Here is a 56,774-nt window from a genome sequence, read left to right as displayed (position 1 = left end):
CGCTTCGAACACGCCGACGCCGCCGGGCACATGGCTGATCACGCCAAGCGCCATCGCTATCGCATAAAACGCGACGAAGGTCGGCAAATCGATCACGCCGCTCGGCAGCAGGAACCACAAGGTAGCTGCCGCCGCGCTCAGATCGACGGCAGAGATCAGCAGCTGGCGCAACGCCAGGCCGGATTCCGGCAAGCGCAGGTTCCAGCGCCCGAACAGCAGCACGTCGCGGCGCATGCGGCACAGCAGGATAAAAGCGGCGACGCCAAGCAGCACCAGGCAGGCCACCGCGCGCAGCAGCGAGCTCGGGATATGCGCCAGCTCCTGCACCTGCGTCGCTCCCCACAGCAAGCCGATAGCGCCGAAAGTGGTCATGCCAAGGCCGAATGCGCCGGCATTGAAGGCAATGGCTTGCGCCACCTGGGATGCCTCGACGCCGCTGGCCGTGTACAAGCGCATGCGCACCGTGCCGCCGGTCAGCACGCCGAGTCCGACGGTGTTGCCGAGTGCGTAGGCGATAAACGAGGTCAGGCCGATGGTGGTCCCTTTGACCTTGGCGCCGACGTAACGCAAGCTCGACACATCGTAGCCGGCCAGCGACAGGTAACTGACGGCGGTGGCCAGCACTGCCAATAAAAGATTGTTGAGCGGCGTATGCTTGACCGCATGCACGATGCTGCGGTAGTGCACGTCGGCAAGCAGCGCGTGCAAGGATTTGAAGACCAGCGCGCCCAGGACCAGCACCACCAGCATGGTCAGCCAGGGACGCCAGCTTACGCCCCCCGCCTGGACGGCTGGAATGCCGCCAGGCGCCGGAATATCTGTTTGTGACGAAGATGGATGACGTGCCATGGAACCTTTATTATGCGGCCGTTCCCTCAAGGCCGGCCGCCGACTACATTAACAGTTGTTAAGAGCCAGTTTACAAAGCAAGGTTCGCTCCAGCAAGCAATAACCGGTAAAGAACCGGCCGCAAAAACAAAAAAACCGCATCAGCACAAGGCTAGAAGCGGTTTCTTGTACGTTCCGAGCGAATCGGAACATGTTCTTGGAGGAGGCGGTGGGAGTCGAACCCACGATACAGGTTTAAGCCCATATGCTTCCTTAGCAGGGAAGTGCCTTCGACCACTCGGCCACGCCTCCAAACTCAAAACGGCTTTTAACAACGCCGCGTTAAGGACACGAATAATAACTTTTCATGGGGCATTGGTCAATAACGCCACACCAAATTAACCGCTTTTTTCGTGATTTTTTTCGCGATCCAGTGCGATTAAGCGCTTTCCAGCCCAAAAGCCTTGTGCAGGGCGCGCACCGCCAGTTCCATGTATTTTTCGTCGATCAGCACCGAAATCTTGATCTCAGAGGTTGAAATCATCTGGATATTGATGCCCTCTTCCGACAAGGTGCGGAACATTTGCGAAGCGATGCCGACATGGCTGCGCATGCCGACGCCAACCACCGACACCTTGGACACCTTGGCGTCGCCAGTGATGCTGGCGGCGCCGACGTGCGCCTTGACCTTCTCGTTCAAGACATCCATCGCCTTGTTGTATTCGCCGCGCGGGACGGTGAAGGTGAAGTCGGTTTTGCCGTCGACCGACTGATTCTGGATGATCATGTCGACTTCGATATTGGCATCGGCGACCGCGCCGAGGATCTGGTAAGCGATGCCTGGGCGGTCAGGCACGCCGAGCACGGTAATCTTGGTCTCGTCGCGGTTGAACGCGATGCCGGTAATGGTGGCTTGTTCCATCTTGGTGTCTTCCTCAAACGAAATCAGGGTGCCGGAAATTGCTTCTTCTTCCAATGGCATTAAGGGGTCGGTCAGCGACGACAGCACGCGCGTCGGCATCTTGTAGTTGCCGGCAAATTCGACTGAGCGAATCTGCAGCACTTTCGAGCCCAGCGATGCCATCTCCAGCATTTCTTCAAAGGTCACGGTCTTCAGGCGGCGGGCATCCGACACCACGCGCGGGTCGGTGGTGTAGACGCCGTCGACGTCGGTATAGATCAGGCATTCCGCGGCTTGCAGCGCAGCTGCCACGGCCACCGCCGACGTATCGGAACCGCCGCGGCCCAGGGTCGTGATGTTGCCGAGTTCGTCGATGCCCTGGAAACCGGTGATGATCACTACCTTGCCGGCATCCAGGTCTTGCCGCACCTTGGTGTCGTCGATCGAACGGATACGCGCCTTGGTATGGGCGGAATCGGTTTTAATGGCAACTTGCCAGCCGGCGTAGGACACCGCCTGCTTGCCTATCGCTTGCAAGGCCATGGCCAGCAAGGCCACCGAAGCCTGCTCGCCGGTGGAGGCCAGCATGTCGAGTTCGCGCGGGTCCGGCTGGGCGGTAATTTCTTTTGCCAGGCCCAGCAGGCGGTTGGTTTCACCGGACATCGCGGAAGGCACCACGACGATTTGGTGGCCGGCGTCATGCCATTTGGCGACGCGCTTGGCGACATTCTTGATGCGCTCGGGCGAGCCCATCGAAGTGCCGCCGTATTTGTGGACGATTAAAGCCATAGGGAGTGTAGGTGGGTGCTAGAAGCAGGCAGTGCAATAAAAGAAAAATCAACCCTTTACTCTACCTGCAACGCCCCATTATGACAAGTGGATTACCGGCCGGAAAGCGCGATAACGCCTATGCCTCAAATCAGATATCTTGCCTGAACAACAACTCATCAGCCTGCCAGCGCAGGCAAACGTGCGGACCGGGCCCGGCCGCCAGCTGCAGGCAATCCATGCCGATGCCGGCGGCAAACAGGATTTGCTTGCCGCTGCTCACCAGAGGCAGCCGCTCGCGCTCCCAGGGCGGCACATCGAAGGCCTGGTAGTGATATTTCACGCTCTTGGTGGGACGGTTCAGCGCCAGCTTGAGGCGTTCGCCGCCAGAACGATATTGAATCTGCAACGGTTGGGCGCGCAGCCAGTCGGCGGCGATGCCCTGCTCTGCCTGGTCGAAATGCAATACGCCGCCGAATTGCGGGAAGCGCATCTCGGCCTCGCCGTTCCAGCGAAACGCTTGCGGCTCGATCTCGGAACGGTCGGTATCGTCGCGCGGCGTCAGGAACACCCGGTTGCGGTGACGGCGGATATGGCAATCGGGATGCGTTACGCATAACTGCGCGTCGGCTTTTGCTTCCAGCAGCTGCTGGCGCATTTCGCTCAGCCAGGCGCTGGAAGGCATGCGCAGGCGATGCAGGCCGAACCAGTAGCGCAGCAGGTTGTCGATGCGCTCGCCGCTCAGCTGGCGCACCTGCTGCAGATCGAGGCAGGCGCCGTCGGCGCAGAGCGCCATGTCTTGCGCCGCCAGGTCGATCAGCAGGCGTTGCGTAGTCTGCATGTGCCCCGCGCTGCGCGAGAAACGTTCCTGGAATCCAGGGAAATATTGCGCCAGCACCGGCATCACCTGCTGGCGCAAGGCGTTGCGCGCATAACGCGGATCATGGTTGGATTCGTCTTCGATATACCTCAGCTGCTGCGCCGTTGCGTATTGCTCCAGCGCCGCACGCGATACTTTGAGCAGCGGCCGCGCCATCAGCAATTCATCATCGCCAAGCAAGGTCGGCGCCGTGTTCCAGCGATCCATGCCGGACAGGCCTGCGGCACCGGAGCCGCGCAACAGCTGCAGCAGCACGGTTTCGGCCTGGTCGTCCAGGTGATGCCCGGTCAACAGCAAAGGAACCTGGCGCTGGCGGCACAAATCGCCCAGCGCCGCATAACGGCTGATGCGCGCCGCCTCTTCCACGCCGCTCTTGCCGCTATGGCGCAATTCGATGCGGCGCGTATCGAACGCCACATCGAGCGCAGCGCAAGCCGCGGCACAATGGGCTTGCCACTGGTCTGCGTTGGGACTGATGCCGTGATGGATATGGAAAGCGAACAGCTTGACGCCTTGCGCGGCGGCGTACTGTGCCGCCGCATGCAGCAGGACGCTGGAATCCAGTCCGCCGCTATAGGCCACAGCCAGCCGTGCCGGCTGTTGCGAGACAGTTGCGGGGAACGCCTGTGCGATTCCCGCCAAAGTGTTTTCTAAGTACGCACTGATACTTGTAGTAGATGAATTCGACACGCCTATTCTGCAGCCAGCACTTCCTTGAATTTACCGTAGCTCATCAGTTTTTCATGGCGTGCATTCAGCAGGTCCTTGGTCTTGACTCCCTGGAACTGGCGCAGCGTATCGGCCAGCGCGCGCTTGAGCAAGGAAGCCATCTGTTTCGGATCGCGATGGGCGCCGCCCAGCGGTTCGCTGACGATCTTGTCGATCAGGCCGACGGCTTTCAGGCGATGGGCGGTCAGGCCGAGGGCATCGGCGGCATCGGCGGCGCGCTCGGCGGTTTTCCACAGGATGGAAGCGCAGCCTTCAGGCGAAATCACCGAATATGTCGCGTATTGCAGCATCAGGACTGCATCGCCGACCGCAATCGCCAAAGCGCCGCCAGAGCCGCCTTCGCCGATGATGGTAGCGATCAGCGGCACTTTCAGTTCAGCCATCGCGTACAAATTGTGGCCGATGGCTTCCGATTGCCCGCGCTCTTCGGCATCAATGCCGGGAAAGGCGCCAGGCGTATCGACAAAGGTAAAAATCGGCAAGCCGAACTTTTCCGCGACTTTCATCAGGCGCAAGGCTTTGCGATAACCTTCCGGCTTGGGCATGCCGAAATTGCGCAAGGCGCGCTCCTTGGTGTCGCGCCCTTTCTGATGGCCGATCACCATGCAAGCCTGGCCGTTGAAGCGCGCCAGGCCGCCGACTATCGACTGGTCGTCGGCATAAGTGCGGTCGCCATGCAGCTCGTGGAAATCGGTGAATATTTCATTCACATAGTCCATAGTGTAAGGACGCTGCGGATGCCGTGAAATCTGCGAAACCTGCCAAGGCGTCAACTTTGCGTAGATGTCCTTGGTCAATTGCTGGCTTTTTTTCGACAAGCGGTCGATTTCTTCCGAAATGTCCACCGCCGAATCGTCCTGGACGAAACGCAGCTCTTCGATCTTGGCATCTAACTCGGCGATCGGTTGTTCGAAGCCGAGGAATGTTGTTTTACTCATATTATTCCCTTGATTAAACCATCATTACCGAACAAGTTATTGATAAATCATTACTCGGTAACGACTTGATATTCTGCAGACATCGCATCCAGGCTACGCCATAGATACCAGGTCGCCACGGTGCGCCATGGCTCCCAATTGGCCGACACTTCGCGCGCATCGCTGCGCGAAACCGGCTCCCCTGAAAAATAATTGACACTAATGCCCTTAAGCAATCCTAAATCATCCAAAGGCAAAATATTAGGCCGGAGCAAATTAAATATCAAAAACATCTCCGCTGTCCAGCGTCCGATGCCGCGGATCTGCGTCAGGTCGGCGATGACATCCTCGTCTTCCATCTCCATCCACTGCTCGGCATTGACCCGTTTTGCCTTGAAATGGTCGGCCAGGTCAAGGATATAGTCGGCTTTGCGCTTGGACAGGCCGCAAGCGGCAAGTTGCTCGGGACCGGCTTTCAACACCTGGGCCGGGGTCGTCTTCGGACAGACTAACAGAAATTTCTGCCATACAGATTCCGCCGCCTTGACCGATATCTGCTGCCCAACCACCGAACGCGCCAGCGTGGTGAACGCCTCGCCGCGGCCAACCAGGTGCAGGTCGCCGAACTGCGGAATCAGCTTACGCATGATACGGTCACGCTTCATCAGCTCGGCCTTGGCGTCTTCCCAATAGGAAGGCACAAAAAGCCCGGAGTCGACCGCTGTCGCTTTTTCCATACGCATATGTTTACGTTACGCCCTTCGCCATTCGGTTTGACCGCCGGGCTTATCTTCCAGCAAGATGCCTTCGGCCAGCAGTTCCTTGCGAATCAGGTCTGCGGTCGAAAAATCCTTGGCCATTTTTGCCGCTTGACGAGCTTGAATTTTGAGTAGGATATCTTGCTCTGACAAAGCGGCCAGCGCAATGCCATTTCCGACAACTTCATTGCCGGCGAGTGCGCGGCCTTTCAAAAAATCTTCAGGAGCACGCTGCAAAAAACCCAGTACGCCGGCCAGGCCTTTCAGCTGGCGGGCCGCTGCTTGCGAGCGGTTCTTGTTGACCTCGTTGGCCAGGTCGAACAACGCGGAGATCGCCATGGGCGTATTAAAATCGTCGTCCATGGCTTGCGCCACGCGCACCGCATGGGCCTCGCTCCAGTCCAGCGGCAAGGCGTCGCCCGCTACCTCTTTCAGCGCGGTGTACAGGCGAGTCAGTGCTTGCTTGGCATCGTCCAGGTTGCTGTCGGCGTAATTCAGCGGGCTGCGGTAGTGCGCGCGCAGGATGAAGAAACGCACCACTTCCGCATCGTATTTTTTCAGGACGTCGCGGATCGTGAAAAAATTTCCCAAAGACTTGGACATTTTTTCGTCATCGATACGCACAAAGCCGTTGTGCATCCAGTAGTTGACGAACTGGTGGCCGTGCGCGCCCTCCGATTGGGCGATTTCATTTTCGTGGTGCGGGAACTGCAAATCCTGGCCGCCGCCGTGGATGTCGAACTGCTGGCCCAGCAATTGCTCGGCCATCGCCGAGCACTCGATATGCCAGCCCGGCCGGCCCTGGCCCCAGCGCGAGCGCCATTTGACCTCTTCCGGCTCGTTTTCCTTCGACGCTTTCCACAATACGAAGTCGAGCGGATCGCGCTTGCCCAGGTTGACGTCGACGCGCTCGCCGGCGCGCAGGTCGTCGAGCGACTTGCCCGACAGCTTGCCATAGCCGGCAAAATCACGCACCGAATAATTGACGTCGCCGTCGCTGCCCTGGTAAGCCAGGCCTTTATGTTCAAGTTTTTCGATCAAGGCCAGCATCTGCGGCACGAACGCGGTGGCGCGCGGCTCGTGGTCCGGCTTTTGCACGCCAAGCGCAGCCGCGTCCTCGTCCATGGCCTGGATGAAACGGCCGGTCAGCTGCGAGATGGTCTCGCCGTTTTCCACGGCGCGCTTGATGATCTTGTCGTCGATGTCGGTGATGTTGCGCACGTAGGTAACGTCCAGGCCCGACTGGCGCAGCCAGCGCTGCACCATGTCGAACACCACCATCACCCGTCCGTGACCAAGATGGCAATAGTCGTAAACCGTCATGCCGCAGACATACATGCGGACCTTGCCCGGTTCGATTGGAGAAAACGGCTGCTTCTCACGCGCCAGCGTGTTATATATTTTCAGGTCGCTCATGGGAAGTTACTGCCTACCGACAGAAATAAGGCACAGAATTAAAGCACAGAAATATTGCACGCCGTTTTACCCATTCGCGCACTTGCGGTGCGGACATCAGTACAACTGAATCGCCAAAACTCTTTTGCAGTGTTTAGTTTGATAAAATGTTGCTTTTCGCCGCAGTATATCATTACTGAAAAGCGAAATTACACCACATGAGACATGAAAGCGGTACCACTTACATGAAGGATTTTTTTATGCCAGCATCTCTTAGACTGTCCCGCCGCACGTTCACCCTGGCGTTGACTTCGGCATTGACGGCTGCCTGTTTCCTGGGCAACCCGTCGTTAGCCAGCGCTGCAGACAAGCCCCATGTCTTGTTGAAGACCAATATGGGCGACATCGTCATCGAACTCAATCCGGAAAAGGCGCCGAAGACAGTCAAGAATTTCCTGGGCTATGTAAACAGCGGCCACTATAACGGCACGGTGTTCCACCGCGTCATCGAGAATTTCATGATCCAGGGCGGCGGCATGACCAAGGACATGGTGGAGAAACCGGCGCCGAACAAGGTAGAAAACGAAGCCAAGAACGGCCTCAAGAACGTACCTTACAGCATCGCCATGGCGCGCACCGCGGATCCGCAATCGGCTGGCGCGCAATTCTTCATCAATACCAACAACAATGAATTCCTCAACTACCCGGGCCGCGACGGCTGGGGTTACGCGGTATTCGGCCAGGTCATCAAGGGCGCCGACGTAGTCGACAAGATCAAGAAGGTCAAGACCGCCTACCAGGACGTGCCGACCACGCCGGTTATCATCGAATCGGCTACAGTAACCAAATAATTCCCGTTTTTGCCCTTCCCATTTTCAACCATCTGATAGGAAACACCATGGCAGTCCTCCTCACTACCAACCACGGCAAGATCAAGATCGAACTCGACGCGGAAAAAGCGCCGAAGAGCGTCGAAAACTTCCTGGCCTACGTTAATGCCGGCCACTACAACGGCACGATTTTCCACCGCGTGATCCCTGGCTTCATGGTGCAGGGCGGCGGTTTCGAGCCAGGCATGAAACAGAAGCCAACCAACGATCCAGTCGAAAACGAAGCCAAGAACGGCCTCAAGAACGAGCCGTACACGCTGGCGATGGCCCGTACTTCGGCGCCGCACTCGGCCTCCGCGCAGTTTTTCATCAACGTCAAGAACAACAGCTTCCTTGACTATCCAGGCCAGGACGGCTGGGGTTATTGCGTATTCGGCAAAGTAGTCGAAGGCACCGAGATCGTCGACGCCATCGAAAAAGTCAAGACCGGCCGCTCCGGCATGTTTGCCGACGTGCCGACAGATGACGTCGTCATCGAAAAAGCCGAAGTCGTCGCTTGATAGCCCAGGCTTAGCTCTTGCTCATGACAGCCTCAGTCTCGAACCAGCCCGGCGCCGTCCAGGCGCTGTTCATCTCCGACCTGCACCTGCAGGCAGCGCACCCGCGCACCACCCAAGCTTTCCTGGATTTCCTGCAGGAACAGGCAAAGCGGGCGCCGCAACTGTATCTGCTGGGAGACTTGTTCGAGTACTGGGCTGGCGACGACGACCTGGAAACGCCGTACAACCGTGAAATTGCCGCAGCGATCCGGCAGGTCAGCGATAGCGGCGTCCAGGTTTTCTGGATTGCAGGCAATCGCGATTTTCTGGTGGGCGACAGCTTCGCGCAAGCGGCCGGCATGACCATGCTGCCGGACCCGTCAGTCATCACCGTGGGCGGCCGGCGCCTGGCAATCGCCCATGGCGATGCCCAGTGCACCGACGACCTGGCTTACATGGAATTTCGCGCACAGGTGCGGCAACCGCAATGGCAGGCGCAATTCCTCGCGCTGCCGCTGGCGCAGCGCAAGGCGATCATCGCCGGCGTACGCAAGGAAAGCCAGGAAGAACAGCGCCACAAAACGATGGAAATCATGGACGTCAACCAGGCAGCGATCGATGCCCTGTTTGACAGCACCGCCACCGACACCCTGATCCATGGCCATACCCACAGGCCCGCGCATCACCTCTCGGGCGAAGGCAAGACCGCCCGCAGCCGTTACGTATTGCCGGATTGGGAATACGACGTCAAGGCGCAGCGAGGCGGCTGGATTGCAATCGATGCCGACGGTGCGATCCGGCGCTTTGGCCATGACGGCCAGGAACTCGCCTAACGAACCGCTTAATCAAACTGCCGCTTGAATTCGGCAAACTGCGCCGATAAATCATCCATTTGCCGCCGCAAGCCGGCAACCTCGTCTTCCAGCTGGGCGATCCTGTCCTGGCTGGCGCTTTTCACCACCGAGGCGCTGCCTGACATCGCATCCGCAATCGCCTGCTGCTCCAGCAGCTCTTCGCCCGCCAGCAGGTGCGCGTAGCGCGATTCCTTGGTGCCGGGCGCTTTCGCCAGGCGCGCCACCAGCGGCGGATATTTGTCGACCAGGAACTGCAAAGCCGTTTCTACCTCTGCCACCGAACCGAATTCATGCAGCCTGCCGCTACGGCTGCGCAACTCGCCCGCGGTCTGGATCCCGCGCAGCATCAAGATCGTCAACACCGCCAGCTTGTCCTGCTCCAACAGCCACTTGACGCGCATCCGGTGTTCATACTTGGCAACCCGGGCGCCGGCCTGGTTTACTTCAACCACCAGCTTGCGCTGCATCAGGCGCTGCAGGACATCCAGCACAGTCGATTCGGCGATAGCCATGACCGGATCCCGGCTCGACAGCTGGTTGCAGCCATTGGTCAAGGTATTCAGGGACAAGGGATAGTTGTCCGGCGTCAGCGCCTCTTTCTCGGCCAGGACCGCCAGTACGCGAACTTCAAACTGGTCGAGGAATTCATCGGCTGCGCCCTCAACGATCGGTACGTCGCCAGCCGGGATACCGCTCACTTCCTGATTCATTACTCTGCCTCCTGGCACGCCGCCTTATTCGACCAGCTTGTTGAGCTGGTCCGGATCAAATTTCTCTAGTTCAGGCAAGCCTTCGCAGGCAATGCCCGACTTCTTCAGCAAGGCGATGATGCGTTCTATCTGATGCTCCTGCGCGGCGGCGTTGTCGATCAAGCCGTGCAACGCCTTGGACAAGGGATCGTCGCCGTTGGGGGTAACGCCGTAGGCGGCAAACATGCGCGCCGCGGCCTCATCCTTGCCGCCGCTGCTTTCTTTCTGGACGATGCGCGCGGGATTGCCGACCGCGGTCGCTCCCGGCGGCACTTCCTTGACCACCACCGCGTTGGAACCGACCTTGGCGCCCTCGCCCACCGTAAAGCCGCCCAGCACCTTGGCGCCGGCGCCGATGATGGCGCCGCGCGCCAGGGTCGGGTGGCGCTTGGCGCCCTTGTTCAGCGAGGTGCCGCCGAGGGTGACGCCCTGGTATATCGTGCAATCGTCGCCGACTTCAGCAGTTTCGCCGATCACCACGCCGAAGCCGTGGTCGATGAATACGCGCCGGCCTATGGTTGCGCCGGGATGGATTTCAATCCCGGTAAAAGTGCGCGCCACCTGCGAAATGAAACGGCCCGGCCATTTGAAGCCGTTGTGCCAGCAATGATGCGCCCAGCGGTGCAGGATGATGGCATGCAGGCCGGGATAGCAAGTCAGCACTTCCCACTGGGTGCGTGCGGCGGGATCACGCGCCATGATGTTGGCAATGTCTTCACGAATGCGGCTGAACATAAGGGTGTCGGATGTATGCGGAGGCGTAATGTTATTCCAAATTGCGCCTGCCGTCTTTTGCTGCGAAAGTCGGGGAAACCGATGAACCGGTTTCAGGCCGGACTGGAAACATCCGAATCGCCGCCACGCAGGACAGACCGGCGGCGTGATTCAGAATGGATAAGGCAGATCGGGATCAACAACCCTTGGCCATGCGCTGGCGGCGGGCTTCGTACAGGCAGACGCCGGACGCTACCGAGACGTTCAGGCTTTCAACCGAGCCGAACATCGGCACGTTGACCAGCACGTCGCAGGTTTCGCGCGTCAGGCGGCGCATGCCCTCGCCTTCGGACCCCATGACCAGCGCTGCCGGCCCGGAAAAATCGGCTTCGTACAAACCCTTTTCGCCATCCTCGCTGGTGCCGATCAGCCAGATTTCACGTTCTTTCAGCTCGCGCAAGGTGCGCGCCAGGTTGGTCACGGTAATGTAAGGCACGGTTTCAGCGGCGCCGCTGGCAACCTTGGCGGCGGTCGCATTCAAGCCTACCGCGCGGTCCTTCGGTGCGATCACGGCATGGGCGCCGGCGCCATCGGCTACCCGCAGGCAAGCACCCAGGTTGTGCGGGTCAGTGATGCCGTCCAGCACCAGCAGCAGCGGCGGACCGACGATCGCATCCAGCAGCTCATCCAGGTTACGCGCCAGCGACAGCTCGCCGGCTTTTGCCACCACGCCTTGATGGCGGCGGGTGCCGACAATATTCGACAAGCGTGCGTCATCCACCGGGATCACACGCACGCCGGCCGCCTTGGCGGCATTCAGCAGGTCTTGCATGCGGCGGTCGACGCGGCCGGCATCCACATAAATCTCTTCCACCGACGATGCTTCATGACGCAGACGCGCGGTGACGGCGTGAAAGCCGAAAATCATTTTACTTTTCATATTCTCAGAATCTATCTATCAATCGATCTATCTTTTACGCTTGCTCGATTTTGTGAAGGCTTTTGGCGCGCGCGTTTTTTCTGCGACGCTGGCGGTCTTGGCCTTCTTGGCCTTGCCAGGGGCGGTGGTCTTGGCCGCGGTCGTGACGCGGCTGCCGGTCTTTTTCGGCGGCGCAGCCTTGCCGCCGGCCTTGGGTTTGGCGCCCCGGCCCTGCTCGCTGTCGGCACGCCGGGCTTCATTCTTGAGCACGGTCTTGATGCCTGGCTCGTTGACCAGGCGCAGGTCGATCTTGCGTGCATCCAGGTCGACCCGGCTCACCTGCACCGTGACCCGGTCGGTCAACTGGTAGCGGATGCCGGTGCGTTCGCCGCGCAATTCGTGGCGCGCTTCGTCGTACTGGAAATAATCCGCACCCAGTTCGGTGACATGCACCAGGCCCTCGATGTACAAAGCGTCGAGCTGGACAAAAATGCCGAAAGTGGCGACGCCGGAAATCACGCCGGTGAATTCTTCGCCCAGCTTGTCGCGGATGAAATAGCACTTGAGCCACGCCTCGACATCGCGCGACGCTTCGTCGGCGCGCCGTTCGTTGGCGGAACAATGGACCCCGAGCGCTTCCCATACCGCCAGGCTGCCTTCGTTTCTTTTCTTGCCCGCGGCCTTGTCTTCCGCCTGTTTCTTGCGGCCGGCCGGCGACAGCATGGTGTTCAGCGAGCTGGTGTCGAAACCCTTGGGTTCGTAACGCTTGCCTTGCAGGATCGCCTTGATGGTGCGGTGGGTCAGCAAATCGGGATAGCGCCGGATCGGGCTGGTGAAATGCGCATACGATTCATACGACAAACCGAAGTGGCCGATGTTTTCCGGGCTGTAGACCGCCTGCTGCATGGAACGCAGCAGCATGGTCTGCAACAGCAAGGCATCCGGCCGCGCCTTGATCTTCGGCATCAGGGCGGCATAGTCGGAAGCGGACGGCGTGTCGCCGCCGGCCAGCGTCAGGCCGACCTGCTTGAGGAAGGTGCGCAGTATGGTCAGCTTTTCCTTGGTCGGATGGGCATGGATGCGGAACAGTCCCGGATGCTTGTGGCGTTCCATCAGGTCGGCCGCGCAGACGTTGGCCGCCAGCATGCACTCTTCAATCACCTTGTGGGCATCGTTGCGGGTGCGCGGCAGGATTTTTTCAATCTTGCCGGCGGCGTTGCAGACGATGTAAGTCTCGGTGGTCTCGAAATCGATGGCACCGCGCGCCTGGCGAGCCTGCAGCAAGGCGTGGAACACTTCGTACAGGTGCAGCAGGTGCGGCACCAGGCCGGGCCGCTTGGCGGCTTCCGGGCCCTTGGTGTTGCCCAGGATTGCCGCCACTTCGGTGTAGGTCAGGCGTGCCGCCGAATGGATGACAGCAGGATAGAACTGGTAAGCCTTGATCTCGCCCTTGGCGCTGATCACCGCATCGCATACCAGGGTCAGGCGGTCGACGTCCGGGTTGAGCGAGCACAGGCCGTTGGAGAGTTTCTCCGGCAGCATCGGGATCACGCGGCGCGGGAAATATACCGAGGTGCTGCGCTCCAGCGCATCGACATCCAGGGCATCGTTAGGCTTGACATAATGGCTGACGTCGGCGATCGCCACGATCAGGCGGTAGCCGTTGGCGCGGCCGATCTTGATCGGTTCGCAATACACGGCATCATCGAAGTCGCGCGCGTCTTCGCCGTCAATCGTCACCAGCGGCACGTCGCGCAGGTCGACGCGGTCGCCCAGGTCGGTGGCGCGCACTTCGCCTGGCAGCTTGGCGGCCAGTTTCTTGGCGGCTTCGGAAAATTCGTGCGGCACGCCGTATTTGCGCACCGCAATTTCGATCTCCATGCCCGGATCGTCGATATCGCCCAGGATTTCGACGATCTTGCCCACCGGCTGGGTATAACGCGAAGGCTGTTCGGTGAGCTGGACGCTCACCACCTGCCCGGCCTTGGCCTTGCCCGGCGAACCCGCCAGGATGATGTCCTGGCCGATGCGCTTGTCTTCGGGAGCGATCACCCAGACCCCGTTTTCATTCAGCAAACGGCCGATCACATGGGTATTCGCCCGCGCCACCACCTCGACGATCGTCCCTTCGGGACGGCCGCGGCGGTCGGTGCCGACGATGCGCGCCTGCACCCGGTCGCCATGCAGCACTTTCTGCATTTCCTTTTCCGGCAGGAAAACGTCGTCGCCGCCCTCGTCCGAAATCAGGAAGCCGTAGCCGTCACGATGGCTGCTGACTCGGCCTTCGATAAAACCGGGAGAATTGGTCAGCTTGTAGACGCCGCTGCGGTCGGGCTTGATCTGGCCGTCGCGCTCCATGGCATTCAGGCGGCGCGTCAAACCGTCCATTTCATCAGGTTTGACGCTAAGCGCGGTAGCCAGGGCGGCGGCGTTTTGCGGCTCGGCGGAGGTGCGCAGAAGGCCGAGAATTTCCTCCCGGCTGGGGATAGTGTAGGAATATTGGCTCAAAAGGCTATTTTCAACAGGTTGTTATTCATCAAGGCTTAGTGTAACGGAGGATTATGACATTCTCCTAACCAAGCAATTTATATCTACATATCGTTATGACTAGGTTGACTTATTCCTGCATTAGCTTATAATCTCGCTCTCTCAAGCCCACGTGGCGGAATTGGTAGACGCGCATGGTTCAGGTCCATGTGCCGCAAGGTGTGGGGGTTCGAGTCCCTCCGTGGGCACCATATACCATAGACTAGGCCTTCGTTAGCAAGCGCGAAGGCCTAGCTCTCCGCAAAATTCCCAGTATTTCACCGAGCTGATCCGGGGTACTTGGCGGATATCAGCATTAGCCGGGCATCGCGGCGCGCCATCAACGCAAACACGATGCATATTATCAGCAAATTGCCTTAGCCTAGGCGCGACGAGTCCCGAGCGGGCATCGGCTCGCCATGGCTGTTCCGGTCCCGGTTTGAAACGGGCGGCGCTGCCGCCCTCTTTGTTTTACTTGAACGGATTGAGCAGCACTTTCTGCGGATTCACCACGGCTGCGGCCGGGATTTCGGCGTCGATCACTTGGTAGAAGGCATTGCCGGTATCGGCGATATTCCAGGTGCTCAAGATCACGTGGTAGCCGCTGCGGCCCGCCGGAATGGTGCAGCTGTGCTTCACGCGGGTATTGCTGGCCGGCGCGAAGCCGCCCTTGATGATGCAGAACGGCTGCAGCTCGAAAGAATCGCGGCTCAGCTTCTGGTTCGGGTTCCAGCCTTGCCTGGTGATGTAGTAGCGCCAGTCCTGCGTCATGTGGCCGGCGCTAAAATACCAGGTGAAGTCATTCTGCCCAGCCTTCAACGCCACCTTTTTCCAGCGCCCCTGGGTTTGCGCGTTCAGCTCCGCAAACTGCGGCAGGCTGGCGGCCGCAATGACGCCGTCAGCCGGCCCCGCGGCGGGGAATCCCTTTGGTCCTTCGACGCTCTGCGGTTCATATTGCACCGCGCCGCAAGCAGCATTCTCTTGCGTCTTGCACATGAACGCGCGCGATTTGGGCGCGTCGATGTAGCCGTGCGCCTGCGCCAGCAGCGGCGTCGTCAGCGCCAGCAATAAAGCGAACCGGGACGAGCAAGGCAATGCTTTTTTCATCGGACCTCCAGAGATGTAAGGATTCAGGTAAAAGAAAAGGCCGCCAGCCGATCGATTCTCGGACCAAGCCCTGCCGCCGCGTAACTGTCAACCTTGACAGCCGCGCTCCGGCTCTTGCCTTCGACCAAATTCTTTCCAGATTCACCATATAATGAGCGACCTCTTGCCCGCCGTCTTTTTCAGATCGCAAGAACGTCAACGCCATAAGGATATCCATCGTGAAACTGACCAACCAGACTGTCATAGCATTGCTGTGGGGCTTGCTCTACCTGGTCACCGGCTATATGTCGCATCAGCTCAACGGCCCGATTGCGACCACCGGCTATATCTGGCTGCCGGCCGGCGTCACCGTCGCCGCGTTCATGCTGACCACGACTTCGCGCTGGCTGCCTTTGTTGATCGGCTTCGTGCTGGCGCAGCTGCTGCTGGGCGTTATCGAAGAACGCAACCTGCTGCGCGTGGCGCTGTTTGCCCTGGATGAAATCGGCATCGCCGCGATCGTGGTGGCGCTGGTGCGCAAGGCGCAGCTGCCGATGGAAGGTTTGTATTTCGTGCGCGGCCTGCTGATCGCCGGCGTTGCCTGCAGCGCGATCAGCGCCGCGATCGGCGCAGCCTGGTTCACGCTGGTGCAGCATGCGCCGTTCTGGCCCACGGCGCGCGTCTGGGCTGCGTCCGACCTGGTCGGCATCCTGATCGTTACGCCGGTGCTGGCCGGCTGGTCGCGTTTCCACGCCATGCGTTCGGGCGGCATGGACCGCAGCGATTTCCTGCTGGGATTGGCGGCGTTCCTGGCCCTGGGGGTAACGGCTTTCGTGATTTTCGATGGCACCGGCATCAGCAGATTTTCGGCCGGCGTCAATTTTGCGCTAACCTACATCCCGCTGTTTTTCGCTGCTGTAGTCACCTTGCTGTGGGGCGGCCGCGGCGGCTCGCTGGCGGTTGCCATGCTGGCTTTCTTTGCCTTGCTCAACACGGTGCAGGGCGAAGGACCGTTCGCAGCATTTGCCGATACCTATTCCAAGCATTCGCTGCTGGAGGCCCAGCTGTACCTTGCCGTCGCCGCCCTGCTCTGCCTGCTGATCAGCGCCCTCAAGACTACCCGCGAACAATTGCACGAAGACGCCGCGCAATGGAAAAGCGACGTCGAACTGGCGCTGACCGTCAGCCGGCAACTGGTCTACAGCATCGATCCGCACAGCAAAAAACTATGCTGGAACGGCGACCTGCAAGGATTGCTGGGCATCGGCAACGCCGCTTTCAGCGACCTCGACCAGGTGCTGGCGCATGTCCATCCCGACGACCGCCAGCAATTGCGCAGCCGCTGGCTGGACGACAGTGACGACGACGCCCGCCCCGACCTTGCTTTCCGCCTGCTGCTGCCGGCGGGAGAAGTCAGCCATGTGAGCGACATGAGCGCAGTGCTGCTGGATGCCGACGAATCGGTCGCGATGGTGGCTGGCGCCTGGCGCCTCCACCTCAAGGAGGACGCGCGGCAACGGGGCCACGGGCCGGTTGTCATATGAGTGTTCGCACCGGCGCCCTGCTGATTCACGGCCTGGGCGGCACCCAATTCGACCTTGGCTCGATGCACAAGGTGCTGCAGCGCGCCGGCGTGGAAACCCACGCCGTCACCCTGCCCGGCCACGGCAGCCAGCCGGAAGACCTGGTGCCGGTCAGCTACGAGGATTGGCTGGATGCGGTCACCGCCAGCTACCGCGAACTGGCGCCGCAATACGATACCTTCCATGTCATGGGCATGTGCCTGGGTTCGCTGCTGGCGCTGGCCTTGTGCGAACGGGTGCAGCACAGCAAGGGCAAGCTGGTGACCCTGGCGCCGCCGGTCTTCATCGACGGCTGGTCAACTCCCTGGTACCGTCAGCTGCGGTACCTGGTGTACTGCATTCCCGGCATGGCGAGCAGGATGAAAGTGGAAGAAGACGAACCGTTCGGCATCAAGAACGCCACGGTGCGCGCCATCGTCAAGGCCAAGTTCGCGCGCGGCGACAATTTCCACTATCGCTGGGTGCCGCTGGCCTGCATCCGCCAGGTCGACCGCCTGCGCAAGAAGGTGCTGGCCGGAGCGCACCGGATTACCTGTCCGACGCTGGTGGTGCATGCGCGCGAAGATGAGCTGACCAGCCTGAAATCGGCTGAATTCCTGCAAAGGGCGCTGCCGGATGTACGCGTGGCGGTGCTGGAAAACAGCTACCACATGATTTGCGTCGACAATGACCGGGAACAGGTCACCAACAGCGTGCTGGAATTTTTCGGCTACCCGCCGGTGCCGCCGCGGCGGGTGCGCGGCGCCGACAAGGCTTGATGCGCGCCACGCGCCGGCGGTCCTAGAATACGCGCCCCAATTGCAGGTACAGGTTCCAGACGCCGCGCGGCGCTATCGCCGCGCCGAAATACAGAGGCCCGAGGAAGCTGCTGCCGCCCAGGAACATGCTCGCGCTTTTCTTGTATGGCCCGACGCCAAAGGTATCGCGGGTCGCCCAGACGTCGCCGACCTCGATGCTGGTGCCTAATACGGTATTGCGCAACCCGGGCAGGTTCAGCTCCGGCATGTCGCGCAGATAGGTCATGCGGCCATACAGCAGGTAGTTGCCGGTGAACTGCTGCGGGGCGTAGGCAGACAAATGCTGGAATCCGCCCAGGGAAAAGCCCAGCCCGCCATTGCCGCTGGCGTCGTTCGATTCGTTGCCGTAGGTGCCGGCCGCTTCCAGCGCCAGGTTGAGCGTATCGCGGCCGCGGCTGCCGGCCCACAGCACCTTGCCCTGGGCATCGCTGTAGCTGTTGGCGGCGCCGCCGAACGCCACGTTGCTGACGGCGGACAGGTAATAGCCCTTGCGCGGAAACAGCGGGTCGTCAAGCTGGTCAACGGTAAGCTGGGTGCGGACTACCGGCTGATTGACACGATATGACGGAATGATGAACTCAGGAAAGAAATCCGTGAACTCGGCCGGCAGAAAATCCAGGCTGTAAGTAGGTTTCGCCATCAGCCACTGATAATAGACACCGGCCCGGAACTCGCCCAGCCGCCCGATGGGCACGCCGAGGTCGAAGCCGACCTTGGTGGTATCTACCCGATAAGCCGTCACCGGCACGGTCTTCGAGGTGACGGCGTCATCGGAAAAGATATCCAGGTGACGGCGTGCATATTCGGCATAAGGCGCCACATACAAACCTACGGTATTCCATATCGGCTGCCGCAATTCGGTATGCAGGCTAGCCTGCTTGCTGCCCAGCACCGCATCGTTGCGCCATTCCAGTCCGCTCTCGGTAATCCACGGCAAGCGATGGCCGATCTGCAGGTTGAAATCGCCGCGTCCGTCAAAATTATTCGACACACCCAAACCGAACAGCAGGAAGTGCGGCCCCCAAGATTTTGCATCGGCATCCACTTTCAGCACGTTGCGGCCGTTCTCGGTCACCAGTTCCTGTGCCACGCTTTTGAAATCGCCGTTGGTCGCCAGCCGCGCCACATCCTTGTTCAGCGCCACCGGATTGTAGAAATCCCCTTCCTTGACTTCCAGCGCCCGGCGCACCACCGCCGTCGGCACCCGGCCGTTGCTGCGGATTTCGATCGCGTCGATGTGGGTATCCTGTGCCAGCACCGGACCGCCGGCGCTGCGCGCCGCAAGATATTCTTTCCATTGCTGCGGCGGCAGCGCCAGCGCGGCCAGCTTGGCGCTTTGCCGCTCGGCCGCATCGTAGCCGGCCTTGACGCCATCCTTGCCGCGCGAAAAATCGGCAAACGACAGGTCGCCCAGGTTCGGTTCGATCAGCACATCTTGTTTCTTGAGCGTGCCGATCTCATGCCTGACGTTCTGTTGGATCAAGATGGTCACCATCTGCTGCGCCACCGCGGTCGGCGATTCGAGGGTGGAAGGATCTTGCAGGTCGGTGGCGATATTGACCGCGATGATGATGTCGGCGCCCATGCTGCGCGCCAGCGATATCGGCAAATTGCCCACCAGGCCGCCATCCACCAGCGTGCGGCCATCCAGCTTGAGCGGCGCGAACAGGCCCGGCACCGCCATGCTAGCGCGGATTGCGCGCGGCAGCGAACCCTGGCTCAGGATCACTTCAGCGCCGCTGCCGAGATCGGTCGCCACGGCACGGAACGGCGTCGGCAGCTTGTCGAACGAAATATTCGCCGGCAGCTGCGGAGTCCAGTTCTGCAGCAGCGCCAGCAGGTTATTACCCTGCACCAGGCCGGCCGGCAGCTTCAGCTTGCCGTCGCCGTAGCCGGCCGACAGGCCGATAGGATATTGATAATCGTCCTCGCGCTGGGATTGCGGCAGGTCCGCGCGTTCATTGCGGTCAAACGCAATATCGCTCAGGTTGGTCTCGGTCAGGATGCGGTCCAGTTCATCGACCGACAGCCCGCTCGCATACAAGCCGCCGACCACCGCCCCCATGCTTGTGGCGGCAACATAATCAATAGGAATATGCATTTTTTCCAGCGCCTGCAGCACGCCCAGGTGGGCATAACCGCGGGCGCCGCCGCCGGACAGCACCAGGCCGATACGCGGCCGGGCCGGGCTGGCGCTATCGGCAACGGCCGCGGCGGCCGATGCCGGTCCCGCATACGCAAGCCCCGACAGCAGCCCAGCTAAACAGACAGTACAAAACAGGCGGGAAATGACAGGATTTCGCTTCAAAAGGGGCATAACTAACGGAAAAGCACCAAATATTGGTGATTGTTAAAGAATGAATTGCCCGATTATATTGGAATAAGCCGGCTGCTTCCCGAATACATCTCGCGCTTTATATAAGCTCCCGCCTATTGAAGCCGGCGCCCGCGCCCTAATATGGACAGCAAGCAAGTCACCGCTCGTTGCCCCCCATTCATTTTTCTCACAGGTTTCCCCATGCCATCGCGCTTCGCCATCGTGCTTGTTCTGTTCTTGCTGGGCGTGCTGCATGCGCTGATCGGCTTGCTCCTGATGCCGGCGCTGTCCGCCATCCCGTTCTTGCAAGTATTGCTAGGCGGCTGGCTGCTGCTATCGTTTTTACTGATCCCCGCCGGCATGCTGGCCAGGGGCATACGAAGCCAGCCGCTGTCCGACCGGCTGGCGTGGGGCGGCATGCTGGCCATGGGGATCTTTTCATCGCTGCTGCTGGCAACCCTGCTGCGCGAACTGGGCTTGTGGCTATCGCCCCTGTTCAAGCTGGACCACGATCAATTCGCATTCTGGAGCGCGCTTGCCGTGCTGGCGCTGGCCGCGGTTTCAAGCCTGGTCGGGTTTTTCAATGCGCGCCGCCTGGCGGCGGTAGTCGATGTCGACATTCCGATCAGCGGCTTGCCGGCCGCCTTGCACGGCTACAGCATCGTGCAGATCAGCGACATCCATGTCGGCCCGACCATCAAGCACAATTACCTGGACGCCATCGTCAGCAAGGTCAACGCTCTCCAGCCGGACCTGATCGCGGTCACCGGCGACCTGGTCGACGGCAGCGTGCGGGAACTGTCGGCGCACACGGCGCCGCTGGCCAAGCTGCGCTCTCGCCACGGCGCCTACTTCGTCACCGGCAACCACGAGTATTATTCGAACGCGCCGGAATGGGTGGCAGAGGTGCGCCGGCTTGGACTGACCGTGCTCATGAACCAGCACGTCGTCATCCGGCACCAGGGCGCATCGCTGCTGGTGGCCGGCGTCACCGACTACAGCGCCCATCACTTTGACGAAGCCGAACGCAGCGATCCGCATGCGGCGCTGGCCGGCAGTCCGCCGGGCGTAGCGCTGAAACTGCTGCTGGCACATCAGCCGCGTTCGGCGGCAGCGGCCGCCGATGCCGGCTTCGACCTGCAGTTGTCCGGCCATACCCATGGCGGCCAGTTCTTCCCCTGGAATCTGTTCGTGCCTTTGCAGCAGCCTTATACGGCCGGCCTCAACCGCTTGCGCAACCTGTGGGTGTATACCAGCCGCGGCACCGGCTACTGGGGGCCGCCGAAGCGGCTGTTTGCGCCATCTGAAATTACCCGCCTGCGCCTGATGCCGGGATAAGGATCAAAGGATGACCTTGCCGCGCATGGCTTTGTCCTTGCCGCGCCGGGTCTTGCTGTCGACGCGCTTGAGCTGGGAACTGCGGCTGGGCGCGGTTGGCCGCCGCTTCTTGGGAATCACGGTCACGCTCAACAGCAGTTCCTGCAGGCGCAGCAGGGCTTCGCCCTTATTCTTTTCCTGGCTGCGCGACTGCTGTGCCTTGAGGACCAGCACGCCGTCCTTGGTAATGCGCTGGTCGTTCAGGGCCAGCAGCTTTTCCTGGTAGAACTCCGGCAGCGACGATGCGCGGATGTCGAACCGCAGGTGTATCGCCGACGACACCTTGTTGACATTCTGGCCGCCCGGGCCCTGGGCGCGGACGGCGCTGATCTCGATCTCACTGAGCGGGATCGCGAGTGAATCGGTGATATGCAGCAGCTTGTCGTCGTTACGCGTAAACATGCGCGATATTATGGCACGCTACGCGGTCCGGCTTCATTTGGAGGGTACGCTGCGCAGATCCTCCAGGATGGTCCCTGCCGCCTTGGCTTCGGCTTCATGGCCAGGTTCGCGCCACGATTCCGCCAAAGCCTCTGCCTGCCATTGCCGCATCGCCGGCAAATCGAGCAAACGCACTGCATAAGCATGCGCGGCGGGGCCCAGCTTGAGGTTGTAGGTCTGGATGCGGAAAGCCACCGGCGCAAAGAAGGCGTCGACGGCGCTGAAATTCGCCCCTGCCAGGAAAGGCCCGCCGAAACGCTCCAGGCCCTCGTTCCACAATTCGTCCAGCCGCGCGATATCCGACTTGAGCGCTTCCGGCAAATACTCAATGCGCACCCGGATGCCGCAGTTCATCGTGCAGCTTTCACGCAAGGCGCCGAAACCGGAATGCATCTCGGCGGCGGCGCAGCGCGCCCAGCTCCTGGCTTGCGGATTGCTGGGCCAGACGCCTTCATGGCGCTCGGCCAGGTATTCGACTATCCCGAGCGAATCCCAGACAACCGTGCCGCCGTCGTTCAGCGCCGGCACTTTGCCGGTCGGCGAAAAACTGCGGAACGTATCCCAGTTGGAGCCGGGAACGCCATCGGCAAACGGCACCACGTGTTCCTTGAACGCCAAACCAAGCTCGCGCATCAGCACCCATGGACGCAGCGACCAGGAAGAATAGTTTTTATTGGCGATATACAGTTCATACATGATGTCTGACGCTCCGGTGTAAGTTGTGATGGTTAAAACGCAATCAACTGCATGGGATGTCGCCGCGTACTCAAATAGCAGCCGCAGTTGCAGAGTGGCATTTTAAATGTTTTCAGGCAAGAATAGCCACGAAGCTGTAGCGTATCGATATCGACTGATGCATGATGCTTGTAGCCATCGACCATTTACCCAAGACCATGACGCCGCCCACCGCAAAGCCATCTGCAATCCTGCCCGCTGCCAGGCTGCTGCTGCGCGCTGCGCTGCTGCCGCTGGCATTCAGCGCCGGCGTGTGCAGCGCCGCCGATCGCTACCTGATCGACCCGGAGCATACTTTTTCCTATTTCGAGTACAGCCACTGGGGCTTGTCGACGCAGCGCAGCCGCTTCGACCGTACTTCCGGTTCGATTGAAATCGACCTGGCCAACCACAGCGGCAGCATAGACATCGAGATCGACGCGGCCTCGGTCAGCACCGGCAGCGACGGCTTCAACCAGATCATGCGCTCAGGCGATTTCTTCGACGCCGCCAACTATCCCAAGATCAGCTTCACGTCGTCCAGCCTGCATTTTGAAGAACAGCAGCTGACGCAAATCGAGGGCGACCTGACGATCAAGGGCATCACGCATCCGGTAACGCTGGAGATCAGCAATTTCAATTGCCGCTTCATGCTCATTTACGGCAAACAAACCTGCGGCGCCAACGGCTCCGCCAAGATCCTGCGCAGCGACTACAAGCTTGGACGCTACGTCCCCTTTGTCAGCGATGCGGTGACGCTGCACGTCAGCGTTGAGGCCATCAAGGAATACTGACGCCGCTATGCCGGCCGCGTCCGGCTATAAGCGGTATTCGGCGAAAGCGTGCGGCTGGCAAGGTTTGCGCGCTATCCACATGGCGCCGCCGGCGGCGTCGATCAGGGTCGTCAAGGCTGTGGCGGGCCGGGCATCGGCATTTTCGCCATCGGGTTTGCGAAAAGCGCCGCCGAAATCCGGAAAATCGTCCGCCAGCACCTTCTTTGCCATTGCCCAGCTGATTTTTCCCGGGCCTTGGTTGATGGCGTGCAGCAGCGCCGTCTCCGCGCGTTGCTGGCGATAGAGGGAATCCGGATTGACGGCCAGCCCCTGCCCGCTCAGCCTGCTGCGCGCAACCGGGCACAGCCAGTGATTGGCATGCACCAGCAAGCCGTGCTGCGGCGTCAGCCAGAAAATTTCATCCGGCGCGCATTCCAGGCTGACGGCATCGCCGACATGCTGGCCGTCGGCGCCGACCCGGGCCTGGGCCAGCATCAGGCTGCCGGAACAGAAGCGCCGTGTCTGCCAAAGCAGTTTCATGGCCGCGCCCATGCTGGGTGCTTCCAGCATCTTGCGCCGCACCAGCACCAGCGGCACGCCGGCCATCAGGCGGTAATCGCGGTCGGAACCCAGGAACCCGCCCGTCAGGGACATGCCGGCGCTGTTGAAGCCGTGCCGCGCCAGGCTGCCGGCGCCGGTAAACATGAGCAGGTCGGGTTCGTCCTGGCTGCCGCCACGCCTGATCCGCAAGACGATGCCGGTATCGAGGCACTCTTCCCGCCAGTCAGCACAGTGGGCGACCATCAGGCGCCCGCTTTCTGCGTTTTCCGGCAATACCGCCAGGCTGGCGCAGCGGTCGTCCAACTCCTTGCATATCGCCGATAGCTCGCCGTGGCCAAACAATAGTTCAGTACGGCAGTTAATCAGGATGACGTCCTCCAGCGGCACTCCGGCGCCATCGGCAATGCCTTGCATTTCCTCCAGGTAGTCGGGATCGAAGCGCTCGATTGCCGGCCGCATTCCCAGCGCCAGCGTGCCCTGGCGTTCGGCGCAGACGTTATGCCGCGCCAGTTGCCGGCGATACAGGCTGGCGCTGCGCGCGATGCGCTCGGGCACCGCCGCGCCGTGCTGCCGGCCGCGCTGATAGGGCGAGCCGCAGGTATCTACCTGCGGGAAGGACTCAGTTGGGGTCGCCTTGCCGTCCATACACAAACCTCCGAAATTGTTTAATCGACAATTTCGAAGTATGTTGTATTAATTTTTTGATAAAATCAATTCAATGTTACCTTTTAAGATTAATCTTATCCATTGCGCGCGTATATGTCGCTTGCCCTGCAGTTTACTCATATGATATTAATCATTTAACATTGAGCGAATGTAAACCTGACCACGCACAGAATGAGCAAAACGACAAAACCCAGCCGTCCCAGCCCATTGCAGCTTGACCTGGCAAACCGGCTGATCCAGCAGATCACGACCGGTGAACTGCCGGCAGGAACCCATCTCACCGAAGAAGGCCTGGCCAGCCAGTTCGATGTCTCGCGGACGCCGGTCAAGGCGGCGTTGCGCCTGGTAGCGGAGCAAGAACTGCTGGAGTATCACGTCAACAGCGGCTACTTCGTCAGCAGCAATACGCTGCCCGCAACAGCCGCGGAAATGGTGGTCGGCGGCATCAGCGGCGACACCCTGTATCTGCGCCTGATCGACGACCGCGCCAACAACCTGCTGCCGGACACCATGACCGAGACGGATTTCCTGGAGCGCTACGCGGTGCCGCGCAGCCTGTTGAGGGGAACCCTGGTGCGCATGGCGGCTGACGGCCTGATCGAGAAACGCCGCGGCCAGGGCTGGAACTTCCCGTCGACGATAGGCTCGCCGGAACTGATGGCCGAGAGCTACCAGTTCCGGATCATGGTGGAGTGCGGCGGGCTGCTGGAGAGCACGTTCAAGGTTGACGCCGCCCAGCTGCAGAACAGCCGCCTGGCGCATGAAAAATTATTGCAGAAGGCGCCAGCCGATTATTCGGCCAGCGCATTTTTTGCCCTCAACGCCGCTTTCCACGAAATGCTGGCGCGTTTCTCCAACAACCGCTTCGTGCTGCAGGCGGTGCAGCAGCAAAACCAGCTTCGGCGCGTCAGCGAACATATCGCATTTCAGCGCAATCCACGCCAGATCGATTCATGCAAGGAACACCTGCAAATCATCCAGGCGCTGGAAAACGGCAACCGGGAATGGGCCTCCGCCCTGATGCGGCACCATCTTGGCATCGCCCGCGACATCAAGTAATGAAATGGCGATGTATTTATCGGCAAAAAGGATCAACATCGCCACGCGTGAAGCTGCCAAGCGCAGCGCGCGGAAAATCCGCCCGCATGCGCCCGGGGCGCTAACTCAAATGCGGCAGCTTGGCATCCATTGCCGCCAGCCGCGCTTCCAGCGCATGTATCCTTTGCAATAGATTGAGCGCCATCGCCACGCCGTGCGTATCGAGCTCGAAATCGTCGCGCAGGCGGCGCGCCGTCCTGGCCAGCACGATCGTCTGCGCGCGGAACACGTAGGCCGGCGCCGAGTCCCGGTCCGGCTCGATAGCGCCAATCGCCACCAGTTCGGCCAGCTCGTCGCGGCTAAGGCCGGAAAATTCCGCCAGCTCATCCAGCGAACACAACGCAATGTCGTTTAACCAAACGGCTTCTACTAGCAGAGCAGTCATTGGCGTCCCTCCTAATTAAGATGCAGGCGCGGATTGAATTTGGATTCAGCCGCGAGCTGTTCGAACAGTTCGCGCTCGCGTGCGGCGGGAGCCGGCGGCACTTCTATCCTCACCACCGCATACAGGTTGCCCGGTTCGCCGCCGGCGGACGGCAGGCCGCGCTTGGCCAGCCGGAACTGGCGGTTGGCGGCGGTGCCGGCGGGGACATTCAATTCCACCTTGCCGCCAAGCGTCGGCACCTGCACTACCGCGCCCAGCACGGCTTCCCACGGCGTCAGCGGCAAATCGAAATACAGGTCCTTGCCGGTAACCCGGTACAGCGGATGCGGGATCAGCTTCATCGTCACATACAGGTCGCCATGCTTGCCGCCGTCGCGGCCCTGCCCGCCCTTGCCTGACAAGCGCAGGCGCTGGCCGTCTTCCGCGCCTTTCGGTATGCGGACCCGGAAGGTGCGCGGCACCCGGTGCAATTTGCCGTGCTCGTCGTATTCAGGCATGCTCAGCCGGACATCGGTTTCACCGCCGTCGTAAATCTGCTCCAGCGTGATGGGGGTATTGACTTCGTAGTCCTCGCCCCTGCTCGGCCGCGGCCGGCCGCCCTGGCGCGAGGCCGCAAAAGCGGCCAGGATGTCGGCCATGTCGACATCGCCAAAGGAAGTTCCGCCATCGCTGAACCCCTGCTGCCAGGCATGCGGCGGCTCAACGTTTTCACCGGGCTGGTGGCTGCCCAGCTGGTCGTAGGCGGCGCGCTTTTCCGTATCCTTCAGAGTCGAATAAGCTTCCGCGATATCCTTGAATTTTTCTTCCCCGGCCGGATCCTTGGAGACGTCCGGATGGTATTTGTGCGCCAGCTTGCGATAAGCCTGCTTGATTTCGGCAGCGCTGGCCGTGCGTTCGACGCCAAGGGCGCTGTAATAGTCTTTGAATTTCATTTCAGTTTTTCAGAAACTCGACAAAATTCCGGTTGAATTCCCTGAGCTGTTCGCGCACCTGCTCATCGACCAGCTCACCGTTTTCGTTAAATGCCTTGCCGGCGTGCGACACCATCAGGCGGCCGCCGAACCAAGGCTGCATGCCCAGCGTGCGCAATACCGGCAGCCAGGCATTCTGCGCCAGGACGGTGCCGAAGCCGCCAGGCGAAGCGCCGATCACCGCTACCCGGCGGCCGCGAAAAATGCGGGCGCTGTCGGCCGGCGGCCGGGACAGCCAGTCGAGCGCGTTCTTGAACACGCCCGGCATCGAATTATTGTATTCCGGCGTCACCAGCAGCAGCGCATCGGCCACCGCGATCTGTTCTTTCAGCAGCGCCACCGCCGGCGGGATGCCCTCGGCCTGCTCGAGGTCGGCGTCATACAGAGGAATCCCTTTGATGGTGCCGATTTCCAGCGCCGAGCCGGCCGGCATCAGCTCGGCTGCCGCACGCAGCAAGGCGGCGTTCAGCGAGCCGCTGCGCAGGCTGCCGGCCACTCCGACGATCTTTGACATGCGTTTCTCCTCAGGATGGGTCAAGCGTGCGGCTCAAGCCGAGCCGGATTCAAGGTGGTCAGGATTTCCGTACCTTGCCTGATGGTCTTGGTGACTGGCGTCTTCTCGCAGATTTCCCCCAGCCTGCCGATCTGTTCCGGGCTGAGCGAAGCGCCAAAGGCGACCGTGCGATCGATCCTTTCCCGTCCTTGCTCGTCGCGCGAAAAGCGCAGCCGCACATCGATCAGGCCGAGCTCCCACTGTTTGCGGTCGGCGTACATGCGCAAAGTCAGGGAGGTGCAGGCTGCCAGTCCGGCCAGCAGCAGTTCGTAGGGCGCCGGGCCGCTGTCGGTGCCGCCGTTGTCGAGCGGTTCGTCGGCCTGCAACTGGTGCGACCGGGCCTGGATTTGCTGGACATAGCCAGTGCTGCTTTGTAAATGTACAGACGCCATGAGCTCTCCATATCAAGTTGGGATTTTGATATAGAGACTATAGCCGTTTTACCGGATAGCGATGCAGCTAAAGCAGTTCAACCTGGCGACGCAAGGCGAGACAGGCCGCTGCCAGCTGCGCGTGATCGACGGCCAGTCCCGTATTCAGGACGGCTTCGATATGCAGCGTGGCGTCGACCATCGCTGCCATGCGAAAAATCATCGCCGCTCCCTTCAGCCGGTGCACCGTCTGCTGCATGGCGCAGTAGTCGCCGCTGGCCAAGGCTTGCTCGATGCTGGCCAGGTCTTGCCTGGCGCTGGCCACGAACAGATCGTCAAGCCCGAGCTCGGATTCGTCCAAAGGCAATAGCGGATCTGGCGGAAGCTGCCTACCCTTGCTCTTGTTCATTTCGTCCACTTCCAGTGTTATCCCGAGATACCGCGATGACTGCCTGCATCGGTTGCAGGACAGGCCACGCGACCCTGCATTCACCGTTTTGCCGTCAGATGAACAGAGATAGCCTAGATTTGGAGCTTAATTGCAGCAATGCCAAACTTATATATTTCACAATCGTTAACATTGGGTAACAACAAATCGCCGGTCATATCCACAAAAACCGGTGAATTTACAACAAATATTTTCCAAGGTGCAATAAAAAGCGGATCTTCTTCAATCGGCCCCGTTCAAGCTGCCGCCAATCGCCACAAGGAAGTCAGCTCGGCGGCGCGCGCGGCGTGCAGCGGATCGGTTTCGTCGCTGGCCTTCGGATGCTGCGGCCGGACATCGGCTTTCCCCAGCACTTTCAAGCCCGCCGCCTCGATCGCCGCCAGCAGCTCGGCGCGCGAGCGCAAGCCCAAGTGTTCAGCCAGGTCGGACAGGATCAGCCAGCCCTCGCCGCCCGGTTCCAGATGTTGCGCCAGGCCGCCCAGGAATCCGCGCAGCATGCGGCTCTCGGGATCGTACACCGCATGTTCGATGGGCGAGCTGGGCCGCGCCGGAATCCAGGGCGGATTGCAGATCACCAATGGCGCCCGGCCTTCAGGAAACAAGTCAGCCTGCAGCAGCGTTACCTGGCCGTCCAGCTCCAGCCTTACCAGGTTCTCGCGCGCGCAACGCAGGGCGCGCGGATCCATGTCGGTGGCCACGATGCGTTCCACGCCGCGCTTAGCCAATAACGCCGCCAGCACGCCGGTGCCGGTGCCGATATCAAAAGCCAGCCTGGTGGACGGCAACGGCGCCGCTGCCGCCAGTCCGATGTATTCGCCGCGCACCGGCGAATACACGCCGTAGTGCGGATGGATGCGCGCGCCCAGCGCGGCAATCTCGACGCCCTTCTTGCGCCACTCGTGGGCGCCGATCAAGCCCAGCAGTTCGCGCAGCGACGCCACGAACGGCTCTGCCGGCGCGCCATAAGCTTCGTTGCAAGCGAGCTGCACATCGGGTGCGCGGCGCAAGGGAATGCTGTAGTCGGCGTCGAACGGCAGCAACAGCATGCCCAGGGTGCGCGCCCGCTGCGATTGGGCCTGGCGGTGCAGGTTGAAGGCGTCGACCGGCGAAACCGGCTGCTTGCGCGGCTTGCCGCGCTTGCCAGGCTTCGGCTCGGCGCGCCGCGCCAGCGCTTGCAGCAACTGGCGGGCGTTCTGGAAATCGCCGCGCCAGAGCATGCCGGTGCCTTCGCAAGCCAGGCGGTAAGCGGTGTCGGCGGTCATCCGGTCGTCGGCAATCACGACCCGTTTAGGTGCGGCGTTGCCGTTTTCCGAGCGCCAGCGCGCTGAACGCGGCTGATCTTCCTCGATCCAATGGATCACAGGCTGTTCGCTTGCCGTCATAAGGCGCCTGCGGGACGGTCGGCCGAAGGCAATTCGACAGTGGTGGAATTCAAGCGCATTGATTGGTCTCGATCAGTGTAGGTAGGCAGGGAGCAGATCAGGATGTTTGGCAAAACATCATCCGCATCGCCCGTTTGCGGTCACCGCAAACAGGCATCTTCGATAGTTCCCGAGTATACCTCTTGACTGCCGCCGTGCGCCGTTTCTTTCATCCAGCCGGTTCAGGGCCGCCGGCGCCCTGCCGACCGCATCTCGCCGACCGCCTAAAAAGTCTCCCAGTCATCCGCGTTGGATGCCGCCAGCTTGACCGCGGGCGCTTTCCACGGCGTCTGCTGCACCTTGACGGATGCGGGCTTGCCTGCGTCGGTGCGCGTCTTGGTGGCGGCGACCGTCTTCAGGACCGGAGGCGACGAGCGTTTCACCGGCGCCGGCTCTGCGCGCCTGGCAAGCGCCGGCGGGGTGCTGCTGCGCTGCTGCTCGGCCACGTGGAATACCGACACCGCATCCTGCAGGCGCTGCGCCTGTCCTTCCAGCGAACCGGCCGCTGCCGCTACCTGCTCCACCAGCGCGGCATTCTGCTGCGTGACCTGGTCCATCTGCGTCACGGCCTGGTTGACCTGTTCGATGCCGCTGCTTTGTTCCTCCGAAGCCACCGTGACTTCCGCCATGATGTCGGTCACGCGCTTGACCGCCTGCACGATTTCATCCATGGTCTGGCCGGCCCTGGCCACCAGTTCGGAGCCGCCGTCCACCTTGTCGACGGAATCGCCGATCAGTTCCTTGATTTCCTTGGCAGCCTGGGCGCTGCGCTGCGCCAGGTTGCGCACCTCGGCCGCGACCACCGCAAAACCGCGCCCCTGTTCGCCGGCCCGGGCCGCCTCCACCGCCGCGTTCAGCGCCAGGATATTGGTCTGGAACGCAATGCCGTCGATCACGCCGATAATGTCGGCGATGCGCCTGGAGCTGTCGGTAATGCCTTGCATGGTATGCACCACCTGCCCGACCACCTCGCCGCCCTTGGCGGCGATATCGGAAGCGCTCTGCGCCAGGTTGCCCGCCTGGCGGGCGTTGTCGGCGTTTTGCCGCACGGTGGCGGTCAGCTGCTCCATGCTGGCCGCGGTCTGCTGCAGCGAAGCCGCCTGCTGCTCGGTGCGCGCCGACAGGTCGCTGTTGCCGGCCGAGATTTCCTTGATCGAGGCGCCGATATTGTGGGTGCCCTCGCGGATTTCGGTGATGGCCGCCGCCAGCTGCTGCTGCATCTGCCGCATGGCATGCAGCAGGCTGGACTTGTCCTTGCCGTCGACCACTACCGTCACATCCAGTTCGCCGCCGGCGATCCTGGCGGCGATGGCGGCGGCATAGCTGGGTTCTCCGCCCAGGCTGCGCGTCACGCTGCGGATGATCAGCAGCATGGTCGCCGACACCGTCACGCCGATCACAAACATGATCAGCAGCTGCCTGAGCAGGTTGTCGTAAAACGCCGCCTGCACATCATTGACGAACACGCCGGACACCAGGAACCAGTCCCAAGGCGCGAAATAATTCACCTGGCTGATTTTCTCGGCGCGGGTGTCGGTGGTGCCAGGCAAGCGCCCCATGTAATGGACGATGCCTTGCTGTTGCTGCTTGCCCAGCTTGACCATTTCGACGTAATACAGCTTGCCGTCGGTATCCTTGCGCTCGCCGACGTTCTTGTTGACGATATCCTTGCTGGTCGGGTGCATCAGCACCACCGGCTGCGAATCGAAGACAAACACGTAGTTGTCCTGCGCATAGCGCATGGTGCCGATGCGCTGCAGGGCCTGGCTTTGTCCATCCGCCAGGCTGAGCCGGCCGGCGGCGACGTCGTCGGCATAACCTTTGACGATGCCGGCCGCGGTTTCCACCACATTCTTCAGCCCCGCCTCGCGCTCCTTCATCATGGTGTCGCGGGTATTCAAGGCCGACCAGCCGGCCAGCAGCAGCAATCCCAGCCACATGACCGCCAGCACCAGCCACAGTTTTGCTTTCAGACTCAGATTTTTCATACTTCCCCTATGAGATAAAACCTAGGCTGCAACTCGCCGCGTTGCGGGCCTAGACGATAATTGCGCCTGCGGCGGCGTGATGTTGCGCGCCCGCGCGGACGGTTCGGCAGCGAATGCCGGGCTGACCTGGCCGTTGCCGGTCTTGAACACGCTCACCATCTGCGCCAGGTTGACCGCCTGTTCCTGCAGCGACGCCGCGGCTGCGGCGGCTTGTTCCACCAGCGCCGCGTTTTGCTGGGTGACCTCGTCCATTTGCGCAATCGCGTGGTTGACCTGCTCGATGCCCGTGCTTTGTTCCTGGCTGGCGGTGGCGATCTCGCCGATGATGTCGGTCACCCGCTTGACGCTGGTCACCACCTCGCCCATGGTTGCGCCGGCCTGCTCGACCAGCTTGCTGCCGCTGCCGACCTGGCTCACCGAATCGTCGATCAGCACCTTGATTTCCTTGGCCGCGGCCGCCGAACGCTGCGCCAGGCTGCGCACTTCCGAAGCGACCACCGCAAAACCGCGCCCCTGTTCGCCGGCGCGCGCCGCTTCCACTGCCGCATTCAGGGCCAGGATATTGGTCTGGAACGCAATGCCGTCGATGACGCCGATGATGTCGACGATTTTCTTCGACGAACTGCGGATGTTGCCCATGGTGTCCACCACCTGCGACACCACGGCGCTGCTGTTGCTCGCTACCTGCGAAGCAGTCACCGCCAGCTGGTTGGCCTGCCGTGCATTGTCGGCGTTCTGCTTGACGGTCGAGGTCAGCTGTTCCATCGCCGACGCGGTTTCCTCCAGCGATCCGGCCTGCTGTTCGGTGCGGCTCGACAGGTCCAGGTTGCCGCTGGCGATCTGGCCGGAGGCAGTGGCGATGGTGTCGGCTGAACTCTTGATGTTGGTGATCGTGTGCAGCAGCGATGTGCGCATGCATTTCATGGCATACACCAGGCTGCGCGTATCGCCGGGCCGGGTCGCGATGTCCAGGCTGAGGTCGCCGTCGGCGATGCGGTTGGCGATAGCGGCCGCAGCGCCGGGATCGCCGCCGATCGCGGCCAGCATGCTGCGGTTGGAATAGGTCACCAGCGCAACCAGCGCCAGCGCCACCACCAGCAGGATGGCGCCGGCCTGGTACAGCGACTGCATGAAAGCCAGGTTCAGGTCGTCCACATAGATGCCGGTGGTGGCGATCCAGTCCCACGGCTGGTAGCCAAGCGCGAACGACATCTTCGGCACCGGTTCGGCGGAGCCGACGCGCGGCCAGACATAATCGACGAAACCGCCGCCGCTCTGGCTGCCGGCCTTGGAAATCAGGGCAAACACCAGGTTGCCCTCGGGGTCCTTGAAATCGCTCATCTTGCGGCCGTCCAGTTCCGGCTTGATCGGATGCATGACCATTACTTCATTCGAGGTCGAGACCGAAAAATAACCGTCCTTGCCATAGCGCATGGCCTTCAGCCGCGCCAGCGCCTGCTGCTGCGCCTCGCTCTTGCCGAGGGCCCCGCTGGCAGCCATGGCGCCGTATTCCTTGATCACGTTCATGGCGACGTTGGAGACATTGATCAAATCGCTTTTACGCTCTTCCAGCCGGATCTGCCGCGCCTGATAAGCATTGAATACGGAGATAGAAAATAGTGCGACCAGGCTGACCAGCAACGGCAGCCACAGTTTCTGCGTAAAAGATAATCTGTTCATGAATGGGTCTCCGTTTGCCTTGGCAATTATCGATAACATGCGGCGCCGAGGCGCCGGCACGGGAAGCATTTGCTGCTCTCCTATGCATTAACGGCAGCGCCGCTGCATAGCTGAAGGGGTAGGAGACGAGAATTGTGCGCAACAGCGCCAGGCGCTGGAACCGGAGCGGATCTGGCGGCGGCGGTTTGACAATCGGAATCGCCGCCGGCGACGGCACAAGGGATTATTGATTGTTACCTTCGAGATTTCACAATGATATACAAATCAGTATCCAAAAATCTGCAATAATCGGCGCCCGGCACTGTTCCGGCATTGCCAAAAAGTCGCCCGCTTTCGATCTGACTGGTTTATTGTATCCACTTAGAAACTCACCAGAATGGCGCAGTTGTCAGTTCGCCAATTTCAAGCCGTTCTCGAACCGCGGGCCAGGAGAACGCGCCGACCACCGATCAACGACAGGAGAGATAACACGTGAAGCAATGGACTATTCGGCAAAGAATGCTGGTCAGTTTCGGCCTGATCCTGGCGTTGATGGGATCCATGGCTGGCATCACCTATCTCAAGCTGGCGGCGATCGAACACGAAACCACCAGTTTCCAGACCGATTCCATGCCCGGCCTGGAATTGAGCACAGGCATACGTTCGACCTGGTTCCAGAGTTACCTGCTGGTGTTGCAGGTGGTGGCGCTGGACAATCCGGATGAACGCAAGCAGGACCTGGCGACCATCCACGCCGACGCCGAGAAAATGGACAAGCTGGTCCTGGACTACGACAAGACCATTTTCGAAAACCAGGACCGGATTAATTTCAACGCCTTCAAGGCTGCCCGCGTCCAGTACGACCGGCTCATGGCCGAGGTCTTGAAGCTGGACGATTCACAAAAGAATGCACAAGCCCGCGCCCTGCTGATACAGCAGCTGGAACCGGCCTGGCAGGTTGGGCGCAACGCCGCTACCCAGCTGCGCGACTTCAACCAGCAGGCCGAAGTGCGCTCGGTGGACAAGATCGAAGCCGCGGTGGCGGTCGCCAAAAGCACTTTGCTGGTGGCGCTGGTGATTGCCCTGGTCTCGGCCCTGATCTGCGGCTTCTTCCTGCTGCGCGCCATCACGCGACCGATGGCGGACCTGATCGCGGCGCTGGAAGTGATCCGCTCCGGCGACCTGTCGCAACGCCTGAACCTCAACCGCCACGATGAATTCCAGGCGCTGGAAGCGGGCCTCAACCGCATGTCGGACGAACTGACCGGACTGGTCGGGCAAGCGCAGAAATCGGCGGTGCAGGTCACCACCTCGGTGGTCGAAATCGCCGCCACCGCCAAGCAGCAGCAAGCCACCGCCAACGAAACCGCGGCCACCACCACCGAGATCGGCGCCACGTCGCGCGAGATCTATTCCACCTCGCGCGAACTGGTGAACACCATGAACGAAGTGTCGTCCGGGGCGGAGGAAGCGGCGCGGCTGGTCGGCACCGGCCAGGCCGGCCTGACCCAGATGGAAGACACCATGCACCACGTGATGGATGCAGCCGGTTCGGTCAATGCCAAGCTGGCCATCCTCAACGAAAAGGCCAGCAACATCAACCAAGTGGTGACCACCATCACCAAGGTCGCAGGGCAAACCAACCTGCTGTCGCTGAACGCCGCCATCGAAGCGGAAAAAGCCGGCGAATACGGCCGCGGATTTTCCGTGGTGGCGACCGAAATCCGCCGCCTGGCCGACCAGACCGCGGTGGCCACCTACGACATTGAACAGATGGTGAAAGAGATCCAGTCGGCGGTATCGGCCGGCGTCATGGGCATGGACAAATTTTCCGAAGAAGTACGGCGCGGCATCGCCGACGTGCAGAACGTCGGCACCCAGCTGTCGCAGATCATCCAGCAGGTGCAGGCCCTGACGCCGCGCTTCCAGTCGGTCAACGAAGGGGTGCAGGCGCAAGCCATCGGCGCCGAACAGATCAGCCAGGCGCTGACCCAGCTGAGCGAAGCCGCCCAGCAAAGCGTGGAATCGCTGCGCCAGTCGAGCCAGGCGATCGACGAACTGACACTGACCGCCAACGGTTTGCGCAACGGCGTCTCGCGTTTCAAGCTGAAGCTCGGCTGAGGCAGCCGCGGAGTTGCTCCCCATGCTTTTCTTATTATTCAAAATCGGCCAGGACCATTACGCGCTCGACACCAGCGAGGTAGCGGTAGTGCTATCGCTGGTCAGCCTGAAACAGATGCCGGCGACCGCGCCCTGGGTGGCCGGCGTGTTCACCTACCAGGGCCAGTCGGTGCCGGTGATCGACCTCAGCCAGCTGGCGCTGGGCCGCCCTGCCCAGCGCCGCCTCAGCACCCGCATCGTGCTGGTGCACTATCCGGCTCCGGGTCCGGACAGCCGCCTGCTGGGACTGGTGCTGGAAAAATCCAGCGAAATCATGCGCCGCGAACCGTCCGAGTTCCGCAGCAGCGGCCTCGATCACAGCGACGCGCCTTACCTGGGGCCGGTTACCGACGATACGCGCGGACTGATCCAGTCGGTCCGGGTGCAAGACCTGCTGCCGCCTGAAGTACGGGCGCAATTGTTTCCGGCCGCGGAGCAATAATGCCGCTGGAAAAATTCGAGACCATGCTGAAACGTACGATGGGGCTGGATGTCCAGTCCATCGGCCGGCCCATGCTTGAGCGCGCCTTGCACGAACGGCGCGACAAAAGCGGCCTCGACGACCTTGACGCCTACTGGCTGCTGCTGCAGATGTCGGAGCAGGAACAGCTGCACCTGATCGAATCGGTCATCGTCCCGGAAACCTGGTTCTTCCGCAACCGCGAGGCGTTCAACGAAATGGTGCAGCTGCAGCCGCAGCGGCCGGTCAGCGCCAGCCTGCCTTTGCGCATCCTGAGCCTGCCCTGTTCTACCGGCGAAGAGCCGTATTCGATTGCAATGGCATTGCTGGACATTGGCATGCCGCCGCAGCATTTCCGCATCGACGCCATCGACATCAGCCCGCAATCGCTGGCCATTGCGCGCCAGGCGGTATACGGCAAGAATTCGTTCCGCGGCGATTCGCTGGCGTTCCGCGATCACTATTTTGCCCTCAACGAACAGGGTCATGCGTTGTCGGAAACCGTGCGCCAGCAGGTACGCTTCATCCAGGGCAACCTGTTTACGCCCGGCTTGCTGTATGGCGAAGCGCCTTACGACATCATCTTTTGCCGCAACCTGCTGATCTATTTCGACCGCGCCACCCAGCACCAGGCTGTCACCATCCTGACCCAGCGGCTGGCGCCTGAGGGCTTGCTGTTTGTCGGTCCGGCCGAAAGCGCCTTGATGATGCAGCATGCGCTGACGCCGATCAAGGCGCCGATGGCCTTCGCCTTCCGCCAGGGCGCGCCCAGGCAGGATGCGGCCAAACCGGCGCCGGCCGCCGTCTTCGCACCGCAGCCGCCGGCGCGTCCTGCGCCACGACCGGCCGCCATGCGCACCGTGCCGCCCAAGGCCAGGTCCGCGGCGGATTCGCCACCGCTGCCGCAGGCCACCCTGGCACAGGTGCAGCTGCTGGCCGACCAGGGCAAGCTGGGCGAAGCCGCCAGCCTGTGCGAACAGCTGATCCGGCAGCATGGGGCATCGGCCGCCGCATACTACCTGATGGGCCTGATCCACGACGCCGCCGACCGCAGGCAAGCTGCGGCGGACTGCTATCGCAAGGCCTTGTACCTGGAACCGGCCCATGCCGGCGCCATGACGCACCTGGCTGCCCTGCTGCAAACCCAGGGCGACGCCGCCGGCGCCCGGCTCCTGCAACAGCGCGCGCGGCGTTCGGCAGAAAACAATCCGTCCTGACATGCACTTGACCACGGCACCTGCCCTTCACTCCCGGACCGGCTATTACGGTGCGCCGGTCAGTCGTATGATGTGGCAATCATGAGCACACCACTTGATTATCAAATCGACACCGCGCTGATCGACGACTGCTGGAACCGCATCGGCGTGCGCGGCGATTCCTCGTGCGAGCGCCTGGCGCTGCACATTGACTGCCGCAACTGCCCGGTGCATGCACGCGCCGCAGCCGAGCTGCTCGACCGTTTGCAGATGGACGACATCGGCGACGGCTGGCGCGAACAAGCCGAGAAGCCGGCGGAAAACACAGCCGGCCAGCAGTCTTTGCTGCTGTTCCGCATCGGCGAAGAATGGCTGGCGCTGCCGACCGCGCTGCTGGAAGAGATCACCGAGCTGCGCACCGTGCACCGTTTGCCGCACCGGCAAAACGCCGTCGTGCTCGGCATCAGCAATATCCGCGGGGCGCTGGTGACTTGCGTGTCGCTGGCGGCGATGCTCGGCATCAGCAACGACAGCCAGGCGACAGCGCGCCAGGAACTGCTGCGGCGCATGCTGATCGTCCGGCACAACGGCCAGACCACCGCCTTCACCGCGGATGAAGTGCATGGCACCTTGCGTGTCGCCGCTTCCGCCTGGCAGCCGGTGCCGACCACGCTGACGCGCGCCGCCGGCCACTTCACCCATGCCGTGGTCCAATGGAACGGGCATAGCGTCGGCTTGCTGGACCAGGAACTGCTGTTCCACACGCTGGACCGGAGCCTGGCATGAACGCCGACGATATGCGCGACGCCTCCATGCTCGACCTGTTCCGCCTGGAAGTAGACACCCAGGCGCAAGTCATGAGCAGCGGCTTGCTGGCGATTGAACGCGCACCCTCGCCGCAACAGCTGGAAGCCTGCATGCGCGCCGCCCATTCGATCAAGGGCGCGGCGCGCATCGTCGGCATCCAGGCCGGGGTCGACGTCACCCACGTCATGGAAGACTGTTTTGTCTCGGCGCAGCAGGGCAAAGTCCAGCTCGGGCCGCGCCGTATCGACCAGCTGCTGCATGGCGTCGACCTGCTGCAGCGGATCGCCGCCAGCGCCGAAGACCTGGAACTGTGGCAGGCCGGCAGCGGCCGCAAGGAAATCGAAACTTTCCTGCGCGGCCTGGAAAACAGCTTGCAGCAAGCCGACGACCGCGCCCGCGAGCCGGAAGCGGCGATTGCGCTTGCCGCAACGGAAGCGGACGAGGCAATGGCGGCAGCCGATGAAACCGCACCCGGCAAGCACCTGGACAAGATCAAGAACCAGGACCAGGGCGACCGCATGCTGCGCGTCACCGCCGCGCACCTGAACCAGCTGGTCAGCCTGTCCGGCGAATCGCTGGTCGAATCGCGCTGGCTGCCGGCGTTCAACGAATCCCTGCTGCGCCTGAAACGGCTGCAGCAAAACTCCGCGCAATCGCTGGAAGTCCTGCACGACTCGCTGCGCGAGGACAATCTCGCAGGCGATCACCTCATGGCGTTGCAGGAGGTCCGCCAGCATATCGACGCCAGCCAGAAAATGCTGGCGGAACGCCTGGCCGAACTGGAACTGTTCGAACGGCGCAACAGCAGCCGTGCGCAACGCTTGTACGACCAGGCGCTGGCCAGCCGCATGCGGCCGTTCGCCGACCGCGTGGTCGGCTACGACCGCATGGTGCGCGACCTCGGACGCACCTTGGGCAAGCAGGTCAGGCTGGAAATCAACGGCCAGGCAACCCAGGTTGACCGCGACATCCTGGAGCAGCTGGATGCCCCGCTGGTGCACCTGTTGCGCAATGCGCTGGACCACGGCGTCGAAGCGCCGCCGCAGCGCCGCGCCGCCGGCAAGGACGAAGAAGGCTTGATCACGCTGACCGCGCGCCACCACGCCGGCCTGCTGCAGATCACCATCAGCGATGACGGCAACGGCGTCGACCTGGAGCAGCTGCGCGCCGCCGTGGTGCGGCGCGGGCTGGTGGACCATGCCACCGCAAGCCGCCTGAGCGATACCGAGCTGCTGCATTTCCTGCTGCTGCCGGGCTTCAGCATGCGCGACACGGTGACCGAAATTTCCGGGCGCGGGGTCGGCCTGGACGTGGTCCACAACATGCTCAAGCGCATGCGCGGCACCATCCAGATTTTCAGCGAAGCCGGCCACGGCATGCGCTTCCAGCTGCAACTGCCGCTGACGCTGTCGCTGGTGCGCAGCCTGCTGGTCAGCATAGGCGGCGAACCCTACGCCTTTCCGCTGGCCTACGTCAACCGCACCATGATATTGGAGCGCAGCCAGATCGAATCGCTGGAAGGCCGCCAGCACTTCGCATTTGAAAATCGGCAGATCGGCCTGGTCGCCGCCAGCCAGATCCTGCAGAGCGGCGATGCGGCCCCGGGCGGCGACCGCATCGCCCTGGTCGTCATAGGCGACCAGGTACAGACCTACGGCCTGCAGGTTGACCGCTTGCTGGGCGAGCACATGCTGGTGGTGCAGCCGCTGGACGCGCGCCTGGGCAAGATCAAGGATGTCGCGGCGGCGGCGCTGATGGAAGACGGCGCGCCGGTGCTGATACTGGATGTCGCCGACATGCTCAATTCAGTCGAGAAACTGATCGCCCAGGGCCAGCTCAGCAAGATTGAAAACAACAGCAGCCGGCAACAAGCGCAGACCAGCAAGCGCGTGCTGGTGGTTGACGATTCGCTCACCGTGCGCGAGCTGGAGCGCAAGCTGCTGAGCGGCCGCGGTTATACGGTGCGTGTCGCAGTGGACGGCATGGACGGCTGGAACGCCTTGCGCAGCGAGCCGTTCGACCTGGTGGTGACCGACATCGACATGCCGCGCATGGACGGCATCGAACTGGTCACCTTGATCAAGAAAAACCTGCAGCTGAAAGCCATTCCAGTCATGATCGTATCTTACAAAGACCGCCAGGAAGACCGTCAGCGCGGGCTCGAAGCCGGCGCCGACTACTACCTGGCCAAAGCCAGTTTCCATGACGAGACCCTGCTACAGGCAGTGGAGGACCTGATCGGCGAGGCGCATTCATGAAGATCGGTATCGTCAACGATGCGCCAATTGCGGTGGAAGCGCTGCGCCGCACGCTGGTCCAGCGCCAGGACCATGAAATCATCTGGATTGCCGAGGATGGCCAGCGCGCCATCGAGCTGTGCGCCTGGCAGGCGCCGGACCTGATCCTGATGGACCTGATGATGCCGGTGCTCGACGGCGTCGCCGCCACCCGCCATATCATGGCGCATACGCCGTGCGCGATCCTGATCGTCACCGGCGACGTCGGCGCCAATGTCTCGGCGGTCTATGATGCGATGGCCTACGGCGCGCTCGATGCGATCGATACCCCGAGCACCCTGAGCGGCTATCCGCGCAACGATGTCAACAGCTTGCTGGCCAAGATCGACTCCATCGAAAAGCTGCTCAACCAGCGCCAGTCGCTGCCTGAACAAGGCACGCCGGCGGCAGCTTCAGGCGCCCCAACCGCCATTGCGGCCGGCAGCAGGAAATCGCCGCTGCCGGCTCCCGATTCGAAATACCTGGTCGCCATCGGCGCTTCCGCCGGCGGCCCGGCTGCGCTGGCGACCTTGCTGTCGCAGTTGCCGGCGGATTTTCCGGCAGCCCTGGTGGTGGTGCAGCACGTGGATGCCCAGTTCGCGTCGGGCATGGCCGAATGGCTCAGCAGCCAGTCGAGGCTGCCGGTACGGCTGGCGCTGGCCGGAGACAGCCCGACGCCGGGCCAGGTCTTGCTGGCCGGGACCGACGACCACCTGCGCCTGACCCGGCCGTTCCAGCTGGGATATACGGAACAGCCCAGCGGCTATCCCTACCGGCCGTCGATTGACGTTTTTTTCCAGAGCATCGTCGAATTATGGGCCGGCAAGGCGATCGGCATCCTGCTCACCGGCATGGGGCGCGACGGCGCCCTGGGCCTGAAAGCCATGCGCGACAAAGGGTATTACACGATCGCCCAGGACCGCCAATCCAGCGCCGTGTACGGCATGCCGAAAGCGGCAGCCTTGCTCGATGCGGCCGACGCCATCCTGCCGGTGAACCAAATCGCCGGCAAGCTGGTCAGCGTTATAAACAAACGATAGCTACAATCAGTACAGATACGGAGCAAGACATGCCTAAAGAACTCAATCTCGATATCGACCAGCCGCCAGACGACTATCCGGTCATGGTGCTGCTGGTCGACGACCAAGCCATGGTGGGCGAAGCGGTCAGGCGCGCGCTGGCGAACCAGATCAACATCGATTTCCACTACTGCGCCCATCCCGACGAGGCGATCGAAGCCGCCCAGAAAACCCGTCCCACGGTCATCCTGCAGGACCTGGTGATGCCTGGCATCGACGGCCTGACCCTAGTGCGCCAGTACCGCGCCAACCCGGCCACCCGCAACGTGCCTATCATCGTGCTGTCGACCCGGGAAGATCCTGCGGTCAAGAGCGCCGCGTTCACCGCCGGCGCCAACGACTACCTGGTCAAGCTGCCTGACACCATCGAGCTGGTGGCGCGGATCCGCTACCATTCGCGCTCTTACGTCAACCTGCTGCAGCGCGACGAAGCCTATCGCGCGCTGCGCCAAAGCCAGCAGCAGCTGCTGGAAACCAACCTCGAACTGCAGCGCCTGACCAACTCGGACGGCCTGACCGGGCTCGCCAACCGCCGTTATTTCGACGAATATTTCAGCGCCGAATGGAAGCGCGCCGAACGCGAGCAAAGCTCGCTGTCGCTGCTGATGATCGATGTCGACGATTTCAAGCTGTATAACGACACCTACGGCCACCTGGCCGGCGACACCGCGCTCAAGCAGGTGGCGGAAGGCATCGGCTATTTTGCCAGGCGGCCGACCGATCTCGCGGCCCGCATCGGCGGTGAAGAGTTTGTGCTGGTGCTGCCCTCCATGTCGCGCGAGCACATGGAGGGCCAGGCCGACAAGCTGCAAGCCGCGGTGCATGCGCTGGGCATCGCCCACGCATCCTCCAGCAACGACGCCAGGGTCACGGTCAGCGTCGGCGGCGCCAGCATGGTGCCGCAGCGCGGCAGCTCGCAGGAAAAGCTGGTGGAAGCGGCCGACCAGGCACTGTACCGCGCCAAGCGCGGCGGCAAGAACCGGGTCGAGATCGCTCAGTAAAAAGCGCTTGCGGGCCAGTTTGGCCGCAACCTATTCGGCGACCGCACGGCGACGGCTGCCTGCCGCGGACAAGCTGTCCGCCGTATGCCGCGCCGCCAGCAGGCGCGCGCGGCGCTTGCGGGCCCAGATGACCACGCCGGTCACGCTCAGCATAGCTACCGCTGCTCCCATCAGAGAAATGAGGATGCGTCCTGCAAGGCCGAGGATGCGCCCCGAATGCAGGGGAAACTGCGCTTGCATGAAAATGTCGCCGGCGCTGCCTGTGCCGGGAATCTTGGCGCCGGCAGCATGGCCGTCGGCGGCGTCGTAATAGAGCCAGCTGTTGCCCAGCCCGATATCGCCGTGGTCGTTGCCGGCCTCGAAAAAACCGACGCCGTACAAACCGAACGCAGACGAATAGAACACGCCGCCGACCGGCGCCGTCCAGCCGCGGCGCCGCCCATCCTCGCTCGCCAGCTGCGCCACCCGCTCGCGGCTGACTCCCGGCTCCGCCTGCGCAGCCTGTGCCGGCGCGACCGGCTTGCGGCTGTCGAACGGATCCGGCGTCAGCGTTGAAAAGGTTTGCACGATGGGCCGCATCACCGGCTGGTAGAGATTCATGGAAACCGAGGTCACCGCCAGCACCAGCAGCAAGATCCAGAGCCAGACGCCGCCGGAACGGTGCAGGTCGAAATTGAGCTTGTGTCCGCCCTGGCGCCAGCGGAATGCAAACGACTTGCGCCAGCTGCGCCAGTTGGGGAACGACAGCCACAGGGCGATGAAACAATCCAGCGTCCAGACGATGCCGATGATGCCCATCAGCCAGGTTCCGAGCTCAATCCCGCCGACCGCGGGCAGATGCATGGTGTAGTGCAGCTTGTACAGGAACGGCAGCAGGTTCTCGCGGCTGAGCGAGATGGCGCCCCACATGCGCTTGCCCTGTATCTCGGCGCTGGCCGGATCGACCGCGACCTGGTTGAAACCCAGGTCGTAAGGCTGCCTGGTAGCCGGATCGATGCGCCCTTCCACCATCATGGTGCTGGTGTGCCCCGGTTCATTTTCGGTCATCACGTAGGTGACGCGCAAACGCGGATCCTGTGCTTCCACCCGGTTCGCCAGTTCCAGCCCCGGCATGGCCTTGCCGGATGAGGGCTGGTCGGCGCTATGGGCATGGAACAGCTGCGGATTGAGCCATGCGTCGAGTTCGTGATCCCAGGAAATGACGGCGCCGGTCGCGCCGGCGATGAACAGGAACACCGCCGCCGCCAGGCCGAACCAGCGGTGCAGGATCACCATGAAAGGACGTGTCGTCATGATCGGCTTCAGTATTTCCAGTTGATCGCGACGCTGCCGTTGATCGGCTCGCCGTAGTAACCCTGGCTCGCATACAGGCTGGAGATGTATTTTTTATTGGTGACGTTGTTGAGGTTGGCGGTGATGCTGACTTGTTTGCTGATGTCGTAGCGCGCCATCAGGTTGAGCAGCGCGTAGCCCTGCTGCACCGTGGCGACGGTCTGCGTCCCGGTCAGCACATCGGTGCGGCTGGTATTGCCTTGCCAGTTGACGCTGGCGCCGACTTTCAGCTGTTCCAGCTGCGGCAGGCGGTAGGTGGTCGCCAGCCGCACGGTCTTTTTCGGAACGTAGTTCTTGGCCGAATTGCCATCCTGGTCCTTGATGGTCATCACGGTGTAACCGAGGCTGCCCTGCCATCCCCTGACCAGCTCGCCCGACAATTCCAGTTCCAGCCCTTCCGAATGGGCGTCGATGGCGCGGTAGTACGTCTTGCTGCCGATATAACCGGCCTGCTCCGCCGTATTGTTTTGCTCCACCCTGAACAGGGCCGCCGAGGCGTTCAGCCTGCGGTTGAAAAATTCGCTCTTCAAGCCCAGCTCGTAACTCTTGCCTTCGACCGGCTTGAGCGTGGCGCCGCTGATGTCGGTCTGGTACTGCGGATTGAAAATCTCGGCATAGCTGGCGTAAGCCGATATGTTCCGGTCCAGGTCGTAGACCAGGCCGGCGTACGGCGTGGTGGAGCTGGCGCTGCTCTGGCGGCTGACGCCATAGGCGATGCCGGTGGTGCTGGCGTCGGTATGGTTGGCGCCGAGCAGCAGCTTGAGATTGTCGGCCAGGCTGAAACGGGTGGCGCCGTACAGGGTCTTGCGCTTGTCGGTATAGGAGCTGCCGTCGGTCGAAGCGTTGAAGCTAGGCTCAGGATAACTGCCGTCGAATGCGCCCGAGGCTGTCAGCGGGGTGCCGATTCCCTGTCCGTAATGGGACATGTCGTCCAGCGTCGAACGCGACCAGCTGGCGCCGAACGTCAGGTCGTGCTGGCGTCCGCCCAGCGTGTATTTGCCGCTGACATAACTGTCGACCGCGGTCTGCCTGTTGTCCGAGTTGTACAGCGACGGATAGCTGAACAGGCCGGCGCCGGTTGTCCGGTCCGGCGTGCCGTAGACATAGAACAGCTTGCCGTCGGTGCTGAGCTTGTTGTGGCTGAGGGTGGTCTTCCATTGCCAGTCGTTGCCGAAGCGATGGTTCAGCTCGGCGAAAGCGCGCTGTTCCTCCGAATTCCAGGACGACCAGCTGGCCGAGGTGCTGGTGCCAACACCGTAGGCGGTCGGCGTGCCGTCGCTGTAATACAGCGGCAAGGCGCCCCAGATCGCGCCCTTGCCATCGTTTTTCTGGTAGCTGTAACCCAGCGTCAGCAAGGTGTCGTTGCTCAGGTTGGCTTCGATCACGCCGTAAAACACGTTCTTGCCGGGCTGGTAGCGGTCGAGGTAGGAGTTGCCGTCTTCATGGGCCGCCACCACGCGCGCCGCCACGGTTTTGTCGCTATTGAGCGCGCCGGAGACATCGGCCTCGATGCGGCGCGTATTCCAGGAGCCGTAGCTGACGCCGGCGGCGGCCTGGAAATCGTAGGTCGGACGCTTGCGCACAAAATTCACGGTGGCCGATGGATTGCCGGTGGAAGAAGTCAGGCCGTTGGCGCCGCGCACTACTTCGACACGGTCATACAAGGCAGTGTCCAGGTCGCCGTTCTGCAGGCCGAAAGTGAGCGGGATGCCGACGCCGTCGAACTGGAAATTGGTGATGTCGAAGCCGCGCGCCGTGTAATAGGTACGGTTGGTTTCCACCTTTTCGACGGAAACGCCGGTGGTGCCGGCCAATACCCGGTCGGCATTGTCGAGCTTGAAGTCGTCCATCTTGGCGCGCGTGACCACCGATACCGACTGCGGCGTTTCGCGCAACGACATGTCCATCTTGGTGGCGGCACTGCTATTGCGTACGGTGTAGCTGCCGGTCTTCTCGCTCGGGGCCTGCTGGTCGCTGCCGGCCGTGACCACGACTTCCGGCAGCGCCGCATCGCTGCCTGCGGCCGCCGGCTGCTGCGCCAGCGCTAGCCGCGGCGCCATGGCCGACAAGGCCAGCGCCACCGCCAGGCTCATGGCCCGCAGCGATGGCTGAGCGCCGGGAATACGTGAAAGAGGAGCGGCCGACGGCGGTATTAGCGTGCATTTAGTTGCCATTTATCATCCCTGAGTTGATTGTTTACTTTTTTGTTTTAATGCGAAGCGGTACTGCTGGAAATTCTCGGCAGCCTGCCCCGTCCAAGCTTGCACAACCTCGCGGCTGGCGCCGGGCGGAACGCATGGTCTGTGGGGGGAATGATGTTTGAAGCAGGCAGGATTTACGGAAAACATAATGATAATGCGAATGATTTACATTATCAATCAAATATTCAGGGATTTACATAGAGAAACAAACAACTACGGAAAATAACTGCGGCAGGCTGCCGATTGGCGGCCCGGAAATGAAAACGGATGCATGCAGCATGCATCCGTACGGTTTACGCCGATGCCGCTTCAGGCATGCACATGCCCCTCCTCCGGCGCGCTGTAGTTGCAGCCGTCCTCGGTATGGGCGCAGGGACTGAGCTCGAACTGCAGCGTGGTGTGGTACACCGCAAACTGCGACGCCAGGACCTCCTTCAGCAGCGGCAGCAATTGTTCCGCCGGATAAGCCGGGTCGTACACCACGTGCGCGGTCAGGCTGGCCTTGCCGCTGGTGACCGCCCACAGGTGGAAGTCATGCACGCTCACTACTCCGGGCACCGCACGCAGCGCGGCTTGCACCTGCTCGATGTCCATGCCTTCCGGCACTCCTTCCAGCAGGATGTTGACGCTTTCCTTCAGCAGGATCCAGGTGCGCGGCAAGACCCAGAATCCGATCAACACCGCAATCAGCGAATCGACCCATTCCCAGCCGGTATAACGGATGACGAGCGCTCCGAGGATCACGCCGACCGAACCCAGCATGTCGCTCCAGACTTCCAGGTAGGCGCCTTTGACGTTCAGGCTGGCGTCTTTGCCGCTGCTCAGGAGCCGCATGCTGACCAGGTTCACGAGCAGCCCGAAGACGGCGATCACCAGCATTCCGGTCGACTGGATTTCAGCGGGGCTGCGGAAACGCTGGTAAGCCTCGTACAAGATGTACATCGCCACCAGGAACAGCAAGACCGCGTTGAACGCCGCCGCCAGGATTTCGAAACGATGGTAGCCAAAGGTGCGTTTGGCGTCCGGCGCTTTCCTGGCGATGCGGATTGCCGCCAAGGCAATCGCCAGCGCCATGGTGTCCGTCAGCATGTGCGCCGCGTCCGAGATCAGCGCCAGGCTGCCGGTGACCAGGCCGCCGATCACTTCGACTACCAGGAAGGTCGAAGTCAGTCCTAATGCGGTCCAGATATATTTTTCGTTCTGGCTGGTGGGTAAGGCGTGGGAGTGGCCTGCGCTCATGAGGGTCCTTAGGTTGCGTAGAGGTAATGTAGCGCTTTATTGCGGGGTTCCGCAATTGCCGCAGAATTTTGCGCCGGCGGCCTTGGCGGCGCCGCAACCGCTGCAGCTGGCCGGTTGCAGGGAATTGCCGCATTGCTGGCAAAAACGGGCGCCGGCGACATTGCCTGCATTGCAGGTCGGGCAATTGCCCTGGCCGGGCGCGGCAGCGCCCCAGGCATTTTGCTGGATGCCGCCACGATGCCCATGTTTGCCGCCCTGCCGATATGGCGCATTGTGTCCGCCGCCATGGTGGCCAAGGCCAAGCAGGTTTTTGAAAAAGCGCATTTTGTTCTCCTTCGCGATTGTATGGCTCCATTTAAAACCTTGTAGTTACTATAGGGTCAAGCAGATACATAAAAAAATCCGCAGGAAAGAAAGCGGACTACACTATTGCTTGCTTTCCCCCTATAAACAGCACAAAGGAAAACACATGACTCAGCTAAAAAACCTAAGGCCATCGTTGTTCGCTTCTGTTGCACTGGCTTTGCTGCTTGCGGCATGCTCGACCATGTCGGCCGATACCAACCACACCAGCGAAGTTACCCTGGACAGCGCGCACGAAGTCCCGCCTAACGACTCAAGCGCAAGCGGCGCCGGCACCATCGTGGTCAAGGCCGACAAATCGGTCAGCGGCAGCGTCACCACCAGGGGCATACAAGGGAAAGTGGCGCACATCCATGAAGGTGCGCTGGGCAAGAACGGTCCCGTCATGGTGGGCCTGACCAAGACCGGAGACAACATGTGGTCGGTGCCGGACGGCACCAAGTTCACCGACGCCCAATACGCCAGCTACATGGCGGGCAACCTGTATATCAATGTCCACAGCGCCGCCAATCCCGGCGGCGAAATCCGCGGCCAGCTGCTGCCTTGAGCCGAGCCTTCCGAGCCGCCATGCGCCTGCCGCAAGCCAGCCATGGCGGCTGATACACAACCTTAACCAGCCTATGCATTCGACCACCCGGATTTTCGCCGCATTCTTGCTGGCCATCGCGCTTGCCAGCGGCGTGCTGTATGCAATCGACCACTCGTCCGGCAGCAACAGCGCCAAGCACCTTGAGAGCCCGGCAAAAACAGCCGGCGCTGTGGCGCCGACAGCGAATCCTGCCGCATTTGCTGCACCTGCATCCGCTGCGGCAGCAGCGGCGCCGCCGGCAGCCGGCGATATCCTGCCGCCGGCGCCGGCCAGCCCTCCCTTGGCCGACAATGCCGGCGCCATCGCCAAATGCAACATCGACGGCAAGATCGTCTATACCGACAAGGGCTGTCCGCAAGGAAGCAAAGCCAGATCTTTACAAATCACCGACAACGCCGTCGTTCCCGGCGTCGACCGCGCCACGATTGAACGCACGCTGCGCCAGCCGGCGCCGCCGCCACAGCTGGCCCAGGCCGCGCCGCCCGCCGCCGTGATCGAACCGCCGGTGGCCTCCATCACCACCGACGCCGGCGTCGATTGTCCGGCGCTCGGACGGCGCATCGAATGGCTGGGTTACATGGCGCACCGCTGGCAGCCGCCGTACATACGCGACCGCATGCGGCGCGAGCGCGACGAACTGCAGACCAGGTGGTTCTGGGCCCATTGCTAGCGGATGGCACTCCCTCCCGCAACAAAGATGCTTGATATGCAAGCGGCTATTGATGCATCATTCGAGCCCATGATCCGAACCGAAAAATATCAATGCTGCATGGTGATGGCGGGCGGCGGCTTCCGCTTCGGCTACTACCTTGGCATGTACGCCGCAGCAGTCGAAACCGGCAACAAGCCTGACCTGCTGCTGGCCAGCTGCGGCGGCTCGATCGCCGCCGCCGTGATCCGGGCGCTGCCGGACGATGCGCAGCGCAAGGCGTGGATCAGCTCGCCGGCGATGTACCGCTTCCTGTGCGGCTTGCAGTCGACGCCCAAGGCCGCCATCGGCCGTTCATTCTTGCACGCCGTCAAACGGCGCCTGACGGCCAGGCGCGCCGCTGTCATCCCGGACCTGTTCAGCGATTATTTTTTCGATATCCCGCCGCAACTGCCGCTGCCGCCGCTGCAGGCGCAAACGGAAACCCCGCCCGCGGTCGCCATCGTCGGCGGCAAAATGCTGTTTTCCAAAGACCAGGTCGGGCAGCGCAGGGCCGGCCGCAAGCTGTTTGCCGAAACCGTGTTTTGCGATCCGCGCACGGCGGCGCTGCTGGACGGCATGGCCTCGCCCATGAGCGATCCGATGTGGGGCGACAACGCCATCGCGCCGCAATTGCTGACCGACGTCCAGATGCCGATCGGCGACGCCGTGCGGATTTCGATTTCCGACATGTTTTATTTTCCCTGCCACACGCACCAGGCCGGGCACTATACCGGCGGCGTGGTCGACCTGTTTCCCATCGAACTGGCAAAACGGCTGGCGCAGCGAGTGGTGATGGAATTGAAGGCGCCGTTCAGCCAGGCGCTGGCGATCCCGGCCTGGCGCGCAGTGCTGGGAGTCGACGGCAACCAGCGCCTGCGCCACGTTCACAGCCAGCACGCCGATGTCTGGATCGATGCGTCGGATGTGGAAAGCGTATTCCGCAAGCGCGGCATGCAGCAGAAACTGTCCTGGCCGAAGAACCGCCTGCGCCTGCTGATGCCGGCCCGCCATGAAACTTACCTGGAACATGTGGAGGCGCAATGGCAGTATGGCTACCAGCGCGGGCTGGAAGCGTTTGGCCAGCCTGGCCCCAACTACAAACGGCACATGCGCCATGCGACCAGGCACAACAGGGGCCGATGAAGTCCGCGCGAGGCTAGTCCCGCAGCCAGCCCGTCAATGCGACCCGGCGCGGCTCGCCGTCCAGGTCGCCGCGCACCAGGACCGCTGAACGCGTTTCGATATAGGCCGCCATGCCCGGCCGCGCCAGCAAGGGTCGGATCTTTTCCAGCTGGGCGATCAGCTCAGGCGTCAATTTGTCCAGCACCGGCCGCACATCGCGCCCCAGGTCCGGCGCATCGTCGAAACGGCCCCGGCCTTGCCGGCGCCACTGCGCATGCAGCCCCAGCTGCATGGCTTTGCTGGCGTCGAACTGGGCCTGGAAAAAACGCCGGGCAAAAACCGGATCCAGCCCCTTGGCCTGGGCCACGACGGCATCCAGTATCAATTGTTCGCGCGGCGGATCGTTGACGGCGCCGCCCGAATTCCACTTCGCCTTGGCGACCATCGGAGCGACCGCAAGGCGCTGGTCTATCAGCACCAGCAACTGATCGGCCTGGGCAGCGTCGGCTGCGCTCGGCGCCGGCGGCATGCCCTGGCAAGCCGCCAGCAGAAGCAGCAGGAACAAGCCGGCAAACAGTTTGGCCAAGGACGACTTTTTCAAAAATATCATGGGCTCTTTCTATGGCAAACCAAAAACATAACATTCATTAACAACTGATTTCGATAAACTGCCCGTACACTATCGACTTCGCATTTTATAAAACTTTGCATGCTATCAACACTAAAACTCATCGCCGCCGATCCCAACTCCGACAATATCGACCATCTGGTGGCCTTGATCAAGACCTTGCGCCCCACCAGGCCGGAGCTTGGACAGGAAGCGGCCGAGAACGTGCGGGTGCTGGTGCAATTGCTGCATGGCGAGCCGGCCCAGGCCAGCGCCCTGCGCCACTATATCCTGCGGCTGTTTTCGACGCGGCGCCAGATCAGCCTGTACACCGACACCGGCATCCTGCCCAACGCCGGCTTTTTTACCGAACTGTTCCAGCGCCTGTCGTTCCGCATCTTGCCGCCGGCGCTGGATGAAAACTATCTGCGCGACTGCCTCGACCGCCTGCTGCCGGTTGAAACCGATTACCTGTGGATCAATGCCGTGCCCGCGGCAGACTGGCTGAGCCTGTTCGACCTGCTGAGCCAGGCCGCACCGTATACCGACGCCGACAACAACGCCGCCAGCGACGCCATCGACCGCCACAAAACCGTGGGCGAACTGCTGGAAGCGATCCAGACCCTGTCCTACCGCATCAGCGCCATGGGCCTGGAGCCGGCGCTGCTGCGGCTCTATCCCAGCATCGACGAATTCGAATCGCCGTTCCTGATGCAAAACGTCGAGCTGCACCTGTACCTGAACAGCTATCGCCGCCGCCTGGCTGCCGCCGATTCGGCCCTCGATCCGAGCGAATTGCCGCCGCTGGAAGACGCCCGCCACCTGTCGGTGATGCTGGACCAGTGCGAAACCATCGTCCTCAAGATCCGCAAGAACGCCTTGCGCATGGGCAGCAGCGTCTCCCTCACCTACCTGCTGGTGCGGCTGGAGCAAAGCACCGCGCGCCTGCGCAAGCTGTTGAGCCTGGTCGATGTCGGCCCGGCCGAGGATGGACAGGCGGGCGCACCGTCAGATCCCGGCGCGGCCGAAGCCCGGCAACTCGCCCGGCGCAGCCAGGCGCTGGCGCTTGGCCAGGAACTGGTCGAGGGCCATAACCGCAAATACGCGGTGCGCGAACTGTTCGCCGACAATATCAACCTGCTGGCGCGCAACGTCACCGAAAACGCCAGCCGCACCGGCGAACACTACATCGCCGAAGACCGTTCCGAATACGCCGCGATGTTCCGCTCCGCCTCCGGCGCCGGCCTGGTCATCGGCTTCATGTCGCTGCTGAAGATCCTGGCCTCGTACCTGCGCGCCGCGCCGCTGGTGGAAGCGTTTTTATTCAGCATGAACTATTCGCTCGGTTTCATGCTGATCCATGTCCTGCATTTCACGGTCGCCACCAAGCAGCCGGCGATGACCGCTTCGCGCATCGCTTCCGGCCTGCAGAGCCGCGACGGCCGCAATATCGACCTCGACAGCCTGGTCGAACTGATCGTCAAGGTGATCCGCACGCAATTCATTGCGGTCGCCGGCAACCTGCTGCTGGCTTTCCCGGTGGCTTACCTGATCGCGCTCGGCTACCAGGCGCTGTCCGGCCATCACCTGGTGACGCCTGACAAGGCGGCGCACCTGCTGCACGATATCGACCCGTTTGCCAGCCTGGCGCTGTTCCACGCAGCGATCGCCGGCGTCTGCCTGTTCCTGGCCGGCCTGATCTCGGGCTACTACGACAACAAGGCGCTCTACACCCACATGGCGCTAAGGGTGGCGCGCGCGCACTGGCTGCGCAGGCTGCTGGGCCAGCCGCGGCTGGCCCGCTTCGGCGAATACCTGGAGCGCAACCTGGGCGGCCTGATGGGGAATTTCTATTTCGGCATCCTGCTCGGGACCATCGGCACCATCGGTTTCATGCTGGGCCTGCCCATCGACATCCGCCACATCACGTTTTCGGCGACCAATTTCGCCACCGCCCTGGTCGGCCTCGATAACCACATGAGCTGGCAAACCGCTGTGGTTTCCGTCATCGGCGTGCTGGCGATCGGCACGGTCAACCTCTGGGTCAGCTTTTCGCTGGCGCTGTTCGTGGCGTTGCGTGCGCGCCAGGTGCGCTTCCGCCATGGCCTGGCGCTGGCCAAGGCGGTCTTCATGCGTTTCAGGAAAGGCCCCAAGGATTTTTTCATTCCGCCTAAACGGCAGGCGCCGATGGAAGAGGACAAGCCCGCCGCCTAGCGGACTGTAACAGCCGAAGTTACAGTCCACTAACGGCCAGACGTTGCGGAATGATCCGCTTTGCAATCCTGGAACGCCGCAAGGTGATTAGCCAAGCAAGAACCGGCGCAACACGGTAGTATCCGAACGGCAATATATTTGAACCCGCCGCAAGGTCTTGAGACATGTCGAATCCCCCGCTGCACGGATTTTTTCTGCGATACGCCGTTGCGCTGCTGTGCGTCCTGACAGCGGCCTGCTCGACGCTGCCCGACGTCAGCAACCTGAGCGCCTCGGTAGCGCAAGTAAGCGCAACCGGCAGCGGCCCGGCAAGCGGCCCGGCCCGGCTCGCCATGCTGGCAGCGATGGAAGAAGCGGTGACCGGCAGTCCGCTGGTCAAAGGCAACAAGGTCACTTTGCTGTTCGACGGGCCGGACACCATGACGGCCATGATCGCCGCCATACAGCAGGCCAAAAGCACGATCAATTTTGAAACCTACATTTTCGACCAGGACCAGCTCGGCCTGCAGTTTGCCGACCTGCTGATTGAAAAGCAGCGCGCCGGGGTCCAGGTCAACATCATCTACGACAGCGTCGGCAGCATCGGCACGCCCACCGAATTTTTCGAACGCATGCGCGCCGCCGGCATCAGGCTGGTCGAATTCAACCCCGTCAACCCGCTCAAGCGCTTCGGCCGCTGGCAGCTGAACCATCGCGATCACCGCAAGATCCTGGTGGTGGACGGCAAGATCGGCTTCACCGGCGGCGTCAACATCAGCGCCGCCTACGCCAACAGTTCGCTGTTCCGCGCGCGGCGCCGCGCCGACTCAGGCGCCATAGGCTGGCGCGATACCCATTTGCAGATAGAAGGTCCGGCGGTAGCGTCGCTGCAATTGCTGTTCTTGCAGACCTGGGGCACGCAGCATGCTGAAGATTTGCCGGACCTCGATTATTTTCCGAAACTGGACAACGCCGGCGACAAGACGGTGCATGTGCTGAGCACCCAGCCCGACAGCGACTACAGCCTTTACAAAGCCTATATCCTGGCGATCCAGCAAGCGCGCAAAAGCATACACATCACCACGCCCTACTTCACTCCCGACCGCCAGCTGGTGGACGCGCTGGTCGCCGCCGCCAAACGCGGCGTCGACGTTACCCTGATCCTGCCCGGCGTGACCGATATCGGCCTGATGTTCCATGCCGGCCAGTCGTTTTATACGCAGCTGCTGAGCGCCGGCATCCACATCTACCAGCTGCAGGTCGCGGTGCTGCACGCCAAGACCGCCGTGATCGACGGCAGCTGGTCTACCGTCGGTTCCGCCAACCTGGATATCCGCAGTTTCCTCCACAACTATGAAGCCAACGTGATCGTCATCGACGAACAGTTCGGCCGCGAAATGGAAAAAGCCTTCCGCGAAGACATCCGCGGCTCGCAGCAAATCACGCTGGAACAATGGCAGCAGCGGCCGCTGTCCGCACACATCAAGGAATGGGCCGCGCGCTCGCTCGGTTACTGGCTATGAGGGTTCAGTCCGAGGCGTGATCTTTGGCCCAGGCCAGCATCACGTCCATGAAACGCTGCAAAACCGGCCGCACCAGCGCCGCGCGCTGTTCGTCGAAAGCAAACGGCAGCTGTTCTTCCATATAGGTCAGCTGCGCCTGCTCCAGCTGCACCGCATGGATGTTCTGCTCCGGCTTGCCGTAATGGCGGGTAATGTGGCCGCCCTTGAAGCGGCCGTTCACTGCATGGCTGTAACCCGCCTCGGCAGCCTGGGCGGCGACCGCCTGCAATTGCTGTGTCAGTTCCGGCGCGCACGAACTGCCGGCGCCGGTGCCCAGGTTCAGGTCGGGCAAGCGCCCTTCGAAAAAGCGCGGCACCACCGATGCGATGGAATGCGCGTCCCACAGCATCGCCACGCCGTGCTCGGCGCGCATGCGCTGCAGTTCCTGCTCCAGCTGCTGGTGGTAAGGGCGCCAGTACTGCGTGATGCGGCGCTGTATTTCCGCCTCGCCCGGATCTTTCCCGGCTTGATACAGGGCTTGCTTGTGGAAGGTGTCCAGCGGGCACAGCCCGGTCGTATCCTGCCCCGGATAGAGGTTGACGTTGTCCTCGGGCCGGTTCAGGTCAATCACGTAACGCGAATGGGTCGCCACCAGGACCGAAGCGCCTAGCTCCTCCAGGAAGCTGTACAACCTTGGCATGTGCCAGTCGGTATCGGCAATCTCCAGCGCCGCGGCGCTCATGTCCGCGGCGATGGCCGGCGGGATGTGCTCGCCCGCATGCGGCATCGACACCAGCAGCGGCAGCCTGCCGCGACGGAACAGGAATTTTTCTACAGGCGGGTTCATCAGCTTTCCTTAACTATTCTTAATCCAGCAATTTCTTCATGGTACGCGCATAAGCCGCGGCGCTCTGCTCCTGCCGGCCGTGCTTGTGGTCGCGGACCACCCAATGGCCGCCGGCCATGACGTCGCGCACCGGCGTTTGGCCGTGCTGGCAAAACACGAAACTGTCGAGCAATTGGTCGCCGTGTTTGCCGCCCAGGTCGGCATGCTGCGGATCCAGCACCAGCAGGTCGGCGCGCTGTCCGGTTTCCAGGCCGGCCACCTGGCGGCCGCTGGCGATCGCGCCGCCGCGCAAGGCTTGCCGGTACAGATAGCCGCCGACGGAAGCACCCTCGCCGCCGGCCAGCATGTTGCGCTGGCGGTGCAGCAGGCGCTGGCTGTATTCATACAACCGCAATTCTTCGCTGACGCTGGTGCTGATATGGCTATCAGAGCCGATGCCCCACGCACCTTGCGCGCCGGCATAGGCTACGCCGTTGAAAATGCCGTCGCCCAGGTTGGCTTCGGTCGTCGGGCAAATGCCGGCGACGGCGCCGCTGCGCGCCAGCTTTTCGGTTTCGGCGGTAGTCATGTGGGTAGCGTGCACCAGGCACCAGCGGCGGTCGACCTCGGCATGCTCCAGCAGCCAGGCCACCGGCCGCGCACCCAGCGCGGCGACACAGTCCTCGACCTCTTTCTCTTGTTCCGCAATGTGGATATGCACCGGCGCCTGCGCATCCCATTGCCTGAGCAGCGTCAGCAGCTGCTGCAGCGATTGCGGCGACACCGCGCGCAAGGAATGGGGAGCGACGCCGTAGCGCAGGCCGGCATGCTGCGGGTGCGCCGCCTGCAGGGCTTGCAAGGCGCCGATGATCCACTCCGGCGAATTGATAAAACGCGCTTGCCCGGCGTGCGGCGCCTGGGCGCCGAAGCCGCTGTACTGGTACATCACCGGCAGCAAGGTCAGGCCGATGCCCGCTTCCTGCGCCGCTTCGATCAGGCACACCATGTTTTCGGCCGGGTCGGCGTAAGGCTTGCCGTCCGCATCGTGATGCAGGTAGTGGAATTCGCAGACCGAGGTATAACCGGCCTGCAGCATCTCGATATACAGCTGGAGCGCAATCGCCTTCAGGTCGGCAGGCGACAGCTTGCCGGCAAACTTGTACATCAGGGTGCGCCAGCTCCAGAAACTGTCTTTCGGATCGCTGCGGTATTCGGTCAGCCCGGCCATCGCTCGCTGGAATGCATGTGAATGCAGGTTGGCGATGCCTGGCAACACCGTGCCGGCGACAGCTACGGCGGCGGCATCGGAATCAGGGCTGACGCGGGTCAGGATGCCATGGTCGTCCCACTCCAGCAGGACGTTGTTGCGCCAGCCTCCCGGCAACAGGGCACGGTCTGCGATCAGCTGCTTCATGATATTTTCCTCATGATATTTCGTTTTGCGATACCGCAGCGAAACGGCCGCCGCGCACTATCGCGCTACAGGGATTGAGACCCGACCAATAGGCCAGCTCCGCCAGCGACTCCACCGACCAGACTACAAAGTCGGCAGCGCGTCCCGCCGCCAGCAAGCCATGCCGATCCGCCTTGCCGAGCGCGAGCGCGGCGTTGCCG

51 protein-coding genes and 2 tRNA genes (2 of these 53 running past the window's edge) are annotated in these 56,774 nt (G+C 62.0%); 21 read left to right on the top strand and 32 right to left on the bottom strand.

Annotated elements, in window-relative coordinates:
- From mprF to cysS, 7 genes are all read right to left on the bottom strand, one after another.
- Positions 1-849, bottom strand: partial view of a bifunctional lysylphosphatidylglycerol flippase/synthetase MprF gene (gene mprF, locus AC07RZ_RS19915; protein ID WP_494669256.1) — the beginning only. Its footprint begins 1,758 nt before the window's first position; 849 of the gene's 2,607 nt are visible here — the first part of the coding sequence; the start codon lies at positions 847-849; the stop codon falls past the left edge of the window.
- Positions 850-1,046: 197 nt separating this feature from the next.
- Positions 1,047-1,140: transfer RNA gene (locus AC07RZ_RS19910), tRNA-Ser, on the bottom strand.
- Between the two features lie 127 nt (positions 1,141-1,267).
- Positions 1,268-2,518: an aspartate kinase gene (locus AC07RZ_RS19905; RefSeq protein ID WP_494669255.1), complete on the bottom strand. Its 1,251-nt coding sequence runs from the start codon at positions 2,516-2,518 to the stop codon at positions 1,268-1,270.
- Positions 2,519-2,648: 130 nt separating this feature from the next.
- Complete coding sequence (gene tilS, locus AC07RZ_RS19900; protein ID WP_494669254.1) at positions 2,649-4,019, bottom strand: tRNA lysidine(34) synthetase TilS; 1,371 nt, start codon at positions 4,017-4,019, stop codon at positions 2,649-2,651.
- Positions 4,020-4,069: 50 nt separating this feature from the next.
- Complete coding sequence (locus tag AC07RZ_RS19895) at positions 4,070-5,044, bottom strand: acetyl-CoA carboxylase carboxyltransferase subunit alpha (RefSeq protein WP_014006318.1); 975 nt, start codon at positions 5,042-5,044, stop codon at positions 4,070-4,072.
- Positions 5,045-5,094: 50 nt separating this feature from the next.
- A complete protein-coding gene (locus AC07RZ_RS19890; RefSeq protein WP_494669253.1) occupies positions 5,095-5,760 on the bottom strand; it encodes a DNA-3-methyladenine glycosylase family protein in 666 nt (221 codons plus the stop codon).
- A 15-nt stretch (positions 5,761-5,775) separates the two neighbouring features.
- Positions 5,776-7,197 (bottom strand): cysteine--tRNA ligase, encoded by a 1,422-nt coding sequence (gene cysS, locus AC07RZ_RS19885; protein ID WP_144736575.1) that lies wholly within the window; start codon positions 7,195-7,197, stop codon positions 5,776-5,778.
- 239 nt (positions 7,198-7,436) lie between these two features.
- Between cysS and AC07RZ_RS19880 the strand changes: the two genes are divergently transcribed.
- The 3 genes from AC07RZ_RS19880 to AC07RZ_RS19870 are packed head-to-tail and all read left to right on the top strand — an operon-like array spanning position 7,437 to position 9,378.
- Entirely contained in the window at positions 7,437-8,027 is a 591-nt protein-coding gene (locus AC07RZ_RS19880) for a peptidylprolyl isomerase (RefSeq protein ID WP_144736577.1), read from the top strand.
- Between the two features lie 47 nt (positions 8,028-8,074).
- Positions 8,075-8,566 carry a peptidylprolyl isomerase gene (locus AC07RZ_RS19875; protein WP_144736579.1) on the top strand — a complete coding sequence of 164 codons (492 nt, stop codon included), beginning with the start codon at positions 8,075-8,077 and terminating at the stop codon, positions 8,564-8,566.
- Positions 8,567-8,589: 23 nt separating this feature from the next.
- The gene (locus AC07RZ_RS19870) at positions 8,590-9,378 is read left to right on the top strand and encodes a UDP-2,3-diacylglucosamine diphosphatase (protein ID WP_494669252.1); all 789 of its coding nucleotides are present in this window, start codon (positions 8,590-8,592) and stop codon (positions 9,376-9,378) included.
- Positions 9,379-9,386: 8 nt separating this feature from the next.
- Here the strand turns inward: AC07RZ_RS19870 and AC07RZ_RS19865 are convergent, their stop codons facing one another.
- From AC07RZ_RS19865 to rnr, 4 genes are all read right to left on the bottom strand, one after another.
- Positions 9,387-10,109, bottom strand: a complete 723-nt coding sequence (locus tag AC07RZ_RS19865) for a YceH family protein (protein ID WP_494669251.1) — start codon at positions 10,107-10,109, stop codon at positions 9,387-9,389.
- 24 nt (positions 10,110-10,133) lie between these two features.
- Complete coding sequence (gene cysE, locus AC07RZ_RS19860) at positions 10,134-10,883, bottom strand: serine O-acetyltransferase (RefSeq protein WP_092393683.1); 750 nt, start codon at positions 10,881-10,883, stop codon at positions 10,134-10,136.
- A 175-nt stretch (positions 10,884-11,058) separates the two neighbouring features.
- Complete coding sequence (gene rlmB / locus AC07RZ_RS19855; RefSeq protein ID WP_144736585.1) at positions 11,059-11,802, bottom strand: 23S rRNA (guanosine(2251)-2'-O)-methyltransferase RlmB; 744 nt, start codon at positions 11,800-11,802, stop codon at positions 11,059-11,061.
- Positions 11,803-11,829: 27 nt separating this feature from the next.
- On the bottom strand, positions 11,830-14,289 hold the full coding sequence (rnr, locus tag AC07RZ_RS19850) for a ribonuclease R (protein ID WP_494669250.1): 2,460 nt from the start codon (positions 14,287-14,289) through the stop codon (positions 11,830-11,832).
- 145 nt (positions 14,290-14,434) lie between these two features.
- On the opposite strand from rnr, the gene AC07RZ_RS19845 reads away from it, so the two are divergent.
- Positions 14,435-14,519, top strand: a tRNA-Leu gene (locus AC07RZ_RS19845).
- 259 nt (positions 14,520-14,778) lie between these two features.
- Here AC07RZ_RS19845 and AC07RZ_RS19840 read toward each other — a convergent pair.
- Positions 14,779-15,414, bottom strand: a complete 636-nt coding sequence (locus AC07RZ_RS19840) for a lytic polysaccharide monooxygenase (protein ID WP_494669249.1) — start codon at positions 15,412-15,414, stop codon at positions 14,779-14,781.
- Positions 15,415-15,632: 218 nt separating this feature from the next.
- Here AC07RZ_RS19840 and AC07RZ_RS19835 point away from each other — a divergent pair, with 218 nt between their 5' ends.
- Positions 15,633-16,937 (top strand): MASE1 domain-containing protein, encoded by a 1,305-nt coding sequence (locus tag AC07RZ_RS19835; protein ID WP_494669248.1) that lies wholly within the window; start codon positions 15,633-15,635, stop codon positions 16,935-16,937.
- Positions 16,934-17,734 carry an alpha/beta hydrolase gene (locus AC07RZ_RS19830; RefSeq protein ID WP_494669247.1) on the top strand — a complete coding sequence of 267 codons (801 nt, stop codon included), beginning with the start codon at positions 16,934-16,936 and terminating at the stop codon, positions 17,732-17,734. Before AC07RZ_RS19835 ends, AC07RZ_RS19830 begins: the two co-directional genes overlap by 4 nt.
- Before the next feature lie 22 nt (positions 17,735-17,756).
- On the opposite strand, the gene AC07RZ_RS19825 is transcribed toward AC07RZ_RS19830, so the two are convergent.
- On the bottom strand, positions 17,757-20,090 hold the full coding sequence (locus tag AC07RZ_RS19825; RefSeq protein WP_494669246.1) for a patatin-like phospholipase family protein: 2,334 nt from the start codon (positions 20,088-20,090) through the stop codon (positions 17,757-17,759).
- Between the two features lie 201 nt (positions 20,091-20,291).
- Here AC07RZ_RS19825 and AC07RZ_RS19820 point away from each other — a divergent pair, with 201 nt between their 5' ends.
- The gene (locus AC07RZ_RS19820; protein ID WP_494669245.1) at positions 20,292-21,428 is read left to right on the top strand and encodes a metallophosphoesterase; all 1,137 of its coding nucleotides are present in this window, start codon (positions 20,292-20,294) and stop codon (positions 21,426-21,428) included.
- Between the two features lie 3 nt (positions 21,429-21,431).
- On the opposite strand, the gene arfB is transcribed toward AC07RZ_RS19820, so the two are convergent.
- Both arfB and AC07RZ_RS19810 read right to left on the bottom strand, forming a co-directional pair.
- On the bottom strand, positions 21,432-21,869 hold the full coding sequence (arfB, locus tag AC07RZ_RS19815; RefSeq protein ID WP_222426249.1) for an alternative ribosome rescue aminoacyl-tRNA hydrolase ArfB: 438 nt from the start codon (positions 21,867-21,869) through the stop codon (positions 21,432-21,434).
- Positions 21,870-21,902: 33 nt separating this feature from the next.
- Complete coding sequence (locus AC07RZ_RS19810; protein ID WP_144736599.1) at positions 21,903-22,604, bottom strand: glutathione S-transferase family protein; 702 nt, start codon at positions 22,602-22,604, stop codon at positions 21,903-21,905.
- A 161-nt stretch (positions 22,605-22,765) separates the two neighbouring features.
- Here AC07RZ_RS19810 and AC07RZ_RS19805 point away from each other — a divergent pair, with 161 nt between their 5' ends.
- Entirely contained in the window at positions 22,766-23,416 is a 651-nt protein-coding gene (locus AC07RZ_RS19805; protein WP_494669244.1) for a YceI family protein, read from the top strand.
- A 24-nt stretch (positions 23,417-23,440) separates the two neighbouring features.
- Here the strand turns inward: AC07RZ_RS19805 and AC07RZ_RS19800 are convergent, their stop codons facing one another.
- Positions 23,441-24,601 carry a C45 family autoproteolytic acyltransferase/hydrolase gene (locus tag AC07RZ_RS19800; protein ID WP_494669243.1) on the bottom strand — a complete coding sequence of 387 codons (1,161 nt, stop codon included), beginning with the start codon at positions 24,599-24,601 and terminating at the stop codon, positions 23,441-23,443.
- Between the two features lie 192 nt (positions 24,602-24,793).
- Between AC07RZ_RS19800 and AC07RZ_RS19795 the strand changes: the two genes are divergently transcribed.
- Positions 24,794-25,681: a GntR family transcriptional regulator gene (locus AC07RZ_RS19795; RefSeq protein WP_144736602.1), complete on the top strand. Its 888-nt coding sequence runs from the start codon at positions 24,794-24,796 to the stop codon at positions 25,679-25,681.
- A 100-nt stretch (positions 25,682-25,781) separates the two neighbouring features.
- On the opposite strand, the gene AC07RZ_RS19790 is transcribed toward AC07RZ_RS19795, so the two are convergent.
- The 8 genes from AC07RZ_RS19790 to AC07RZ_RS19755 form a co-directional block, all read right to left on the bottom strand.
- Entirely contained in the window at positions 25,782-26,105 is a 324-nt protein-coding gene (locus AC07RZ_RS19790) for a chaperone modulator CbpM (protein ID WP_494669242.1), read from the bottom strand.
- Between the two features lie 11 nt (positions 26,106-26,116).
- Entirely contained in the window at positions 26,117-27,037 is a 921-nt protein-coding gene (locus tag AC07RZ_RS19785) for a DnaJ C-terminal domain-containing protein (RefSeq protein WP_494669241.1), read from the bottom strand.
- 1 nt (position 27,038) lies between these two features.
- Entirely contained in the window at positions 27,039-27,590 is a 552-nt protein-coding gene (locus AC07RZ_RS19780) for an NADPH-dependent FMN reductase (protein WP_494669240.1), read from the bottom strand.
- Positions 27,591-27,610: 20 nt separating this feature from the next.
- Positions 27,611-28,021 (bottom strand): OsmC family protein, encoded by a 411-nt coding sequence (locus tag AC07RZ_RS19775; protein WP_092393726.1) that lies wholly within the window; start codon positions 28,019-28,021, stop codon positions 27,611-27,613.
- A gap of 67 nt (positions 28,022-28,088) precedes the next feature.
- Positions 28,089-28,361 carry an Hpt domain-containing protein gene (locus tag AC07RZ_RS19770; protein WP_494669239.1) on the bottom strand — a complete coding sequence of 91 codons (273 nt, stop codon included), beginning with the start codon at positions 28,359-28,361 and terminating at the stop codon, positions 28,089-28,091.
- 323 nt (positions 28,362-28,684) lie between these two features.
- Positions 28,685-29,830 (bottom strand): methyltransferase, encoded by a 1,146-nt coding sequence (locus AC07RZ_RS19765; protein WP_494669238.1) that lies wholly within the window; start codon positions 29,828-29,830, stop codon positions 28,685-28,687.
- A gap of 263 nt (positions 29,831-30,093) precedes the next feature.
- On the bottom strand, positions 30,094-31,857 hold the full coding sequence (locus AC07RZ_RS19760) for a methyl-accepting chemotaxis protein (protein WP_494669237.1): 1,764 nt from the start codon (positions 31,855-31,857) through the stop codon (positions 30,094-30,096).
- Between the two features lie 21 nt (positions 31,858-31,878).
- Positions 31,879-33,537 carry a methyl-accepting chemotaxis protein gene (locus tag AC07RZ_RS19755; protein WP_494669236.1) on the bottom strand — a complete coding sequence of 553 codons (1,659 nt, stop codon included), beginning with the start codon at positions 33,535-33,537 and terminating at the stop codon, positions 31,879-31,881.
- 471 nt (positions 33,538-34,008) lie between these two features.
- Here AC07RZ_RS19755 and AC07RZ_RS19750 point away from each other — a divergent pair, with 471 nt between their 5' ends.
- The 7 genes from AC07RZ_RS19750 to AC07RZ_RS19720 all read left to right on the top strand — a co-directional run bounded on the left by AC07RZ_RS19750 (position 34,009) and on the right by AC07RZ_RS19720 (position 42,495).
- Entirely contained in the window at positions 34,009-35,637 is a 1,629-nt protein-coding gene (locus AC07RZ_RS19750) for a methyl-accepting chemotaxis protein (RefSeq protein WP_494669235.1), read from the top strand.
- A gap of 22 nt (positions 35,638-35,659) precedes the next feature.
- Positions 35,660-36,118 carry a chemotaxis protein CheW gene (locus tag AC07RZ_RS19745; protein WP_494669234.1) on the top strand — a complete coding sequence of 153 codons (459 nt, stop codon included), beginning with the start codon at positions 35,660-35,662 and terminating at the stop codon, positions 36,116-36,118.
- Positions 36,118-37,353 carry a CheR family methyltransferase gene (locus tag AC07RZ_RS19740; protein WP_494669233.1) on the top strand — a complete coding sequence of 412 codons (1,236 nt, stop codon included), beginning with the start codon at positions 36,118-36,120 and terminating at the stop codon, positions 37,351-37,353. The genes AC07RZ_RS19745 and AC07RZ_RS19740 overlap by 1 nt, the downstream gene beginning before the upstream one ends.
- Positions 37,354-37,434: 81 nt before the next feature.
- Entirely contained in the window at positions 37,435-38,118 is a 684-nt protein-coding gene (locus AC07RZ_RS19735; protein ID WP_144736621.1) for a chemotaxis protein CheW, read from the top strand.
- A complete protein-coding gene (locus AC07RZ_RS19730; protein WP_494669232.1) occupies positions 38,115-40,397 on the top strand; it encodes a hybrid sensor histidine kinase/response regulator in 2,283 nt (760 codons plus the stop codon). The genes AC07RZ_RS19735 and AC07RZ_RS19730 overlap by 4 nt, the downstream gene beginning before the upstream one ends.
- Entirely contained in the window at positions 40,394-41,455 is a 1,062-nt protein-coding gene (locus AC07RZ_RS19725) for a chemotaxis response regulator protein-glutamate methylesterase (RefSeq protein ID WP_494669231.1), read from the top strand. Before AC07RZ_RS19730 ends, AC07RZ_RS19725 begins: the two co-directional genes overlap by 4 nt.
- Positions 41,456-41,484: 29 nt before the next feature.
- Positions 41,485-42,495 carry a GGDEF domain-containing response regulator gene (locus tag AC07RZ_RS19720; RefSeq protein WP_494669230.1) on the top strand — a complete coding sequence of 337 codons (1,011 nt, stop codon included), beginning with the start codon at positions 41,485-41,487 and terminating at the stop codon, positions 42,493-42,495.
- Positions 42,496-42,525: 30 nt separating this feature from the next.
- Here AC07RZ_RS19720 and AC07RZ_RS19715 read toward each other — a convergent pair whose 3' ends face one another.
- The 4 genes from AC07RZ_RS19715 to AC07RZ_RS19700 form a co-directional block, all read right to left on the bottom strand.
- Positions 42,526-43,788 (bottom strand): PepSY-associated TM helix domain-containing protein, encoded by a 1,263-nt coding sequence (locus AC07RZ_RS19715; protein ID WP_494669229.1) that lies wholly within the window; start codon positions 43,786-43,788, stop codon positions 42,526-42,528.
- 8 nt (positions 43,789-43,796) lie between these two features.
- The gene (locus tag AC07RZ_RS19710) at positions 43,797-46,001 is read right to left on the bottom strand and encodes a TonB-dependent siderophore receptor (protein WP_494669228.1); all 2,205 of its coding nucleotides are present in this window, start codon (positions 45,999-46,001) and stop codon (positions 43,797-43,799) included.
- Between the two features lie 336 nt (positions 46,002-46,337).
- Positions 46,338-47,267, bottom strand: a complete 930-nt coding sequence (locus AC07RZ_RS19705; protein WP_494669227.1) for a cation diffusion facilitator family transporter — start codon at positions 47,265-47,267, stop codon at positions 46,338-46,340.
- Between the two features lie 36 nt (positions 47,268-47,303).
- Complete coding sequence (locus AC07RZ_RS19700; RefSeq protein ID WP_494669226.1) at positions 47,304-47,591, bottom strand: double zinc ribbon domain-containing protein; 288 nt, start codon at positions 47,589-47,591, stop codon at positions 47,304-47,306.
- A 145-nt stretch (positions 47,592-47,736) separates the two neighbouring features.
- Here AC07RZ_RS19700 and AC07RZ_RS19695 point away from each other — a divergent pair, with 145 nt between their 5' ends.
- The 3 genes from AC07RZ_RS19695 to AC07RZ_RS19685 all read left to right on the top strand — a co-directional run bounded on the left by AC07RZ_RS19695 (position 47,737) and on the right by AC07RZ_RS19685 (position 50,053).
- Positions 47,737-48,177 (top strand): CHRD domain-containing protein, encoded by a 441-nt coding sequence (locus AC07RZ_RS19695; protein ID WP_494669225.1) that lies wholly within the window; start codon positions 47,737-47,739, stop codon positions 48,175-48,177.
- Between the two features lie 73 nt (positions 48,178-48,250).
- Positions 48,251-48,889 (top strand): hypothetical protein, encoded by a 639-nt coding sequence (locus AC07RZ_RS19690; protein ID WP_494669224.1) that lies wholly within the window; start codon positions 48,251-48,253, stop codon positions 48,887-48,889.
- A 69-nt stretch (positions 48,890-48,958) separates the two neighbouring features.
- A complete protein-coding gene (locus tag AC07RZ_RS19685) occupies positions 48,959-50,053 on the top strand; it encodes a patatin-like phospholipase family protein (RefSeq protein WP_494669223.1) in 1,095 nt (364 codons plus the stop codon).
- A 13-nt stretch (positions 50,054-50,066) separates the two neighbouring features.
- On the opposite strand, the gene aroQ is transcribed toward AC07RZ_RS19685, so the two are convergent.
- Positions 50,067-50,642 (bottom strand): gamma subclass chorismate mutase AroQ, encoded by a 576-nt coding sequence (gene aroQ / locus AC07RZ_RS19680; protein WP_494669222.1) that lies wholly within the window; start codon positions 50,640-50,642, stop codon positions 50,067-50,069.
- Positions 50,643-50,741: 99 nt separating this feature from the next.
- Here aroQ and AC07RZ_RS19675 point away from each other — a divergent pair, with 99 nt between their 5' ends.
- Complete coding sequence (locus tag AC07RZ_RS19675) at positions 50,742-52,853, top strand: site-specific recombinase (RefSeq protein ID WP_494669221.1); 2,112 nt, start codon at positions 50,742-50,744, stop codon at positions 52,851-52,853.
- Between the two features lie 164 nt (positions 52,854-53,017).
- Entirely contained in the window at positions 53,018-54,355 is a 1,338-nt protein-coding gene (gene cls, locus AC07RZ_RS19670) for a cardiolipin synthase (protein ID WP_494669220.1), read from the top strand.
- A 4-nt stretch (positions 54,356-54,359) separates the two neighbouring features.
- Here cls and hutG read toward each other — a convergent pair whose 3' ends face one another.
- The 3 genes in view from hutG to hutI are tightly spaced (at most 19 nt apart) and all read right to left on the bottom strand, a layout consistent with a single transcriptional unit that may run on beyond the window.
- Positions 54,360-55,181 carry an N-formylglutamate deformylase gene (hutG, locus tag AC07RZ_RS19665; RefSeq protein WP_494669219.1) on the bottom strand — a complete coding sequence of 274 codons (822 nt, stop codon included), beginning with the start codon at positions 55,179-55,181 and terminating at the stop codon, positions 54,360-54,362.
- 19 nt (positions 55,182-55,200) lie between these two features.
- On the bottom strand, positions 55,201-56,574 hold the full coding sequence (locus tag AC07RZ_RS19660; protein WP_494669218.1) for a formimidoylglutamate deiminase: 1,374 nt from the start codon (positions 56,572-56,574) through the stop codon (positions 55,201-55,203).
- Between the two features lie 10 nt (positions 56,575-56,584).
- On the bottom strand, positions 56,585-56,774 hold the final stretch of the coding sequence (hutI, locus tag AC07RZ_RS19655; protein WP_494669217.1) for an imidazolonepropionase. Its footprint extends 1,073 nt past the window's final position; the window shows 190 of its 1,263 coding nt (coding positions 1,074-1,263); its start codon lies beyond the right edge, outside the window; it ends in the stop codon at positions 56,585-56,587.

It is taken from the genome of Collimonas sp. GW821-FHT07E08 (assembly GCF_059418905.1).
The sequence above is the reverse complement of the archived record's forward strand: the minus strand, read 5'-3'. Positions and strand labels throughout refer to the sequence as shown.

Bases quoted from the DNA above. Each gene is read 5' to 3' on its own strand.
- AC07RZ_RS19905 (WP_494669255.1), bottom strand. From the start codon at position 2,518: ATGGCTTTAATCGTCCACAAATACGGCGGCACTTCGATGGGCTCGCCC.
- AC07RZ_RS19895 (WP_014006318.1), bottom strand. From the start codon at position 5,044: ATGAGTAAAACAACATTCCTCGGCTTCGAACAACCGATCGCCGAGTTA.
- AC07RZ_RS19890 (WP_494669253.1), bottom strand. From the start codon at position 5,760: ATGGAAAAAGCGACAGCGGTCGACTCCGGGCTTTTTGTGCCTTCCTAT.
- cysS (WP_144736575.1), bottom strand. From the start codon at position 7,197: ATGAGCGACCTGAAAATATATAACACGCTGGCGCGTGAGAAGCAGCCG.
- AC07RZ_RS19880 (WP_144736577.1), top strand. From the start codon at position 7,437: ATGCCAGCATCTCTTAGACTGTCCCGCCGCACGTTCACCCTGGCGTTG.
- AC07RZ_RS19875 (WP_144736579.1), top strand. From the start codon at position 8,075: ATGGCAGTCCTCCTCACTACCAACCACGGCAAGATCAAGATCGAACTC.
- AC07RZ_RS19870 (WP_494669252.1), top strand. From the start codon at position 8,590: ATGACAGCCTCAGTCTCGAACCAGCCCGGCGCCGTCCAGGCGCTGTTC.
- AC07RZ_RS19865 (WP_494669251.1), bottom strand. From the start codon at position 10,109: ATGAATCAGGAAGTGAGCGGTATCCCGGCTGGCGACGTACCGATCGTT.
- cysE (WP_092393683.1), bottom strand. From the start codon at position 10,883: ATGTTCAGCCGCATTCGTGAAGACATTGCCAACATCATGGCGCGTGAT.
- rlmB (WP_144736585.1), bottom strand. From the start codon at position 11,802: ATGAAAAGTAAAATGATTTTCGGCTTTCACGCCGTCACCGCGCGTCTG.
- AC07RZ_RS19840 (WP_494669249.1), bottom strand. From the start codon at position 15,414: ATGAAAAAAGCATTGCCTTGCTCGTCCCGGTTCGCTTTATTGCTGGCG.
- AC07RZ_RS19830 (WP_494669247.1), top strand. From the start codon at position 16,934: ATGAGTGTTCGCACCGGCGCCCTGCTGATTCACGGCCTGGGCGGCACC.
- AC07RZ_RS19825 (WP_494669246.1), bottom strand. From the start codon at position 20,090: ATGCCCCTTTTGAAGCGAAATCCTGTCATTTCCCGCCTGTTTTGTACT.
- AC07RZ_RS19820 (WP_494669245.1), top strand. From the start codon at position 20,292: ATGCCATCGCGCTTCGCCATCGTGCTTGTTCTGTTCTTGCTGGGCGTG.
- arfB (WP_222426249.1), bottom strand. From the start codon at position 21,869: ATGTTTACGCGTAACGACGACAAGCTGCTGCATATCACCGATTCACTC.
- AC07RZ_RS19810 (WP_144736599.1), bottom strand. From the start codon at position 22,604: ATGTATGAACTGTATATCGCCAATAAAAACTATTCTTCCTGGTCGCTG.
- AC07RZ_RS19805 (WP_494669244.1), top strand. From the start codon at position 22,766: ATGATGCTTGTAGCCATCGACCATTTACCCAAGACCATGACGCCGCCC.
- AC07RZ_RS19800 (WP_494669243.1), bottom strand. From the start codon at position 24,601: ATGGACGGCAAGGCGACCCCAACTGAGTCCTTCCCGCAGGTAGATACC.
- AC07RZ_RS19795 (WP_144736602.1), top strand. From the start codon at position 24,794: ATGAGCAAAACGACAAAACCCAGCCGTCCCAGCCCATTGCAGCTTGAC.
- AC07RZ_RS19790 (WP_494669242.1), bottom strand. From the start codon at position 26,105: ATGACTGCTCTGCTAGTAGAAGCCGTTTGGTTAAACGACATTGCGTTG.
- AC07RZ_RS19785 (WP_494669241.1), bottom strand. From the start codon at position 27,037: ATGAAATTCAAAGACTATTACAGCGCCCTTGGCGTCGAACGCACGGCC.
- AC07RZ_RS19780 (WP_494669240.1), bottom strand. From the start codon at position 27,590: ATGTCAAAGATCGTCGGAGTGGCCGGCAGCCTGCGCAGCGGCTCGCTG.
- AC07RZ_RS19775 (WP_092393726.1), bottom strand. From the start codon at position 28,021: ATGGCGTCTGTACATTTACAAAGCAGCACTGGCTATGTCCAGCAAATC.
- AC07RZ_RS19765 (WP_494669238.1), bottom strand. From the start codon at position 29,830: ATGACGGCAAGCGAACAGCCTGTGATCCATTGGATCGAGGAAGATCAG.
- AC07RZ_RS19760 (WP_494669237.1), bottom strand. From the start codon at position 31,857: ATGAAAAATCTGAGTCTGAAAGCAAAACTGTGGCTGGTGCTGGCGGTC.
- AC07RZ_RS19755 (WP_494669236.1), bottom strand. From the start codon at position 33,537: ATGAACAGATTATCTTTTACGCAGAAACTGTGGCTGCCGTTGCTGGTC.
- AC07RZ_RS19745 (WP_494669234.1), top strand. From the start codon at position 35,660: ATGCTTTTCTTATTATTCAAAATCGGCCAGGACCATTACGCGCTCGAC.
- AC07RZ_RS19740 (WP_494669233.1), top strand. From the start codon at position 36,118: ATGCCGCTGGAAAAATTCGAGACCATGCTGAAACGTACGATGGGGCTG.
- AC07RZ_RS19735 (WP_144736621.1), top strand. From the start codon at position 37,435: ATGAGCACACCACTTGATTATCAAATCGACACCGCGCTGATCGACGAC.
- AC07RZ_RS19730 (WP_494669232.1), top strand. From the start codon at position 38,115: ATGAACGCCGACGATATGCGCGACGCCTCCATGCTCGACCTGTTCCGC.
- AC07RZ_RS19725 (WP_494669231.1), top strand. From the start codon at position 40,394: ATGAAGATCGGTATCGTCAACGATGCGCCAATTGCGGTGGAAGCGCTG.
- AC07RZ_RS19720 (WP_494669230.1), top strand. From the start codon at position 41,485: ATGCCTAAAGAACTCAATCTCGATATCGACCAGCCGCCAGACGACTAT.
- AC07RZ_RS19715 (WP_494669229.1), bottom strand. From the start codon at position 43,788: ATGACGACACGTCCTTTCATGGTGATCCTGCACCGCTGGTTCGGCCTG.
- AC07RZ_RS19710 (WP_494669228.1), bottom strand. From the start codon at position 46,001: ATGGCAACTAAATGCACGCTAATACCGCCGTCGGCCGCTCCTCTTTCA.
- AC07RZ_RS19705 (WP_494669227.1), bottom strand. From the start codon at position 47,267: ATGAGCGCAGGCCACTCCCACGCCTTACCCACCAGCCAGAACGAAAAA.
- AC07RZ_RS19700 (WP_494669226.1), bottom strand. From the start codon at position 47,591: ATGCGCTTTTTCAAAAACCTGCTTGGCCTTGGCCACCATGGCGGCGGA.
- AC07RZ_RS19695 (WP_494669225.1), top strand. From the start codon at position 47,737: ATGACTCAGCTAAAAAACCTAAGGCCATCGTTGTTCGCTTCTGTTGCA.
- AC07RZ_RS19690 (WP_494669224.1), top strand. From the start codon at position 48,251: ATGCATTCGACCACCCGGATTTTCGCCGCATTCTTGCTGGCCATCGCG.
- AC07RZ_RS19685 (WP_494669223.1), top strand. From the start codon at position 48,959: ATGATCCGAACCGAAAAATATCAATGCTGCATGGTGATGGCGGGCGGC.
- aroQ (WP_494669222.1), bottom strand. From the start codon at position 50,642: ATGATATTTTTGAAAAAGTCGTCCTTGGCCAAACTGTTTGCCGGCTTG.
- AC07RZ_RS19675 (WP_494669221.1), top strand. From the start codon at position 50,742: ATGCTATCAACACTAAAACTCATCGCCGCCGATCCCAACTCCGACAAT.
- cls (WP_494669220.1), top strand. From the start codon at position 53,018: ATGTCGAATCCCCCGCTGCACGGATTTTTTCTGCGATACGCCGTTGCG.
- hutG (WP_494669219.1), bottom strand. From the start codon at position 55,181: ATGAACCCGCCTGTAGAAAAATTCCTGTTCCGTCGCGGCAGGCTGCCG.
- AC07RZ_RS19660 (WP_494669218.1), bottom strand. From the start codon at position 56,574: ATGAAGCAGCTGATCGCAGACCGTGCCCTGTTGCCGGGAGGCTGGCGC.